The organism is Marinobacter alkalisoli (assembly GCF_045449855.1).
Classification (GTDB): domain Bacteria; phylum Pseudomonadota; class Gammaproteobacteria; order Pseudomonadales; family Oleiphilaceae; genus Marinobacter.
On the sequence record NZ_JBJJLC010000006.1, the window covers coordinates 113,919 to 171,589 of the forward strand.

Annotated in this window: 44 protein-coding genes and 1 other RNA gene (2 of these 45 cut by a window edge); 32 read left to right on the forward strand and 13 right to left on the reverse strand. The window is 58.2% G+C overall.

From position 1 onward, the window contains the following. The 3 genes from ACJO5Y_RS04030 to ACJO5Y_RS04040 all read right to left on the reverse strand — a co-directional run. A protein-coding gene (locus tag ACJO5Y_RS04030) for a lipopolysaccharide biosynthesis protein (protein WP_406985141.1) crosses the window boundary here: on the reverse strand, positions 1-41 show its start. Its footprint begins 1,480 nt before the window's first position; only the first 41 of its 1,521 coding nucleotides appear in the window; the start codon lies at positions 39-41; its stop codon lies beyond the left edge, outside the window. A gap of 1 nt (position 42) precedes the next feature. Continuing rightward, positions 43-1,020 (reverse strand): glycosyltransferase family 2 protein, encoded by a 978-nt coding sequence (locus ACJO5Y_RS04035; RefSeq protein ID WP_406985142.1) that lies wholly within the window; start codon positions 1,018-1,020, stop codon positions 43-45. Between the two features lie 146 nt (positions 1,021-1,166). Beyond that, a complete protein-coding gene (locus ACJO5Y_RS04040) occupies positions 1,167-5,669 on the reverse strand; it encodes a Kelch repeat-containing protein (protein ID WP_406985143.1) in 4,503 nt (1,500 codons plus the stop codon). Between the two features lie 181 nt (positions 5,670-5,850). On the opposite strand from ACJO5Y_RS04040, the gene ACJO5Y_RS04045 reads away from it, so the two are divergent. Both ACJO5Y_RS04045 and xrt read left to right on the forward strand, forming a co-directional pair. Continuing rightward, positions 5,851-6,813 (forward strand): GNAT family N-acetyltransferase, encoded by a 963-nt coding sequence (locus tag ACJO5Y_RS04045; protein WP_406985144.1) that lies wholly within the window; start codon positions 5,851-5,853, stop codon positions 6,811-6,813. Between the two features lie 11 nt (positions 6,814-6,824). After that, on the forward strand, positions 6,825-8,393 hold the full coding sequence (gene xrt, locus ACJO5Y_RS04050) for an exosortase (protein WP_406985145.1): 1,569 nt from the start codon (positions 6,825-6,827) through the stop codon (positions 8,391-8,393). Positions 8,394-8,418: 25 nt separating this feature from the next. Here xrt and ACJO5Y_RS04055 read toward each other — a convergent pair whose 3' ends face one another. The 7 genes from ACJO5Y_RS04055 to ACJO5Y_RS04085 form a co-directional block, all read right to left on the reverse strand. Further along, on the reverse strand, positions 8,419-10,428 hold the full coding sequence (locus tag ACJO5Y_RS04055; RefSeq protein ID WP_406985146.1) for a PA14 domain-containing protein: 2,010 nt from the start codon (positions 10,426-10,428) through the stop codon (positions 8,419-8,421). Positions 10,429-10,555: 127 nt separating this feature from the next. Then, entirely contained in the window at positions 10,556-13,252 is a 2,697-nt protein-coding gene (locus ACJO5Y_RS04060; RefSeq protein ID WP_406985147.1) for a tetratricopeptide repeat protein, read from the reverse strand. Between the two features lie 52 nt (positions 13,253-13,304). Continuing rightward, positions 13,305-14,678 (reverse strand): PEP-CTERM-box response regulator transcription factor, encoded by a 1,374-nt coding sequence (prsR, locus tag ACJO5Y_RS04065; RefSeq protein WP_406985148.1) that lies wholly within the window; start codon positions 14,676-14,678, stop codon positions 13,305-13,307. A 133-nt stretch (positions 14,679-14,811) separates the two neighbouring features. Further along, positions 14,812-16,947, reverse strand: coding sequence for an XrtA/PEP-CTERM system histidine kinase PrsK (gene prsK / locus ACJO5Y_RS04070; protein WP_406985149.1), 2,136 nt, complete (start codon positions 16,945-16,947; stop codon positions 14,812-14,814). 67 nt (positions 16,948-17,014) lie between these two features. Then, positions 17,015-17,962, reverse strand: a complete 948-nt coding sequence (locus tag ACJO5Y_RS04075) for an SDR family oxidoreductase (RefSeq protein WP_406985150.1) — start codon at positions 17,960-17,962, stop codon at positions 17,015-17,017. Beyond that, positions 17,962-18,777, reverse strand: a complete 816-nt coding sequence (locus ACJO5Y_RS04080; RefSeq protein ID WP_406985151.1) for a lysophospholipid acyltransferase family protein — start codon at positions 18,775-18,777, stop codon at positions 17,962-17,964. Before ACJO5Y_RS04080 ends, ACJO5Y_RS04075 begins: the two co-directional genes overlap by 1 nt. 17 nt (positions 18,778-18,794) lie before the next feature. Further along, complete coding sequence (locus ACJO5Y_RS04085) at positions 18,795-19,688, reverse strand: D-hexose-6-phosphate mutarotase (protein WP_406985152.1); 894 nt, start codon at positions 19,686-19,688, stop codon at positions 18,795-18,797. Positions 19,689-19,831: 143 nt separating this feature from the next. On the opposite strand from ACJO5Y_RS04085, the gene ACJO5Y_RS04090 reads away from it, so the two are divergent. The 21 genes from ACJO5Y_RS04090 to ACJO5Y_RS04190 all read left to right on the forward strand — a co-directional run bounded on the left by ACJO5Y_RS04090 (position 19,832) and on the right by ACJO5Y_RS04190 (position 38,575). Next, positions 19,832-20,587 (forward strand): 2OG-Fe(II) oxygenase, encoded by a 756-nt coding sequence (locus ACJO5Y_RS04090; protein WP_406985153.1) that lies wholly within the window; start codon positions 19,832-19,834, stop codon positions 20,585-20,587. An 80-nt stretch (positions 20,588-20,667) separates the two neighbouring features. Then, an RNA gene (gene ffs / locus ACJO5Y_RS04095) (signal recognition particle sRNA small type) lies at positions 20,668-20,764 on the forward strand. 141 nt (positions 20,765-20,905) lie between these two features. Continuing rightward, positions 20,906-22,777, forward strand: coding sequence for a DNA polymerase III subunit gamma/tau (gene dnaX, locus ACJO5Y_RS04100; protein WP_406985154.1), 1,872 nt, complete (start codon positions 20,906-20,908; stop codon positions 22,775-22,777). A 13-nt stretch (positions 22,778-22,790) separates the two neighbouring features. Beyond that, positions 22,791-23,114 carry a YbaB/EbfC family nucleoid-associated protein gene (locus ACJO5Y_RS04105; protein WP_406985155.1) on the forward strand — a complete coding sequence of 108 codons (324 nt, stop codon included), beginning with the start codon at positions 22,791-22,793 and terminating at the stop codon, positions 23,112-23,114. Between the two features lie 47 nt (positions 23,115-23,161). Beyond that, positions 23,162-23,764 (forward strand): recombination mediator RecR, encoded by a 603-nt coding sequence (gene recR, locus ACJO5Y_RS04110; RefSeq protein WP_406985156.1) that lies wholly within the window; start codon positions 23,162-23,164, stop codon positions 23,762-23,764. A 21-nt stretch (positions 23,765-23,785) separates the two neighbouring features. Beyond that, positions 23,786-24,934, forward strand: a complete 1,149-nt coding sequence (locus ACJO5Y_RS04115) for a ribonuclease D (RefSeq protein ID WP_406985157.1) — start codon at positions 23,786-23,788, stop codon at positions 24,932-24,934. Continuing rightward, on the forward strand, positions 24,931-25,224 hold the full coding sequence (locus tag ACJO5Y_RS04120) for a YcgL domain-containing protein (protein ID WP_406985158.1): 294 nt from the start codon (positions 24,931-24,933) through the stop codon (positions 25,222-25,224). The genes ACJO5Y_RS04115 and ACJO5Y_RS04120 overlap by 4 nt, the downstream gene beginning before the upstream one ends. Continuing rightward, complete coding sequence (locus tag ACJO5Y_RS04125) at positions 25,221-25,667, forward strand: YcgN family cysteine cluster protein (protein WP_406985159.1); 447 nt, start codon at positions 25,221-25,223, stop codon at positions 25,665-25,667. Before ACJO5Y_RS04120 ends, ACJO5Y_RS04125 begins: the two co-directional genes overlap by 4 nt. Beyond that, positions 25,667-26,011 (forward strand): hypothetical protein, encoded by a 345-nt coding sequence (locus ACJO5Y_RS04130; RefSeq protein ID WP_406985160.1) that lies wholly within the window; start codon positions 25,667-25,669, stop codon positions 26,009-26,011. The genes ACJO5Y_RS04125 and ACJO5Y_RS04130 overlap by 1 nt, the downstream gene beginning before the upstream one ends. 31 nt (positions 26,012-26,042) lie before the next feature. Further along, complete coding sequence (locus ACJO5Y_RS04135; RefSeq protein WP_406985161.1) at positions 26,043-27,947, forward strand: VWA domain-containing protein; 1,905 nt, start codon at positions 26,043-26,045, stop codon at positions 27,945-27,947. A gap of 92 nt (positions 27,948-28,039) precedes the next feature. Beyond that, a complete protein-coding gene (locus tag ACJO5Y_RS04140) occupies positions 28,040-28,882 on the forward strand; it encodes an AAA family ATPase (protein WP_406985162.1) in 843 nt (280 codons plus the stop codon). Positions 28,883-28,904: 22 nt separating this feature from the next. Continuing rightward, positions 28,905-30,083: a vWA domain-containing protein gene (locus tag ACJO5Y_RS04145; protein WP_406985163.1), complete on the forward strand. Its 1,179-nt coding sequence runs from the start codon at positions 28,905-28,907 to the stop codon at positions 30,081-30,083. A 307-nt stretch (positions 30,084-30,390) separates the two neighbouring features. Further along, complete coding sequence (locus ACJO5Y_RS04150) at positions 30,391-30,951, forward strand: AraC family transcriptional regulator (protein WP_406985164.1); 561 nt, start codon at positions 30,391-30,393, stop codon at positions 30,949-30,951. Between the two features lie 5 nt (positions 30,952-30,956). Continuing rightward, positions 30,957-32,471 carry a tetratricopeptide repeat protein gene (locus tag ACJO5Y_RS04155; protein ID WP_406985165.1) on the forward strand — a complete coding sequence of 505 codons (1,515 nt, stop codon included), beginning with the start codon at positions 30,957-30,959 and terminating at the stop codon, positions 32,469-32,471. Beyond that, a complete protein-coding gene (locus ACJO5Y_RS04160; RefSeq protein WP_406985166.1) occupies positions 32,471-35,269 on the forward strand; it encodes a tetratricopeptide repeat protein in 2,799 nt (932 codons plus the stop codon). The genes ACJO5Y_RS04155 and ACJO5Y_RS04160 overlap by 1 nt, the downstream gene beginning before the upstream one ends. Continuing rightward, a complete protein-coding gene (locus ACJO5Y_RS04165; RefSeq protein WP_406985167.1) occupies positions 35,256-35,642 on the forward strand; it encodes a hypothetical protein in 387 nt (128 codons plus the stop codon). Before ACJO5Y_RS04160 ends, ACJO5Y_RS04165 begins: the two co-directional genes overlap by 14 nt. Continuing rightward, the gene (locus tag ACJO5Y_RS04170) at positions 35,643-35,969 is read left to right on the forward strand and encodes a hypothetical protein (RefSeq protein WP_406985168.1); all 327 of its coding nucleotides are present in this window, start codon (positions 35,643-35,645) and stop codon (positions 35,967-35,969) included. A 16-nt stretch (positions 35,970-35,985) separates the two neighbouring features. Next, entirely contained in the window at positions 35,986-36,633 is a 648-nt protein-coding gene (locus ACJO5Y_RS04175; RefSeq protein WP_406985169.1) for a MotA/TolQ/ExbB proton channel family protein, read from the forward strand. 16 nt (positions 36,634-36,649) lie between these two features. Then, on the forward strand, positions 36,650-37,138 hold the full coding sequence (locus ACJO5Y_RS04180; protein WP_406985170.1) for a biopolymer transporter ExbD: 489 nt from the start codon (positions 36,650-36,652) through the stop codon (positions 37,136-37,138). Then, on the forward strand, positions 37,135-37,629 hold the full coding sequence (locus ACJO5Y_RS04185) for an ExbD/TolR family protein (protein ID WP_406985171.1): 495 nt from the start codon (positions 37,135-37,137) through the stop codon (positions 37,627-37,629). The genes ACJO5Y_RS04180 and ACJO5Y_RS04185 overlap by 4 nt, the downstream gene beginning before the upstream one ends. After that, positions 37,622-38,575, forward strand: coding sequence for an AgmX/PglI C-terminal domain-containing protein (locus ACJO5Y_RS04190; protein WP_406985172.1), 954 nt, complete (start codon positions 37,622-37,624; stop codon positions 38,573-38,575). Before ACJO5Y_RS04185 ends, ACJO5Y_RS04190 begins: the two co-directional genes overlap by 8 nt. Here ACJO5Y_RS04190 and ACJO5Y_RS04195 read toward each other — a convergent pair whose 3' ends face one another. Beyond that, the gene (locus ACJO5Y_RS04195; protein ID WP_406985173.1) at positions 38,576-39,061 is read right to left on the reverse strand and encodes a MaoC/PaaZ C-terminal domain-containing protein; all 486 of its coding nucleotides are present in this window, start codon (positions 39,059-39,061) and stop codon (positions 38,576-38,578) included. It abuts the gene before it with no gap. Between the two features lie 186 nt (positions 39,062-39,247). Between ACJO5Y_RS04195 and ACJO5Y_RS04200 the strand changes: the two genes are divergently transcribed. The 3 genes from ACJO5Y_RS04200 (at position 39,248) to ACJO5Y_RS04210 (ending at position 46,248) form a co-directional block, all read left to right on the forward strand. After that, on the forward strand, positions 39,248-40,921 hold the full coding sequence (locus tag ACJO5Y_RS04200; RefSeq protein ID WP_406985174.1) for an AMP-binding protein: 1,674 nt from the start codon (positions 39,248-39,250) through the stop codon (positions 40,919-40,921). A gap of 159 nt (positions 40,922-41,080) precedes the next feature. Then, positions 41,081-45,025 (forward strand): ATP-dependent RNA helicase HrpA, encoded by a 3,945-nt coding sequence (gene hrpA / locus ACJO5Y_RS04205; protein WP_406985175.1) that lies wholly within the window; start codon positions 41,081-41,083, stop codon positions 45,023-45,025. 101 nt (positions 45,026-45,126) lie between these two features. Continuing rightward, on the forward strand, positions 45,127-46,248 hold the full coding sequence (locus ACJO5Y_RS04210; protein WP_406985176.1) for a beta-ketoacyl-ACP synthase III: 1,122 nt from the start codon (positions 45,127-45,129) through the stop codon (positions 46,246-46,248). A 13-nt stretch (positions 46,249-46,261) separates the two neighbouring features. Here ACJO5Y_RS04210 and ACJO5Y_RS04215 read toward each other — a convergent pair whose 3' ends face one another. Continuing rightward, positions 46,262-46,669 carry an acyl-CoA thioesterase gene (locus ACJO5Y_RS04215; RefSeq protein WP_406985177.1) on the reverse strand — a complete coding sequence of 136 codons (408 nt, stop codon included), beginning with the start codon at positions 46,667-46,669 and terminating at the stop codon, positions 46,262-46,264. Positions 46,670-46,761: 92 nt separating this feature from the next. Between ACJO5Y_RS04215 and ACJO5Y_RS04220 the strand changes: the two genes are divergently transcribed. From ACJO5Y_RS04220 to dinG, 5 genes are all read left to right on the forward strand, one after another. After that, the gene (locus ACJO5Y_RS04220) at positions 46,762-47,547 is read left to right on the forward strand and encodes an MlaA family lipoprotein (protein ID WP_406985178.1); all 786 of its coding nucleotides are present in this window, start codon (positions 46,762-46,764) and stop codon (positions 47,545-47,547) included. 5 nt (positions 47,548-47,552) lie between these two features. Then, on the forward strand, positions 47,553-49,040 hold the full coding sequence (locus tag ACJO5Y_RS04225; protein WP_406985179.1) for a DUF3336 domain-containing protein: 1,488 nt from the start codon (positions 47,553-47,555) through the stop codon (positions 49,038-49,040). 113 nt (positions 49,041-49,153) lie between these two features. Then, a complete protein-coding gene (locus tag ACJO5Y_RS04230; RefSeq protein ID WP_406985180.1) occupies positions 49,154-50,869 on the forward strand; it encodes an ExeA family protein in 1,716 nt (571 codons plus the stop codon). Continuing rightward, positions 50,869-51,636: a general secretion pathway protein GspB gene (locus tag ACJO5Y_RS04235; protein WP_406985181.1), complete on the forward strand. Its 768-nt coding sequence runs from the start codon at positions 50,869-50,871 to the stop codon at positions 51,634-51,636. The genes ACJO5Y_RS04230 and ACJO5Y_RS04235 overlap by 1 nt, the downstream gene beginning before the upstream one ends. Continuing rightward, positions 51,636-53,828 (forward strand): ATP-dependent DNA helicase DinG, encoded by a 2,193-nt coding sequence (dinG, locus tag ACJO5Y_RS04240; RefSeq protein ID WP_406985182.1) that lies wholly within the window; start codon positions 51,636-51,638, stop codon positions 53,826-53,828. The genes ACJO5Y_RS04235 and dinG overlap by 1 nt, the downstream gene beginning before the upstream one ends. 258 nt (positions 53,829-54,086) lie before the next feature. Here dinG and ACJO5Y_RS04245 read toward each other — a convergent pair whose 3' ends face one another. Next, complete coding sequence (locus ACJO5Y_RS04245) at positions 54,087-56,810, reverse strand: winged helix-turn-helix domain-containing protein (protein WP_406985183.1); 2,724 nt, start codon at positions 56,808-56,810, stop codon at positions 54,087-54,089. Between the two features lie 261 nt (positions 56,811-57,071). On the opposite strand from ACJO5Y_RS04245, the gene cysB reads away from it, so the two are divergent. Next, positions 57,072-57,671, forward strand: partial view of an HTH-type transcriptional regulator CysB gene (cysB, locus tag ACJO5Y_RS04250; protein ID WP_406985184.1) — the 5' portion only. 378 nt of this gene lie beyond the right edge of the window; 600 of the gene's 978 nt are visible here — the first part of the coding sequence; it begins with the start codon at positions 57,072-57,074; its stop codon lies beyond the right edge, outside the window.

The window sequence follows — 57,671 nt, forward strand, 5'->3', positions numbered from 1 at the left end:
CTCGTCACTGAGCCCTTGAGTAAAGCGATGGCGGTAGACACGTCAGTTACTGGTAATGGATTTGAGGTGCTTGAGCTGACTCAAGGCCCTGGCCGGAAGCATCGACAGGGAGAGGTAAAACAGCGTTTTTCTGTCCACCCGCTTGCCCAGGGCGCTCATAAAGGCATGCCGGGCCTCCTTCATCCTGTACGTCGAGAAATAGGAATAGCCGGCCTCGAAATAGTACCGGCCAATTCTCTGGTTCAGCAGTTTGAGCGACGCCGGATCACCCTGATGAAAGCGCTTCATTTTTTCGGTGCAGGCAATCAGGCCCGGGGCGCGGTCTTCAATGTTTCTCAGGGATATGCTGCCCGAGCGGATGCGATATTGGTGAAACACTTCCGGTATATACAGCAGGTCGTATTGGCTGGCCACGGCCTGCCACATCAGGAAATCATCGGAATTGCGGACTTCCTCGTCGAAATAACCCACCCTGTCAAACACCTCCCGGCGTATCGCCACGCCAGATGTGCCCAGGTAATTGGATGCCGCCAGGCCCCGGAGTGCGGCGTGGGATTCGATCAGGTATGCCTGTTTTCCAACTGGCTTTTTGGGGATTTGGTGCAGGGTCTGGTAGGGCGCAAGGAAGTCCGGATTGACGATGTTGTCCTGCTCGTCAATGCAGGCAAAACCGGTAAAGGCGAGGCCGGCATCCGGTACCTGTTCCATCACGGCCACTGTTGTGGCCATCTTGCCGGGCAGCATGACGTCATCGGAGTCGAAGATGAAGATCAGTTCGCCCTCTGATTTGCGGATAGCCCGGTTTCTGGGGGCAGCGGGGCGGCCGCTGTTAGCCTGGGTGAACAAACGGATACGCGGATCGTCAAAGCGACGGACAACCCCGGGGGTGTCATCGGTGGAGCCATCATCGACGATGATCAGCTCAAAATCCGTAAAGCTTTGCTGGAGAATTGACTGAATCGTTACGCTGATAGTGTCCTCGGCATTGTATGCCGGGATTATCACTGAAGCTTTTGGCATTTGCGTCCCTGCCACTGCTGTCATTCGACTGGTTTCAGAAAGTATAACGTATGTGGTATGGCAGGAGATAGCAACGTAGATCACGGGTCGGAAGTATCCTGTCGAAGGCTGGTGATTCAGCCTTCGACAGGATGGTGCGAGTGGGATCAGAAGCGCATGGCTTCCATCGAACTGGTGAAGGATGAGCCAGAGGTGATACCGCCACCCATGATATAGAACGTATCGTCGATGGTTGCCGCAGCGGCACCATGTTTCGGTGTCGGCACTTTGGTCAGGGGGCGCCAGAGATTGGTGTTCGGATCATACTCTTCATTCTGATTGAACACGCCGGAGGAGTTGCCTCCATTGAGTTCGCCGCCCGCGACCTGGGCCTTTCCATTGATGGTACCTACGCTCATGGCCCGCCTGCCGGTAGGCATCGGGGTTTTTTCTACCCAGTTGTTGGCTGCGGAATCAAACATTTCCACGGTTTTCATTTCCCCGGTGGTTGTGGTGCCATCCGCATTCCGGTGCCTGCCACCAAATACGTAAATCTGGCCGTTGAGTACGGCGGAGCCCGGATTATCCCGCACATAGGTCAGTGAGGGAGCGGACTGCCAGCTGTTGCTTCCCGGGTTGTAGACCTCGACGGTGGCCAGGGAGGCGCCATTGCCCCCCATGCCGCCAATGACATAGATGACGCCGCCAACGGCCTGGGCAGTCGGGCCACCGCGAGGCGTTGGCATATCCGCCAGCTGAGTCCAGCTGTTGCTGGCCGGATCATAGACTGCGGCATTGGCAACAGCGCCGGAGAAGGGCGCGGTGGAACCGCCAAACACATAGAGTTTGCCATTCAGTACGGCAACGGCGGGATTCTCAACGCCTTCACCCGGGAGATTGGCACCCTGGCTCCAGGTATTGCTGGCCGGATCGTAGATCAACAGGGTGTTGAGATGACCACTACTGTTCTTCCCGCCCACGGCATACATCTTACCGTTAATGGCCGCGCCGCTGGCGTCCAGCACTGCAATAGGGGCTGGCACTTTGGATTCCCAGCAACCCAGGCTGACCGGCCGCAGCGAGGTGACCTTGCCGCCGCCGAACTGGCCAATGAACATGTCTCCTGTGGTGTTACGGGCCAGGGGTAACGGATCATTAAAGCCCGTCGCCAGGGGAGCGCCATCAGTGGCTTCGGTTCCGGTTTCGTTGAGGCCAACCCGGAAGATGTCATCACCCACGGAGTAGTTTGTGATCAACAACTGGCCGTTGAGGTAGTCGCCAACGCAGCCCTCACCGCCATCGTATTCAATGATGGCATTCGAGGATTTGTGTTCACCGAGGTTGAAAATCGGCTCCTCATAGTTGGGCAATGGGGCGACGCCCTGATAGGAACCGTCCTTGAAGACACACTCGTCCCGATAGGGGTTGGGATGGCCGTAATAGGAACCTTGTTTGATCAGCAGCAGAAGGTCCGGTTGGGCGCCCGGGTTGTGGCCCCCGTTGAGGTAACTGGAGGTATCGCCAAAGCCAAAACACGCAGGTTCCGGGCTCGGTGGGTAGGTGCCGGTTACGCCAAGGCCATTGTCAGTGGCGTACATATTGCCATTGCTGTGGAAGACAAAGTCATAACTATTGCGAAGACCCGTGGCGTAGGGAACAACGTCGCAAGGGGGAGGTCCGAAGATGTCACTGGTGTTGTTGCAGGTGCCATCAAACCCGGCTGCGAAGACATCCGCGACAAGAATGGCGGCGCTCAGGGGCTGTTCCTCCATCTGACCAAATTCCGAGTTGGACTCGTTGGGCGCTCCCGCGCCTGTATTACCGCCCGATGCAATGTACAAGCGGTTGTCTTGTGGCCCGAAGTGAAGCGAGTTGATCGAGTGGTTGGCAATGGCACGGGGCAGTCCGGTAATGACGTGCTGAACCGTGCTGAAGTTTGCGCCACCGAGTTTGGTGACCATGCCCGAGTTCGGCTCACCATTGTCCACCGAGGGACTGGAGTGTGCGACCCAGAGTTCGACGTCGTTTTCCGTGGAGTCCGGGGAGACGGTAATACCCAGGGTAAGTCTTGGCCCGATATTATTGACCAGAGATTCGATGACCTGATCGTCGGCGACATTCAGATCGGCATCAAAGGTCAGCGCGTGGATAGTGCCGAACAGTTCTGTTACATACAGGCGGCCGTCCGGCCCCCAGACCATGGAGGTCGGGAAGTCTACATTGTAGTCTTTGCGGATGAAGTCCACGCCTGAATCCGGGGCGAGGGGACCATCGCCTTCCTGCAGGGTGAATTCATCAAACTTATAGATCATTGATGCTGCGGCGTGCCGGTGGGTTGCGAATATGCCGGCAAAGCTGCGGGTGCCGATTTCCGGGTCTATGCCGGCGGCATCGAAGCTGAAGAACTCATCTGGTGGCACTAACGTGTCCACCTGGGCGGTAGAGCCTCCATTCAGGCTGTAGTTGAGCCCTACTGTGCGATTAAAGGGATTTACCGTCATCCCAAATACAATATCTGAGCCTATGAGGCCCGAGACAGAGACATTTTCTTCAGTTACGACTTGGCCGTCCACTTCCATCAGGTAGTGGATTAGCGTCCCATTGGGGGTGGAGACAACCACCAACTTAATGTAATTGTCCTCGTTGTTACCGAACCATAGTCCGGCCTGTTCGTAGTTTCCGGTACCTTCGGGTACATCCAGTACCTGAGTGGTAATACGGGTGATCTGATTGGGTGCCGCGAAGCCTACACCCAAGGCATTGTCCTGCGTATTATTACTCACGAACTGGATGCCAGCAGTTGTGTTGTACTCGAGATAACCTTCGAGGAAGTGCATCTCCAGGTTTTCGGGGATATAGCCAGCGCCCGCGCTGGGTTCATCCAGCCATGTAAAGCCTGTACCCCAGCCATTGCTATCCATGTAGTAACCCTGGCTCTCGGTAAAACTGAGTTGATAGGGCAAACTCACCCGTACATCTGAGCAGTCAACGGGCGCGCACTTGTCGCTACTGGCAATCGTCAGGCCGACCGGCACATCAACAGGATCACTACCGCTGGAGGTAAGGGTCAGGATGGCTGTGTAATTACCCGACGCCAAGCCGCTGCTGTCCACATTGACCGTGATGGCCTGCGGTGTGGTGCCGGTTGAAGGTTGCGCGGATAACCACGGCATGTTGGTGCTGACGTTGAAGTCATGTGCATCGCCATCGAAATGGCTGACATCCAGGGACTTGCCGGCGATCGGGGTGTCGGGTTCACCTGAGAAAGTCAGGGATGTCGGGGACACCAGGATCCCCTGGCTCCCGGCTGTGATCGTCAGGGTGTAGGTCAGTTCGTCGTTCTCATAACCCGTTGCCGTGGCGGTTACCTTGCCGGTATACGTGCCTTCGGCCAGGCCAGCCGGGTCGGCGGTCACCGTGATGGTTGCTGGTGTGGTGCCGGAGTTTCCGGAAGCGCTGAGCCAGGGGGCATCGGTTGACAGGTTGAATGTCGCGCCGGAATCGTCACTCGCAGAGAGTGTGACGGTGCTGGTGACCGGTTCCGGGTTATCCACGTGCCGCGAGCCAGCCAGTGTTTCCGTACTGAAGGACAGTTGGCTGGTATTGTTGACTACGTCGAAGAAGTCCGTGACTTCATGAACGGAGCCATCGGACAAATTGACCACAGCAGTCACCGTATGAGAGCCATCCGCCAGAGCCAGGGTGTCATAGGGGAACGCCAGGTCATTAGGTGCTGTACCCGCCATGTCGTACGGAGCCAGACCTTCGGACTGGTTGGGAGATCCCGACTTCTGCGGGTTATCGATATAAAAATTGACTCTTGAAATACCGGGTGACGTGGGTATGAAAACATAGATATCGCCACTGACGCTGGCGTTCTGGAGTGCTGATGCGGACGACCTGTCTGCCGAAGAACTGACCATCAGGGTGTAATCGCTGGCAGCGGGCGCGATAATGTCGAAAGACACCTGTAGATAGGCTTTGCCCACACCAGTGCCGGAAGCCTCGACGGTTGCTGTGTGGTTTCCTGCCGGCAATCCCGATGGGTCCGCTGTGACGGTGATGGTCGCCGGGGTAGTGCCGGAGGTTGGTGACAGGCTGAGCCAGTTGGCATCGTCTGACAGGGTAAAGCTGACGTTATCGTCGTTGGACGATGCCAGGCTGACAGACAGCGATTGGGTACTGCTGGATCCTTGCTGGGCCGTGAACGATACTCCTGCCTGGCTGAACTCCAGCACCGGTACGGAGTTGTTGACTGTAAAAGTGGCGGACAGTACCTCAGACGTGCCGTTGGTATAATATGTAGTAGCGTGAATACTGTGCTGCCCATCGGGCAGGGAGGCTGTATCGAACGGTTTTGCCGTGAGGTCGGCCTCTGTCGCGTTAAAGTCGAAGGGGGCCACACGTTCGATGAGTCTGGGGGTGCCGGGAGGCGTGCTGTTGAGATAGAAATCCACCCGGTTAACGCCCGTGGACGGACCGACAAAGATATAGGCAATATCGCTGATTTCAGCTCCGTTCAGGGCGATTGCTGCACTTCGGTCAGGAGATTTGCTGATCAGCAGGCTGGGCGCCGCGAATGCGGAACTGGATAATCCAAGCAGTAAGAGTGAGAAAAGCACAATGAAAAAGTGGTTGAGTCGACCACCTCGGGACCCGGAAAATGTCATGTCGCCCGCCTCCTGCAGATCCATGAAGCCATCGTTCAGGAGGCAGCATCTTTGATGCCACGACGAATATTAAATCTCTAATACAGTGTGATAACGTTGTTACAGGTCTAGGTTTATTACGGAATTGTAAGATTTTTCGACAAGGGCCTTGCGGGGCCTCCAACTCAGGGACGATCAATTTGTGAGCCTGTTTCAGACTGAGGCGTGGCAGAAGAGCTGGTGGGATATCTGGGGTGATACTCCCGGTTTCCAGTTGTTGTCCGATGGTGGCGGAGGCAGGTCCGGGCTTTATCTGGATCGTTACCGTTTACGGAAACTCCTCCCGATTCGTTGCCTGCAGTTTGTGGGCACAAACTACAGACGCCTTTCCACCCCCCGCACCGAGTACAACGGTTTTGGAACCGCTCATTCACTGACTTCGTTGTTTGACGGTCTCGACCAGAGCCACTGGTCGGAAGCGGTATTTCGCGATATGCGGGTGAACTCCGGGGATTTCCGGGCCCTGAAGGCGCTTGCCCGGGAGCGGGGCTGGCTAGTCCGGACCGTTGCCAGTGATGATGCTTACAGCATTTCGACATCGGGTAGTTTTGACCACTATCTGTCTTCACTGGGCTCCAATTCCCGGCTGAAGTTCTATAACCGGAGGAAGCTGTTGCAGGCCGAAGGCCACATTGAGCTTAAAAACTTCTGGCCTCCGCAACGGGGAGACTTCTTTACGCTGCTGAACCAGTTCCATGGTCATCGCTGGGGCCGCCCGTGCTTCAGTAATGACAGCCTTCGCTTTCACGGACATTTCCTCTCGCGGATTGAAAAAGAGGGCGGAGTGCCGGAACTATCAGTCCTGACCTGCAATCACAAAGCGATATCAGTACTGTATAACGTGATGTTTCAGGGTGTGACCTACAATATCCAGTCCGGATTTGATGAGTCTTTTCACCGGAAAATCGCCCTTGGCACGCTCCATCTTGGTTATAGTGTCGAGAAGTCTTTTGAGGACCCAGGCGTGCATACGTTTGATATGTTGGCCGGTGGCGGAAAGAACGAGAACTATAAGAGTCGACTGGCGACCCGCACAGAACCCCTGATTTCGGTTATGGTGGTCCGAAGCCGGTTGTTAAAGCGATTGTATCTACTTAAAGGCTGAGCGCTGTAGACATGGAACGTTTGTCCCCGAATTCCCCGTTGCACTGGCTGATTCCGGTATCCCTGGTGGCGTTGTTGGCAATTGGCCTGTGGCCGGCGCTGGAGGTGCTGGGAAGTCGTTGGCTGAAGTTTGATCAATCATACTCCCACGGCTTTCTGGTGCTGATCGTCAGTCTGGCGTTGACGGTCCGGAAATGGCTGGCCAACCGGCCGGTGCCGGACTTTTATTCGATCTGGTTGCTGCCTCTCCTGGCCGCTGCCGCGGTTTACCTGATCGGAAGCCTGCTATTGATCGAGGCGCTTCAGCAAATCGCGTTGGTGCCCTTGTTGATTGGCACGTTGCTGCTGGTGTGGGGCTGGCGTCAGACCATGCTTTTTTTCCTGCCTATCGGGGTGTTGGTGTTTGCCATTCCGGTGTGGGATTACCTGTCCTGGCCGTTGCAGCTGGTAACGGTTGCGGTCAACCAATTCCTGCTGTCCTGGCTCGACATTGAGTTTATCGTTGAAGGCGTGTTTGTTTACTTTCCGGGTGTGGGGGCCTTTGAGATTGCCCACGGGTGCTCGGGTCTGCGTTATCTGCTGGTGGGGCTGACACTGGCAACGATCCACAGCGAATTGAATTACCGCTCACTGACTGCCCGGATTAACCTGTTTGTGGCGGCTGTCATGCTGTCATTGCTGGCAAACTGGATTCGGGTCTTTGTCATTATTTATGTGGGCTATGAGTCCAACATGACATCTTCGTTGATCAATGCGCACGACCATTTCGGGTGGTGGGTGTTTGCCGGCACACTGGTTCCGCTGTTCCTGTTTGCCCGTTATCTGGAAAGGCGGGAAGCCAGGAGCGGGGAGGGGACCGCAAAGCGTGTTCCCGATCCTGCGTCCGGCAGCGGTGGCTTTCCTGTAGGCAGGATGCTGATGCTTGGGGTTGTTCCCCTGGCGCTGTTCTTGTTCGCTTCCTGGGCAACGATTAACGGGCAGGGCGCCCACGGGGTTTCCGGCTCACGGGTTCAACCGGCACCACTGGTCAGTCGCTCAGAGTGGCTGCCTCTGTTCAGGAACGAGCTGGAGGGATGGGTTCCTGTCATGGAGCGCCCGGATCAGTCCCAGGTACATGTCTATATGAGCCGCGATGAGGTTGTGCCAGACACCAACGGTCCGGTTGAAATCCTGACCGGGATATACACCTATGAAGTACAGAGGCCGGGCGCAGAACTGGTGCACTACGGGAATCGGTTGTACGACACCAGTCATCTGGTTCCGGAACAGACTTTTGATGTGGGTGCCGGACCGGGGCTGATGCTGGGCGGGGTGACGCTGAAATACCGGCAAAGCGAGACCAGAGTTCACGTAGCCTATGGGTATTACGTTGAGGGGCGCTGGGAAAGCAATGAGCTGCAGGCAAAGCTGGCGCAACTACCGGGAGCTTTGAACGCTCGCAACGACGCGTCTCTGGTTGTATTGGCCTTAACCTGTGATAGTTGTGACGCCGTGGGCACTCTCAATACGCTGTTCCCGGAGGTCCGGGAAAAGGCTCAGGCGCATCTTGATGGTTTGTACGGGAGCAAGTCACGACACTGAACATCGGACTTGCTCCCCCATCACCTTATTGCACCTCTGCGGACACTGGACTGGACGGTGCGCTGGTGAGGCCGTTGGTATCGACGACCTGGATGGTGAAGTACCAGGTACCCGATGCCAGACCGTCGAATGTGTAGGATGTAAGCTCGCCACTGACTTCCTGTTCGCTGCTCAGGTCTGACTCGCTCTGACCGTAGTTGATAATGTAATAATCGATCTCGCTGAGGTCGATCGAACTGCCGTCCATGCGTGTGGACGGAGCCGTCCAGGACAGGGTAACGGAGCTGTCTACGGTTCCCGGATCGGTAGTTTCCGGCTCGGTGGTTTCGGGTTCTTCGCCAGTGGTTCCGTCACCGTCTGTTTCCACGGTTTCAAGGGTGTAGGGATCCAGGCCACTCTCGTACGCTTGCAGGTTGCTGATACCGTCATTGTTGTTGACGCCATCGGCATCCGGCACCCAGGCGTTCAAACCGTGCTGTAGCTCCCAGGTATCGGGGATTCCATCACCATCGGTGTCCTGGCTACTGGGAGAGGTATAGTCTGGTGTGGTAACGGTCGACGCGGTCGATAGGTTCTGGTTGGTGGTGATGTTCCTTGCGGAGTATTGAGCCACAGCGCTGCCTACATCTTCGAAGTACTCAACGGTCAGATTTAATTGCTCGCCCGCTTCCAGTGAACGCTCATAACTGAAGGAGGTCGGTGCATGCTGTGTCCAGTCATCAATGACCAGTTCGCCGTTGGCGTATAGGCGGACCCCATCGTTGGTTCTGACGGTAAACTCGTAGTTATTGCTGCCACTACTATGGGGCGCAGTAAAGGTACCGCTCCAACGCACGCTGAACTGGTCGCTGGGCATGTCCGGGTTGGGGCTGCCGCGACCCCAGTTGAAGTCGACGGATTCGTTGACCTGGGTCAGAACCAGCCGGTCAAACGATGTACCTTCAAAGTACTGGCCTGTGAAGCCTGCAATGAATTGTGGCTCCGCTTCCGGCTCAGGCTCCGCTTCCTCGACCGGCATGTCTTCGTGGTCATTCAATGCTGTCCCCGCCTGATACTCCTCAAGATTGGTGTAACCATCATTATCCAGATCCCCCTCGGCATCCGAGGCATCAAGTGGATCCAGGTCATAGGCGTATTCGCTGCCGTCGGGAATGCCGTCACCGTCTGTATCCGGGTTGTTTTCGGCGGTGCCAATCAGGAATTCATCGGCAGCGGCGAGCAGGTCTCCGTCAGGATCAGAAGCGGCGTCGTCGGGGTTGGATGGATCAAGCCCATAGACCACTTCCCAGTTGTCGTAGATGCCGTCCTTGTCCGCATCGAGTGGAGGATAGTCCGGGTTGAATGCAAGGCCTTCAGAGCCGTCAAGGAACCCCACCCGATAGCCCAGGGAGTAGGCTTCACCAGAGCTGACATCGTCACCATAGACCGGTTTGGCCCAGGAATGGATGTAAGCGCTGCCAATGATCTGTTGGCTTATCCCGGGGCCTTCCCAGGCAACTGCGAAATGGTCGCTACCGTAGCCTTCCTTCTGAAGCACTTCGAAGTAGTACTGTTTGGAGGAATCCAAGGTCACATAACGGGATGTTTGGGAGCTGTATTTGGTGAATTCGTTGACGTTGGTCCAGTCTGGTGTCATGGCCAATAGTTCGACATCATTCGGAGAATCGGACGTGCTTAACCAGAATTCTGCCTGATCATTGCCGCTGACGAAGAAGCGGTATTCACCAGAACTTGGTGGCTCGATGAACCCTCTGACATAAGATCCGTAATATTCAGCTCGATTCTCCGGATCTTCCAGGCTGGTTAGTTCGGCTACTTCATCAGGATTATCAGGAAACTTTTCGGAGGCGGTCATTGTGTCAATCTGGATGCCATCGAGATTGTCATAGTATCGGACTTCTACCACCCCAGGCTGACTTTCTTCGGGTAGCGCAGCTGTTGGCGGGAGATCTTCTATGCCTCGAAACTGCCAGCTTTGACAACCGCTGATCAGAATGACTGCACTTCCTACTCCCAGCACTTTGCAAACAGACATACGTCACCCGCCTTCCTGGTCAATGATGCAACACGTTAAGTATTGTTTCAGTCTGTAAGGGCCGCCACCGGCTTCTTGGATTGTTTTGGACTTTGGGTCTATGGGTTATATCGAATCCGCATTTTGCTTACCCCTGCCCGCCGAATTTCTCCAGAATTGCGCGAGCCTCGTCCGTCCGGCCGGAAGCTTTGTAGGCTTCGGCCAGATGCATGGCAATTTCCTCGGAATCGGGCTGCAGCTGGTAGGCTTTTTCCAGAACGGGCAGGCTGTCCTTGTGGTTACCGGCCTTGAACATGATCCAACCGTAGGTATCCGCGACCGATGCGTTGTCCGGGCTTTTTTCATAGGCCTTGCGCGCCAGGTCCATCGCCCTGGCATCGCCCTGCTGATGGTACAGCCAGGCCAGGTTGTTGAGCACCAGGGCGTTATCCGGGGCTGATTTCAGCAGGGTTTCGTAGCCCTGCCGGGCCTTCTCGGGGTCACCGTCTGACTGGTGCAGCATGGCTTGGCTCAGCAGTAACTGCGTGCTGTTCGGGTAGGAGGCGAGCGCATTGTCCAGGGCCCCCATGGCCTCCTGCTTGCGCCCGGCCTGCTGCAGGGAGCGGGCGTAGGCGTTGTGGAGGTCCGCCGAAGGCGATTTTTCCAGAGCCAGTTGGTAAAGCGCTGCAGCCTGATCGAACTGTCCCTGACGCTCGAAGTACCGCGCTTCCACTGTGTAGGGAGCAGCGGATTGGGGTTGCGATTTCTTCGCTTCCTGGAGCAGTTCCGTGGCCTGTTTCGGGTTACCTTCGGAAAACGCTACGGCTGCAGCCTGAAGTGTGATGTTCTCGGACTCAGGAAACAGCACCCGGCCGCGTTCCAGTACCGTCGCCGCCTGTTCAGTCTTACCGTCTTGCCGTAAGCGGGAGGCTACCGAATTGTAAATGCCGGCGACCAGGGGCTCGGCCCGCGCAGGGGTGTTTTCATCGGTTCGTTCAAGCAGTGCGGCGGAGAGTTCGTCGGCTTCCCGGTTGTCTCCTTCAATGAGGGCTGCCTCAAGCAGGATCAGTTTTGGTCCGGTAGCGGCCGGCTGTTGTTCCAGAAGATCCCGCATGTAGGTTCGTATTTCCGCAGGCTCCATGACGTCAGCAAGTCCCTGCAGTGCCTGTCGGTTGTCAGGAGCCAGGGTCACTGCCTGGCGAAAATGCGTCTGTGCCTGCGCAAGATCCTGCTGACTTCTGGCAAGGTTACCAAGGGCGATGTGTGGTGCGGCCAGGTCCGGCGACTTTTCCGAGGCTTGCTGGAAGTAGCCTCTGGCCTGGTCGGGGCTGCCGGTTCGTGCTGCCAGGTTGCCCCGGGCTATGACGGCGGCCGTGCTGTCGGGTTCGTCTTTGATCCAGGCATCTGCCACGGCGATCGCATCAGCGTTGTTACCGGATGACAGGTGCGCTTCGATAGTGACTATCAGAGCCTGTGCATGCAGGTCCGAATCGGCTGGCACCTGCGCTGTCTGGGCAATGGCTTTTGCAAACTCTCCCCGCTGTATCAGGTAGCCTGCGTAGCGAAGCCTGAGTGCGTGGTTGTCCGGGGCCAGTGATAACGCTTCCTCGATCAGCGGTTCGCCCGCCTCCAGGTCGCCGGATGACAGGGATGCGATGCCAACCAGGGCAAGTGTTTCGGGGTCAGTGTCCTTGTCGGACAGGGTTTCCAGAATGGCCCGGGCTTCTTCCGGATCCCGCATCTGAATCCGGGCGGCGGCAAGCAGTTTGCTGGCGGCTTCGGAGTCTCCCATTTCGGCTATCGGCCGAAGCAGTCGCTCTGCTTCCTGAACCTGACCCTGACGGAAGCGAATCATCCCCAGCATCAGTGTGCTTTGCTCGTGGTTCGGAGCATGCGTCAGTACCTCTTCGAGGTAGTTGGCGGCGGAATCCAGATCGCCTTCCTTGAAGGCTTCCCTGGCGGCGGCGATGTTACTTTTGATCGTGCCGGGGCCCGATTTCGCGAGTATTTCCTCGTACACAAAGGCTTCCGATGCCTTACCCTGAGCCCTCAGAACACGGATCAGGGCGGATATGGTTTCGTACTTGCGGAACGTCATGATGTCGTACTGGCCGATATCCTCAAGGGCGCGAATGTAGGCGTCCTCTGCTGTCTTCCATTCCTCCGCCTCATGGGCGAGTTGCGCTTTCCAGAGCCAGAGCTCCGCGTTCTCGCCATTCACCTGTTCCGCTTCCCCGATATAGCTTTGGACGGCTTCCCGGTCTCCGGCGGCATGGGCTATCCGGGAAAGACCGACCAGGGGCAGGGCGGAGTTTTTGGTGATGGAAAGCGCCTGTTCATAAGCCTGCTTTGCTTCGTCCAGACGGTCTGCGGCCAACAGGACCCGGCCTTTCAGGAGGCCGGCTTCGCTTTCCAGCGCCCGATCCTCAGTGGACACGTCGGCCAGATTGGCCAGGGCTTCGTCAAACTGGCCCTGCATCAGATTGGCTTCGGCGCGGATCAGGTGTGCCCGGTTTCTGGTTGCGCTGTCCAGCGCCTGTTCCGGAATGTCGGCCATCACACGGTTGAGCTGGCGTTCAGCGTTAATGGCATCACCAGCTTTCAACAGGTTGTTGATAATGATGAAGTAGGGGGCAGGCTTGTCAGGCTGCAGGTCGATAGCGCTGCGGGCTTCCAGTGTGCTGGCCTTGAGTTCGCCCTGGCGCTGAAAAAAACGGGACTGATCCAGGTGACTCAGGTATTGGATCTCTTCCTGGCTCATTTCATTATCGCTGCCGCAACCGGCCATTCCGATCGCAACGGCAGCCGATAGCAGGATGGCGCGTGCTGTAACAACTGCTTTCATGGCCCTGTTCCTTTTCCTGTCAGGTGCTTGTTCTGATGTCCCTGTCCGTTTGTCAGACCCCTGAGGCCGCATGTGACGTTTCGATACGGTACTTGTCCGTAAGGTTATACAGCGTAGGTCGGGTGACTCCCAATAGTCTGGATGCCTGGGCCATATTAAACCCGCAACTCTGCAGTGCCTGGATGATGGCCTGGCGCTCAGCGGTCTCACGGACCTGCCGGAGATTGAGCTGGTTGTCCTTGCTGTCGGTACCCGGTTTCAGCTCCAGATCGAGGGCGGTGACCCGTTTTCCATCCGCCATAATGGTGGCCCGCTTCACCTTGTTGATCATTTCCCGGACGTTTCCGGGCCACTCGTATGTGGTGATGGCGTTAATGGCGTCCTCGGTGAAGGTGAGGTTGGGGCGGTCCATATGTTTGCCGAGAGATCTCAGAAGCGACTGGGCAATCACCAGGGCATCCCCCTCACGCTCCCTCAGCGGGGGCACGTCCAGGGTAATTTCGCTGATCCGGTAATAGAGGTCTTCACGAAACTCACCCTGATCGATGAGTGTCCGAGCATCCCGGTGGGTAGCGCAGACAACCCTCACGTCTACAGGAATCGGTTTGACCGAACCTACCCGGTCGACAACGCGCTCCTGCAGGAATCTCAGCAGCTTGGCCTGTAACGCCATCGGCATGTCGCCGATTTCATCCAGGAAAAGGGTTCCGCCGTTGGCGTTTTCGATTTTACCTTTCTTGCTTTGGGTGGCGCCGGTGAATGACCCCTTCTCGAAGCCGAACAGCTCGCTCTCCAGAAGGTTTTCGGGGATGGCGGCGCAGTTGATGGCGGCAAATGTCTTGGCGTGCCTGTGGCTCAGGTCGTGGAGTGCGCGGGCCAGCAATTCCTTGCCGGTACCGGTTTCCCCGGTGATCAGCGTGGTGACATCAGTGGGGGCGACTTTCTCCAGGGTTCTGCAAATAGCCAGCATCTGTGGGCTGGCGGCGACAATCCCTTTGATGCTTGTGCTGTTGGGGTACTGGGACAGTTCCCGGTTTTCTTTTTCCAGTTCGGCAATTCGGAAGGCGCGATTGACAACAAATGTAAGGATATCCGCATCGAGCGGCTTCTGATAAAAGTCGCAGGCGCCCATGCCGATGGCCTTGACGGCATTTTCCTTGTCTTCGCGCCCCGTCACCACAATGACCTTGCTTTGCGGCGACAGGCGGAGAATATCTTCCAGCAGGCTGAACCCCTCGGATGCTCCGCCGGGGTCTGGCGGTAGGCCCAGATCCAGGGTAATGACGTCTGGTTCGGTGCGTCTGAGCGCTGTCAGAGCGGAATCACGATCCGTCGCCATGGCGACTTCCAGGTGATCACTGAAACACCATCGCATTTGGCTTTGAAGGCCGGGGTCATCCTCTACAATTAACAGTCGTTTACTCACAACAGTCCTAAATCCCTTTTTTTTGTCCTGTGACTGTGCTGATGCAATATTGATCAATTCATCCCTTTATTGATTCTCAACTGAATATTGACGCTTTGCAACGTTGGGCTGATTTAAATTTTCAAAACGCCAATTAATTGGCGCTCTGTCCTTGCCTGGGCCGCTCTTCAGTTGGCCTATCCGTTTCACTTTCTGTTTCGCGTTGATCGGCGGGGGTGGTCAGCGGGAAGCGAACAGAGAAGCAGGAGCCGACGCCAGGCTCACTGGTAACGTCAATGTTGCCCCCTACTTTTCGCAGATATTCTCTGGCCTGGTATGCGCCGATCCCCATGCCGGTCAGTCCTTTGGTGCTCTCAAAGGGCTTGAAGAGCTGGGAGCGTATAAATTCTTCCGTCATGCCGGCGCCGGTATCCTGGATAAACAGGACGACATTGTCCTTCGCAATTTTCAGGGTCAGTGTTACTTCGCCTTCCGGTGGTGTTGCGTCCTGGGCGTTCTGAATAAGATGTCCAAGGACACTGAACAGCTGTTCACGGTCAGCCTTGATCAGGCTGCACGAGGGGTTGCCGATGATGCGCGGGGCCGGAAGCCAACGACTGTAATGTTCGGCGAGCTGGATAACCACATCCCGGAGATCCAGTATTTCCGCCGACTCAATGTCTTCGGCGGGTTTGCGGATATGGTCCACGAGGTTTGCCATTTTACGCACGGCGTGATCGGTGGTGTTCACCATGTCATCAATAAACGCGGGATTGTCGCGGTGACGGGGCGCGTTCTTGACCAGCAGCGACAATTGCGCGATCAGGGTCTTGAGGTCATGAACCATGAAAGCTGAGGCCTTGCTGACAGCTTCGAACTGCATGGCCCGGGAGAGGCGGTTCTGGGCATCTGCCTGGGCCAGCAGGTTGCAGGACTGGCGGGCAACCACCTTGATCAGGTCAAAGTTTTCCCAGTTCAGTTCGACGGGGGCATAGGGGTTGCCAACCAGGGCGATGCCATAGAGGTCATTTCCCAGGTACAGCGGAATGATCAGCCAACCATCCGGAATGCGGGTGATGGCATCCGGGATTTCAAGCAGGTTGTAACGAATGGGGTCTTCACGGTATTCGTGAAGGTCAACAATCCATTCACGTTCCCTGAAGAAGCGGCTGATCTCCCCGTCTCCTTCAATGGTGGTGAACTTGGGGGTGGTGATATTGACGGCGGTTTTGAGTGCGTAGGCGCCCTGTTCGTCCCGCAGCCAGATAGCTCCCGCGTTGCTTTCCACCAGCCCTGACAGGATGCGAACGACCCTCTCGGGTAAGGGCGGTTCATCGCTCAGGTTCGCCAGCTCCCGAGTCATTTTCAGCCACTCTTCGCGATAATCGTATTTGTAGTCGAAGAAATTCTGGCTGATAAACACCATCAGCCTTGAGCGGACCCGTCGGGAGGTCAGCAGCGTTACCAGGAATGCGAGGGCAATGGTGAAGAACAATACCTGCAATGCCTCGCCCCAGGCGCCGCCCAGGGCCCGGACGTAGTAGCCGCCAACGGCCAGGAAAAGCAGATAGGCGCCGGCAAACATAAAGGTGCCTGCGTGGAAGACCGCTGAGCGGGAAAGCTGGAATTCCACCGGTTGTTTGCGGGTGTTAATGGTATTGATGGCGAACAGGGGGACGAGGGCCGCGTTGACCAGTCCTCGCGCATTCCAGAACGACTCGGACACCTGGCCGAACAGCAGGGCGTCGGCGTACATGAAAAAATCGAAGACAAACATCGTGGCGACGGCGATGCAGATGTATTTCATGCTTGATCGGCCAAACGATACGGAGTTTCGCCAGATCTGCTCAACCAGCGAGAGTCCCATCAGAGATAGTACAATCTGGCCGACAACCTTGGTCTTGCCGTCAAGGAGATCCAGGCCAAAGGTGTATTCCAGTGCCCCGAACACCAGCAGGAAGACAATCAGTGTGATGGTGGCAATGGCCAGCATCCGGCGAAGCCGTCCTACAATGGCCGTGGCCCGGAAGGAATTCCGGAGCAGGGCAAACAGCAGGGTAATCCAGGCGGCATCCCGCAGCAGTTCCAGCAAATAACGGATGAAGAATGAAGGTTGGCCCCAGAGGTTCTGGGTAACCAGGGCGCCTGCCCAGATCATTGACACGACAGATGCCAGCAGAAGAACCCTGTCGATATCCCGGCGAAGATAATGGGAGGCAATAACCAGTCCGAGCAGGCCAAAAGAGACGGCTGCCGTGGTGTGGCTGATTAGACTGAAATTACTTAACATGCCTCGCGTCCTGCGTTGTTATGCCTCCTGTCCCTGACGGCATCCGCCTTCAGGCGGTGTTATGCCGTCACACCGGCTTTTTATTCTCCCGATAGAATCGGAAGATTTCCTTCAGCGGTCGTCGGGGGCTGAATCCAAATTCCCTGGCAAAAGCTCTGCCGTCTATGACGACAGGATACTTGAAAAAGTGCATCAAATACGACGGGAAACTTCTCAGGCTCAGTGTTTTCAGAATCAGTTTTGGCAGCGCTGGCGGTATGGACGGAATCGGCAGGCGATTGCATCCACACAGTTTAAGCGCATGCTGATAAGCAACCCAGTCTTCCGGCGCCACGTTGAATACACCCCGTTTGGGTTTGTTATAGGTCAGAACAATGGCATCCGCCATGTCATCGATGTGTATGAACTGCATCATCGGGGAAAACCCGGCAAGCACCGGCGCCCGTTCGCTGGCAAGCAGGGTGCTGATGGAGTTCCTCACCCCGGGCCCGACGATGTTACAGGGGCGCAGAATGGTGATGTTCAGTTCCGGGTAGCGCCAGAGGTAGATGTTGGCAAGGTTCTCCAGCTCTACGGAGTCCACCAGGTCTGCGCTCAACCCCACGCCTTTTAATGGGGCTTCCTCGTCAATCAGTGCGGGGTTGTACGCCACTGCGCCGTAAACGTGGAAGGTGGAGAGTACCACCACCCGTTTGATGCCGTATTTGTGGCTGAGGTCCAGCAACTTCTGGGTACCGAGGACATTGGCGTTGTATCGACGCATCCGGGTCAGCTGGCTGGACATGATCCGGCCCAGGTGAATGACGCCGTCAAACCGGTAGCGTCTGAACAGGTCTTCGAACACCCGTTTGTTGAAGTCGATGCAGTAACTGGGGATGTCGTCACCCAGGTAGACCTGCTCGCGGAAATCCACCGCTACCAGGTCACAGTCTTCACGAAGCCGGTCAATCACCTGTTGTGCCAGGGCCCCTGCGGCGCCGGTCACGAGTATGCGTGGTCTCTGTTGCTCGCTCATCAGAACAGCCTTTTCCTTTCGCTCAGACCCTTGTCAATCAGCTTGCTGATCTCCGCCTTCACCTGCTCAACCCGATCGGTCACTTTCTCCTCGGGGATTTCCAGGTCATCGAAATACATGGGGTCGCCCACATTGAGGTGGACCTTGGCCGGCAAGATTACCGGCAATGCAATGGGCGCGTAGGGTATGCCCAACGCCTTCGCCAGTGGCTTGATGTTGGCGATGGCGGGAATGGTTTCCTCGCACCCAACCACGCCAACGGGAACGATAGGGGCCTTGTATTTCATGGCGAGGTGCATAAAGCCATTACCGAACCGTTTGAGCTGATAACGATCATGATAGAGCTTGCCTGAACCCCGCACGCCCTCCGGGAACACAATGACCGCCTCATCGTTGGCCAGCATCTTGGCGCAATTGACCGGATCACCCAGCACTGCCCCCATTTCGTTCAACAGATTGCCCAGGTAGGGCACGGTAGGGAAGAAGCGTTCGATCATCGCCCGGGGAATCCTGGGATTCACCTCTCGGGAGGCCAGGGCGTAACCAATGAGCAGACCATCAATCGGTAACTGACCGCTGTGATTGGCAATGATCAGCACGGGCCCCTCGGAGGGGATCTTTTCCACACCGCTGGCCTGGACCCGGAAATACTTCTCGTAGATCTGTCTGGTCAGCGAGAAGCCATACTTGATGGCTTCGTTGTTGTAGCCCCAGGGGTCGTAGCCGAGGCTGCCGATCGGCTTACGGATGCGATTGATCTGCTCGCTCAGCTCCGCAGGAACCAGTTTGGATTTGAGAATTGATGCCAGGCTCATTGAGGCTCCCTGATAGATTACACTCGTCCAATCATTACGCCGAGGGTATGACTTTGCCCCTCATTCAACACCCGGTAATCGCTGAGGGCATTGGCGGTTTCGACACACAGCATGGATTTCCAGCCAGTGTCGGGGAAGTCCGAAAGTGCCTGCGCTTTCTCCGGACCGGGATTCCACACAACCGTGGAGTCGCTGCCGATGGCTGCCAGTGAACGGCGGCTGCCGGGTGTGGTGACAACCAGGGGGGCGCCGGATTCGTATATCCTGTCGGTTTCGCCCTGAAACGATAGCGCCCCTTTCTGAAAGTGGTAGCTCCAGTTCTGCAGCGTGTCTACATAGTCGCAGCCATCGAGCCCTTCAACATGGGTTCGGTGGATGTCGGCCGTGGGTAAATAGGTATGCAGTGCCTGCGTGAAAGCCATGGGCTCGCTACCGAGATTGGTCGTCGTCAGCGCAATCTGGCAGCCCTTGACCGAAAAGTTAAAGGTCGCCAGCGCCAGCGCGTGCCCCGTCCACAGGTCGGAAAAATCTTCATTGGCCGCCAGTGACAGGCTGATTTCAACTTCGTGGGCGGATTCCTGAACATCCTCCAGTTTCCAGAGGGCGGTACGGGCAAAACCATGGGAATCGGTGGTGTGGATGCGTTTGCGGACTTCTGGCGGGTTTCTCCCCGGCACTCCGAACCAGGGCCAGCAGATGGGCACGCCACCCCGAATCGCCCGACCGGTTTCAAAGCGCGCGGTGTCGCTGAGCCAGAGCCAGTCTGGTTTGTCGTGTGTGGCAAAGTGGGTAAGGTGAGCTCCCTGGAGGAACAGTTGAGCGCGGAACAGTGGATGATGAACGTCTATGGCTTCCAGTTGCCCGATGGTAGTCCAGCGGGTAAACGACCAGTGCCCGGGTTGTGTTGTCACTCAATGCCTCGTGTTACGTGATGTGTCTGTCCCTGGGGTGTTGCTCAGGGATTAGGTGTATTTGCGTACCAACAGAGTAAATTAAAACTGACGTTGCCGCGAGATTCCGGCATAAAATACCGGGCTTGCAGAGGAGCCGCACCATGGATCACCCGGTTGTTAGCCCGATCAGGAATACCCTGATCACTGATAGCAGTTGCGAATTTGACGCCGTTGCCGGCGAGGCCGTGGTCTCATCGGAAGCTTCCTCTGTTGGCAGTGGGTACGGTGGTGTCACCGAGCAATGGCTGGATGATCTGGCAATGGAGCTGACCGAGTGCGGATGGGTCAGCGTGGATGTCCGTGACCGTCTGGGAGACGCATTGCTGAGCGCCTTGCGGGAAGAGGTCCGGATACTGGATGTAACGGACGCCATGAAGAAAGCGGGGATCGGCCGCGGCGCCGACCTGACCCGTGACCGCTCCGTGAGACGCGACAGGATTGCCTGGTTGCAGGGCATTACACTGCCACAACGGGTATTGTTTGACTGCCTGGCGCAGATACAGGAAGGCCTGAATCGGCGGCTGTTCCTCGGGCTCAAACGGTTCGAGGCTCACTACGCGACCTATCAGTCCGGAGATTTCTACCGCAAACACCTCGACAGTTTTGCCGGCCGTGCATCGCGCATTGTCAGTCTGGTGCTCTATTTCAATGAGCAGTGGCAGGCGGCAGATGGCGGTGCATTGCAGCTGTTCAATCGTGACAATCAGGATGAGTCGTGCGGCCTGGTGCTGCCGGAGATGGGGCGCATGGTGCTGTTCCTGAGTGAGGAAATTCCCCATGAGGTTCTGCCGGCGAACCGTGCCCGGTACAGCCTCGCGTGCTGGTTCCGTCAGGACGAAGTGCCGCTGCCGTTATAAGTCGTTGTAGTCCGCCAACCCTTTTGTTACTATGCGCGCCGCTTTCAGGGAAATGTCCTGAAACGCCGTTATGGTGGCTCCATTGGTGCCTCCGCAACGATAAACCGTGAACCCGGTCAGGCCCGGAAGGGAGCAGCCGAAGCGGTGGACTTGTGTGCCGGAGTGTCGCTGGTGGAGTCACCCCCAGATTTTACCTTTCTTTCTGTCTTATCCCGCTGAAATCGACGCTTTTTCCAGCCCGAACTGATCGCCCGCCGGCTTCTTATCAGTCCATGTCCGTGCTAAGGTTAAGGCCATTTTCACTGCAGTTGGCGAAACATGAGCTACCAGGTACTTGCCCGTAAATGGCGCCCCCGTACATTTGAGGACATGGTTGGTCAGGAGCACGTGCTTCAGGCATTGATTCACGCCCTGGAAAATCAACGTCTTCACCATGCTTATCTTTTCACCGGTACCCGTGGCGTGGGTAAAACCACCATTGGCCGGCTGCTGGCCCGGTGCCTGAATTGCGAAACCGGCGTCACGCCGAGGCCCTGTGGTGAATGCACCAGTTGCCAGGAAATCCAGGAAGGCCGGTTTGTTGACCTGATCGAGATCGATGCGGCATCCCGTACCGGGGTGGATGACATGCGGGAGCTGACAGACAACGTCCAGTACGCGCCCACCCGTGGCCGCTTCAAGGTGTACCTGATCGATGAGGTGCACATGCTCACCAACCAGTCTTTCAACGCCTTCCTCAAGACGCTGGAAGAGCCGCCAGAGCATGTGAAGTTCCTGCTGGCCACGACCGATCCCCAGAAATTGCCGGTCACGGTGTTGTCCCGCTGCCTGCAGTTCAACCTGAAGCGTATGACGCCGGAGCACATCGCCGGCCACCTGAAGCATGTACTGACCGAAGAGCAGATTCCATTCGAAGAGCCGGCGCTGTGGTTACTGGCCCGTGCGGCGGATGGCAGTATGCGTGATGGCCTGAGCCTGACGGACCAGGCCATCGCCTTTGGTAACCAGAAACTGGCCGCCAGTGATGTCAGCAACATGCTGGGCACGATTGACCAGCGGGATATCGAAAAGCTGGTCAATGCCCTGGTGGGCAACGACGGGCCATCGCTGCTTTCAGAGATACACCGCATTTCCGACTTCGCGCCGGATTACAGCGTGATCCTGGCCGACCTGTTATCGCTGTTTCACCGCGTCACCATGGAGCAGGTGGTGCCGGGCAGTGTGGATAACGCACTCGGTGATGCCGCCCAGGTACAGACGCTGGCGCGACAACTGAGCGCGGAAGATGCCCAGCTGTTCTATCAGGCTGCATTGATGGGGCGCAAGGACCTGGCAGTGACTCCGGATGCCCGGATGGGGTTTGAAATGACCCTGCTGCGGATGCTGGCCTTCCGTCCCGGTACCGATCGCCGGGAGCCTCCTGCGTTCAATTCAGGCGGTCAGTCCGGTTCAACGGAATCCCGCGATGAGCCTGACCCTGCACCGGCAGCGTCGCAACCAGCGCCTGCGGCATCTCAACCAGCGCCAGCCGGGCCGGTACAGGAGCCCGTAGCCGAAACACCTCCGCCGGCGCCGGAAAAAGCACCTGAGCCCACGCCGGAACCGCAGCCAGAGCCACAAGCCAGCGTGGAGTCCGCTTCGTCGCCTGAACCAACTCCAGAGCCAGAGCCGGAATTCGATCCCGGCCCCGTGCCGGAGTATCTGACCGAGACCGCTCCGGGCCAGGAGCCCGTGCCCGTGGCGCGCGAACCTGTTCCTGAACCCGAACCAACACCGGGCCCGGAGCCGGAACAGGAGCTTTCAGGTGAGTTCGTCTGGGAGAGGGACTTTCGCCGTCTCGGCATTATCGGTATGCCAGGTAACCTGGCCAGCCACACCGCATTCACCCGTGATGGAGACTCCATCCTGTTAACGATGGAAGAGGGGCATGCCCGTCTTTTGAACGCCCGGCATGAGGAAAAGATTCTCGCCGCCTTGAGAAACCGCTTCGGCGACACCATCAATCTGCGTATAGAGCAGGGTGAAACCGGCGGCAAGACACCGGCGGCCTGGGAAGAACGGCAGCGCCTGGCCCGCCAACAGGCTGCGGAATCCGCGATCCGGAGCGACCCGTATGTGAAGTCCATCGTTGAACGATTTGAGGGCAGGGTAGTCGAAGAGAGTATCCGGCCTATACAAGGTTCCCGTTGAAGGAGATGAACAGATGATGAATGGTATGGGCGACATGATGAAAAAAGCCCAGAAAATGCAGGAAGAAATGCAGAAGGCCCAGGAAGAGATTGCCAAGGAAGAGGTCACTGGCGAGTCTGGAGCCGGGCTGGTCAAGGTCATCATGAATGGGCGCCACGATGTTCGCAAGGTGGAGATTGACCCGTCCCTGATGAGCGAGGAAAAAGAGATTCTCGAAGATCTGCTTGCGGCGGCCGTCAACGACGCCGTGCGTCGTGTCGAGGCCAACCAAAAAGATAAAATGTCCGGCATGATGTCCGGAATGGGCCTGCCTCCAGGATTTAAAATGCCCTTTTAATCTAGAGGGTTAAATATTTTTGTTTATAAATTACATGAGGATGTTGCATGGCGTTTAGCCCGCTGGTCGATGAACTGGTGGAGTCGCTCCGGTGTCTTCCTGGGGTCGGGCAGAAGACCGCCCAGCGCATGGCATTTCACCTGCTGGAACGGGGACGTTCCGGCGGTTTCCGGCTGTCAGAGGCGCTGAACACTGCCATGTCCGGCGTCCGCCGTTGCGATAGCTGCCAGAACTTCTCCGATACCCCTGTCTGCGGCATCTGCGAGAATCCCGCTCGTCTTACCGGTACCCTGTGCGTGGTGGAAAGCCCCTCCGATCTCCTGGCCATCGAGCAGGCTGGCGATTACCGTGGCAGCTACTTCGTGCTCATGGGGCACCTGTCGCCAATTGACGGTGTCGGTCCGGAGGAAATTGGTATTGAGCGGCTGTTACAGCGCATCAAGGCCGAGGGCGTCAAGGAATTGATCCTGGCAACCAACCCTACCGTAGAGGGTGAGGCCACGGCCCACTACATTGCCGACCGTCTGGACGGTAAAGACGTTCTGATTACCCGGCTGGCCCATGGCATTCCCGTGGGCGGAGAGCTCGGGTATGTCGACGGATTCACCCTGACTCACGCATTCCGAGGGCGCAAGCCCCTGGCTGACTAAAGACTGATCGGGCACTTTTCTATGGCTTTCACGACTCCAGTCGCAACGGCACCCGCTGCGCCTGCCACTATTCACTGGTTACGCGAGCCGGAGGATCTCGACCGCTGGCTCGCCGGTGGCGAAGGCGAGTTCCTGGCACTGGACACCGAGTTTGAGCGGGTCAGCACCTTCTTTCCGATTCCCGGGCTGGTCCAGCTTGGTCTGGGCAGTGAGTATTGCCTGGTGGATCCCGGCGTTGCCGAGCAGTCCGGAGAATTCAGGCGAATCCTGGCGGACGCCGATTCCCCGAAGCTGTTGTATGCCATGAGCGAGGATCTGGAATTGTTCCGGCACTGGCTGCAACTTGAACCCGCCGGTGTCGTGGACCTTCAGATCGGGGCCGCACTTGCCGGCGCTGGCTTTTCCATGGGGTATGCCCGCCTGGTGGAGACCCTGTTCGGAGAAACTCTGGATAAATCCGCCACGCGATCGGATTGGGTTTCCCGCCCCCTGAGTGCGGCCCAGGAGCGTTATGCGCTGGACGATATCCGGTTCCTGGCGCCGATGTACGACTGGGTCGTGGCGAATCTCCGGGAGCGAAACCTCGAGCAGGCCCTGTATGATGAGTCCGCCCGCTTTGCCGCTGAGCTATCCGGGCAGGATGATCCACAGAACCACTACCTCAAACTCCGCGGTGGCTGGACGTTAAATCCGCAGCGGCAGGCGGTGCTGCAGAAGCTGGTCTGCTGGCGTGAAGAAGAATCCCGTCTCCGTGATCGCCCCCGGGGCCGCGTGGTCGCCGATCCGTTGTTGATTGCCATGGCCGAACGCCTGCCGGATTCCCTGCGGGCTCTGTCCAACATCCAGGGACTGCCCCAGCCGGTGACCCGCCGTTACGGTGATAAAATACTGCAGTTGATTGCTGAAGGGTGTGAGGCCGATGCAACGGACCTGCCACAGATTGCAGCGCCGTTGACCCGTGAGGAGCAAGCCTTCTACAAGCAGCTCAAGCGACTCATTGTGAAGGCTGCGGAGGCGGCGGATGTGCCCGTGGAACTGTTGGCGCCCCGTAAACGACTTGAGGCCGTGGTTCACCAGCGTGACCTGTCGGCCGGACTATTTACCAGTGGCTGGCGCAGCCAGATTATTGCACCGGTTCGTGAACAGCTTGAGGATTTATTGACATCATGACGGATAAACAGTTTGTTTCGGTGTTTCGCAGCAGCAAAAAGGCGGACACCTACCTTTACGTGCGTCGGGGCCAGGTATGGGATGACCTGCCAGAGAGCCTGCGCGGTATTTTCGGAGCGCCGGTTCACGCCATGGATCTGGTGATGACGCCTGACAGGAAGCTGGCCCGTACCGATGGCAGTCAGGTGCTGAATGCTATCGCGGACAAGGACTTCTACCTGCAGATGCCCGAGGAAAACGACAGCTACGTGGTGGATTTCCGCAAAAAGCCGGAGCAACGGCAGTCATGATTGCAGAGATTCCCTTCTGGCAGCGTAAACGTCTGGACGAGATGACGCCTGCTGAGTGGGAATCCCTGTGCGATGGCTGTGGCAAATGCTGCCTGGCCAAACTGGAAGACGAAGACACCGGAGACGTGTACTACACCGATCTGGTCTGTCGGTACATGGACACGGATACCTGCCGTTGTACGGTCTATCCTCAGCGGCTGGAGCAAGTTCCGGCCTGCACCGTACTAACACCTGACGCGCTTGCGGATTATCATTGGCTACCGTTTACCTGTGCCTACCGGACACTGGCGGAAAACCGCCCGCTGCCGGACTGGCACCCGCTACGGTCGGGTGATCCGCAGACAGTTCATGAGGCCGGAGTCTCGGTTCGCCATCGCGTGATCTCGGAAGGTGGCGTGCCGGAAGAAGACTGGGAAGAACACATAATTCACTGGGTCCTGTAATGATCGATACTGAAGCTCAACTCGCATACGGCATTTTCTGGGCGCTCTACGCCGTTTCCTTTGTGGTTTTCTTTTACATGGTGTCCCGGCTGTTCCGGATGCTGCCGCTGTATGGCCTGCGCACCTTGCTGCAGGCCGCTCTGGTGGTGCTGTTGCTGACCCCGGTGGAATCCGCCGATGTGGCTGGTTGGTGGGTACCGGCCTGGCTGTATGGCGGATACGAGCTGATCCTTGGCGATGCGGATGCCGCGGGCAGGGCAGTGCTGAACCTGGGTATTGCCGCGCTGGTGATGCTACTGGTGTGGTTGCTGGACCTGGTTCGCTATCGACTGGTGAAGCGGTAAGCGTAAAGAACAATAATAAAACGGAGTCACGATGCGCTGGATACTGAGAGTCTGTCTCGTTGTCACCCTCAGCTTGCCGGTGTGGGCAAATGCCCAGCAAGCAGGCGATGTTCAGCTTCCCGAGGGCGCGGATGTCCGCATTATCGTGGACATATCCGGGTCCATGAAAGACAACGACCCTGACAATCTCCGGCAACCGGCCGTGCGATTGCTTGCCAGAATGCTGCCGGAAGACGCTGTCGCCGGTCTCTGGACCTTCGGTCAGTACGTCAACATGTTGGTTCCCCGGGATCGCGTTGACGACAGCTGGCGGGAACGGATGATCAACCGGTCCTCAGAGATCAATTCCGTTGCCCTTCGCACCAATCTGGGCGAGGCCATTGAAGTCGCCAGCGACGATTATTTTACCGATGGGGATCTGGCCAATACGGACTTCATCCTGCTGACCGACGGCAAGGTCGATATCTCTGACAGTGACCAGGAGAATCAGGCCGAGCGTGAACGCATTCTGGGGCCGCTGCTGGATGAGCTGATCGCCAAAGGGGCAACGTTCCATACGGTGGCGTTGTCCAGCGAAGCGGATGTCGGGTTTCTCGAAACCCTGGCGGGGGAAACCGGGGGCAGCCACAGTATTGCGCCTTCCGCCGATGCCCTGAACCGCGCCTTTCTGAAAGCCCTGAATGCCGCCGTGCCCCAGGAGCAGGTGCCCATCGAAGGCAACCGGTTCAGTGTCGACAGCGGCGTGCAGGAATTTACCGCACTGATTTTCTGGGGTGAGGACGAAACCAGTGATACCCGTGAGCTTCAGCTAACAGACCCGGATGGCAACATGGCTGTGGTTGGCAATCCGGGTGATACCATGCGCTGGGCGCGGGAATCCGGCTATGACCTGATTACTGTCACCGACCCGAAAGAAGGGCAGTGGCGACTGAACGGTGAGCTTGGCGAAGGCAGCCGGGTAACTGTTGTCAGTGACTTGCGCATGGTGGTGAGCCCGCTGCCGCCGGAATTCTCCGAAGAAGAACCGCTAGCGCTGCAGATAGCGTTTTTTGAAGATCAGGACCAACTCACCGATCCGGATTTTCTGGATGTCATCGACGTTCGTGTCACCATCACCTCCGAGGATGACCGCAGCGGGACCAAGGGTCTGTCCGGGGAGCAGCCGCCCGAAAACGGGGTCTACCGGGACACCATCGGGCGAATGCCGTCTCCCGGGGAGTATGTGATTGATGTGGTTGCTGACGGTCAGACGTTCTCCCGCAAGTTCACCGGTGTCAGCCGTTTCGATGTTCCGGAAGACCAGGTTTCCTCCGCGCCATCAGACGAGCCGGCGGTCACCGAACCCGTGGTACCCGTTGAGGAGGACGCTCCAGAGTCTGTGGCAGAAGGTGAGCAAGAGCCCGCTCAGCCGCCACAGCCTGAGCCTGAAGAGGATAGCGCCAGCGCCGGGCCTATTGATATCAGTGCCGTCGAGGAGCCCCGGGCCGACCCCGTAGAACCGGAGGAATCCGACCTGGCTGTGCCGCTTTGGGCGATGAGCGCAGGCGGTATTGTTTTGATCTTTATTCTCGCTGGTGGGGTATATGCCGTTGTGCGGCGCAAGCGCAAAGCAGCGCCTGACACCGACACCAAAACCGACACTGAAGATAAGGAAGGCGAGGAAAGTCAGGATGACGAGGAGGTGCCGGTGATTGCACCCGAGCCGGAACCCGGACCCGAGCCTGAATCTGAACCTGAATCCAAGCCAGAGCCAGAAGAAGAAATCCCGGTGGCCAGCGCCGAGGTCGATAACGACGAAAACGCCGAAGATTTCGGTCTGGAAGACTTTGATCTCTCCGAGTTCGATGATCTTCCAGACGCCGAGGACGGTGATGATCCGGAATCCCCTCCCGCCGACGGCGACAAGCCGGAGGACGAGGAAGAACCCAAACCATAAGGCCGGAGCGGCGTCGTTAGCCCTTATCACTGGCAGGGCAAGGCTTTATACTCCGCTGCGGACAAACAGATAACCGAACAGGAACCAACAGAATGAAGTTTACCGGTACCGAGAAATACGTAGCTACTGATGACCTGCAGATGGCGGTGAATGCGGCTATCTCGCTGCAACGCCCGTTGCTGATTAAAGGCGAGCCCGGGACCGGCAAAACACTGCTGGCGGAAGAAATGGCCTCAGCCCTGGGTTTGAGGCTGATTCCCTGGCACATCAAGTCAACCACCAAGGCCCAGCAAGGGCTCTACGAATACGATGCGGTGTCCCGCCTGCGTGATTCCCAACTGGGGGATGAGAAGGTCAAGGACATCAGCAACTACATCGTCAAGGGCAAGCTCTGGGAAGCCTTCGAGGCGGACGAGCAGGTGGTGCTGCTGATTGACGAGATCGACAAGGCCGACATCGAATTTCCGAACGACCTGCTGTTGGAACTCGATCGCATGGAATTCTACGTGTACGAGACCCAGCAGTTCGTGAAGGCGAAGCAGCGGCCCATCGTCGTGATCACCAGTAATAACGAGAAAGAACTGCCGGACGCCTTCCTGCGTCGCTGTTTCTTCCACTACATCAGCTTCCCGAATCACGACACCATGCAAGACATCGTGGACGTGCACTTCCCGGGGCTGCAACAGGAAATCGTACGGGACGCCCTGGAGGTGTTCTTTGACGTGCGCAAGGTGCCGGGCCTGAAGAAAAAGCCATCCACCTCCGAGTTGATCGACTGGTTGAAACTGCTGATGGCGGATGAATTATCTGCCAAAATGTTGCAGGAGAAGGACACCAGCTCTGCATTGCCGCCGCTGTACGGCGCCCTGGTGAAGAACGAGCAGGACGTTCACCTGCTGCAGAAGCTGGCCTTCATGGCTCGTCGTCGCAGCTGACATTCAGCAAGAGCTACACCTTATGTTGATTGATTTTTTTCTCGAAGTGCGGCGGGCGAGAGTGCCCGCCAGCCTGCGCGAATTTCTGGATCTGCTGGAGGCCCTGCAAAACCGGCTGGCCTTCGCGGATATGGAGGAGTTCTATTACCTGTCACGGTTGTGCCTGGTAAAGGACGAGCGCCACTTCGACAAGTTTGACCGTGCTTTTAAGGCCTACTTCGAGGGAATCGAGAATCTCGAGGACCTGATGGAGATGTTGATTCCCGATGACTGGCTCCGGGCCGAATTCGAGAAGCATCTCAGTGAGGAAGACAAGGCCAAAATCGATTCTCTTGGCGGTCTTGAAGAACTGATCGAAACCTTCAAGAAGCGCATGGAAGAGCAACAGGAACGCCATGCCGGTGGCAATAAGTGGATTGGTACTGGCGGTACTTCGCCTTTCGGCGCCGACGGCTACAACCCGGAAGGCTTCCGGATTGGTCAGAAGGGTGGCCGTCAGGGTCGGGCGGTCAAAGTCTGGGAAAAGCGCGAATTCAAGGATCTGGATGACAGCATCACGCTGGGCATCCGGAACATCAAGGTCGCCATGCGCCGGCTCCGCAAGTTTGCCCGCCAGGGCGCCGCGGACCAACTGGACATGGACGATACCATTCGCTCCACGGCCCGAAATGCCGGCTACCTCGACCTGAAAATGGTTCCCGAGCGGCATAATGCGGTCAAGGTGCTGATTTTCTTTGATGTCGGTGGCTCCATGGATCCCCACGTGCGTGTCTGCGAGGAACTGTTCTCCGCCGCGCGTATGGAGTTCAAGCACATGGAGTACTTCTACTTCCATAACTTCGTCTATGAAAGCGTGTGGAAGAACAACATCCGCCGCATGAACGAAACCACCAGTACCTGGGATATCCTCAACAAGTACACCCCGGACTACAAAGTGATCTTCGTGGGGGACGCCACCATGGCGCCCTATGAAATATCCCACCCCGGTGGTTCGATTGAGCACTGGAACGAAGAGGCCGGCGCCACCTGGTTCCAGCGCATTTCCGATCATTTCCGCAAGGTGGTGTGGCTTAATCCGCTGCCGGAGAGCTATTGGGGAACCGGCGGTTCATTGGGCATGACCCGGCAACTGGTTAACGATCACATGTATCCGTTAACCATTGAAGGCCTGGAATCGGCCATGAAGCAGTTGAGTAAATAAAAAAAGCCGATGCGGTTGAGTGCATCGGCAAAGCTCGGCATCTAAACAACGGGGTTGCTGTCACGGCTTCCCCGCTACTTCGCCCGGAGCAATTTCGGGGCCACTTGAGTTAATTCCCTGTATAACAGGGCAGTAGGCTGCCGTACTCTTTCCCCTGAATCGCTTCCGCAAGTCCCGCCTGAATATCCGTCAAATAAGTCGACACGTCGAGTTGTCCAATTGGTGATCTGGATACCGTTCTTGAAAGTAACCGGGTGTTACGCTTCTTGTCAGTGTGTAACGGTGCATAACAAGAGGCAGGAAGCGTATGTTCGCCGCAGAGCAGGCTACTGGCCCCGTTTCGAGTCGGGGCCGGTTCAGACTCACCGTCATCTTTCTGGTCGTTCTTGGCCATACCCTGTTTTCCCCCAGCCATGCGGCTGCCGATGGGCTGGACGCAGAGATCAGTCAGCTGAAGGCAGACGTCGCAAGCCTGGCGGTGGAGGTTTTCGCGCTTGAGGAAGACATTCTCCATCCGGCCGACACCCAGGTGACAGTATTTCTGACACTTGCCCGCAAAGATGCCCTGATGCTGGATTCCGTAGAGCTGTACGTTGATGACACCCCGGTTGCCTCTCACCTCTACTCAGACCGGGAACTCACCGCCCTTGAGCAGGGTGGTGTCCAGCAGCTGTATACCGGAAATCTTCCCCACGGTGACCATGTCCTCAAAACGGTGCTGACTGCCCGGGCCCCGGATGATCGCTATGTCAGGCGTGAATCAACTCACCGTTTCCGCAAGCAGCCAGGGGAATCCCGTATCCAGGTAGCCCTGGATGCAAGGGCGCCGGATTACGAGCCGCAGGTTTCTTTCAGGGAGTGGAAGTAGGGACCATGGTTGTCAGTCTGGTAGGCCGTCGTTGGCGAGTTTGTGTGCAATGGTTCAGTTTCACGGCGCTGCTTGCGGCAATGCCGCTGTCCTCCGTTACGGCCAGCGAACGTGACCAGCCATCGCTGGCAGCAGGCCTGGCCAGGTTCGCGTTGGCTTCGGGTCAGCCGGAGCGCGCCTTGTTTTACGCCAGCAATCTCAGTGGAGATCCGGCGTCCTGGCTCAAGGCTCAGATGGCGTCAGGGCGCAGTGGCGAGGTTCGTCAGCGGGCGCTTTACGAGCAGGCGGAACTGGAACGTCGGGCAGGTCACCGGGACAGGGCGGGGCAGCTCCTGTCGGGCATGGAAGCCGGTTACTGGGCCGCCCTTGGTTACATGAATCTTGCGGCGGATTACAGCAAGCGGGATCTCAATCCGGCCCGTGCATTGGTTGCCCTTCGCGTCGCCCTGGCGATGTCTGAGCAGGACACCGTCAGCGAGCGCAGCACCAATCTGCGAAGTCAGCTGCTGGTGCGCGCGGGTTACCTTTCTTACCAGCAGGAAGAATACCAGAAGGCCATCGGTTTTCTTGAGCAGGTGCCCCTCGACAGCTATTACACGCCTCGCGCACTGTATTTCCATGGTCTGGCGCTGGCTGCGCGGAACAACCATCGCGAAGCAATGCAGTCCTGGCATCGTGCGAAGAAGTACCCCCTGGCTTATCCCGGGGTGGAAGATGCCTGGCTGGGAATCGGGCGGGGCTATGACCTCTCCGGTTATCTCGGGCAGGCGGGTGAAGCGTATCTTGCCGCGAATGCTTCCTTTGAAAGCGAACGGGTGACCCTGCGTAAGCTGGCCTCCCGCATTCGTCAGGATGGCGCCTGGAAAGCATTGGTTCAGGACGCCCGGTCTTCCGACGCGCAATGGTTTCTGGCGGATAATCGCACCCTCACACAGCCGCGCATGGCTTACCTGTTGAGATTCATGGAAAGCCCGGCGGCCCAGGATGCCGTTGCCCGGGTGTCAGGGCTGACCGGGCTTGCAGATTCGCTGGAAGCAAACGCGAGTCACCTTCGCGTTTTTCGTGATTCCCTGACAGCCCGTCTCGCAACACCTCCGGCAGCCGCCAGTGACCGGAAGGCCACGCTGATGGACAGGGTTGAGGCGTTGCGCGAACGGATTCAAAGGCTGGAGGCCGGTATCAGTGATCCGCGGCAACTGGAATCCCTGGCCAGTGCAGGGAGCGTGCTGGAAGATGCGGAATCTTCCCTGGCGACACTGGATGAGAGGCTGGCACGACGGAATACGGTGCTGGAGCGGTTGCTGACACGCACCGAGGCCGCTATTTCCAGACTTGGTGCGCTGCAGTCGCGAGCCTCCGGTTTGCGGGTGCGGGCGGAAGCCGTGCTTGATGAAAAGACCCTGGCGTTCGTCGCACGGCAGGATGAACGGATGGGCCATGGGCTGGATAAAACCGAACAGCAGATTGCTCATTTGTACGAATATCTGGCGCTGGAATCGCTCGAAAGGGGTGACCAGTGATGAGCGCGTACTCTGGAATGAATGTGCCAAGGTGGTCGTTGATGGCGCTGTGGTTGGTGGCTGGCGGTGTGTCCGGGGTCAGTGCCCAGGAGTCATTCCGGGTGGAACTCGGTCGTGATGGTGAAACCATTGCCGACATGCGGCCGGTATTCCTGAAGTTCGAGTCGCGCCCGATGCCGGCCATATCACCCACGGAGGTAGCCAGACGCTACCAGCGCCTGTTTGACTCGTCCGATAAACCGGAAGTCCGGATTGATGCCCTGAACCGTCTGGCAAACATTCAGCAGGTGTCCGGTCAGGTGGTTCAGACGGATAACGCAGAAGAGCAACGACTGTACCGGGAAGCCCTCGACAGTTACGAATCCATCATCGAAAGCGGATCGTTCCGTGGGAAGCTGGACGAGTTGCTGTACCAGATGGCCAAAGCCCACGCCTATGTGGGGCAGGGTGACGCATCCATTCAGCGGCTGAAGCAATTAACCGGGTTGTACCCGAAATCCCCCCTGGTTCCCGAGGCCCGTTTCCGGACCGCGGAAGCCGCGTTTTCCCGGGCGGCATACGCCGAAGCCGAGGCGGAATACAACCGGCTGATTTCCGGGACTGGTGGCGACAGGCTCAAACTCAAAGCCCGCTATATGCAAGGCTGGAGCCAGTACAAGCAGGGTGAGCCAGCATGGGGTCGGGCAGCGTCCACCTTTTTGGCGGTGCTTGATCAGCAGTTGCCGGATGCCACAAGCATGACGCATTTGCCCGCGAGCGATACAGAACTCGTCGATGATACCTTGCGGGTACTGGCGTTGATGGCCGCCGACACCCAGGGAATTGACGCCCTGACTGTCTGGTTGGCCAGCGGCGGACCCAGGCCCTATGACTATCTGATCTTTGACCGGCTGGCAGATCATTACGCCAGCTTCGGCAGGTTCGCAGACAGCGTTGCGGTCAATCAGGCCTTTGTCCGGCGGCAACCGGATCACCCCGAGGCGCCGGCTTTCATGGCACAGGTGATTGATGTCTGGTCCATGGCCGATAACCCCGGCCGCGTTCGCAAAGCGCGGGAAGCCTATGTTGCCGCGTACGGAAATGATCAGCAGTACGGCAAGCTGTCGGAATCGTATCAGTCGCTGTGGCAGACGCTGAGCCGCAGGCTGGCGGATTATTATTACCAGCAGGGTGAAAGTGCGTCTGGCAACCACTTTGCGAAGGCGGCAGCGTACTACGAAGGGCTCAGTAAGCGCGCGGCTGAAACGGGTGACTTACTGAGGCTGGCAGGTGACGCCCGGTTGCAGGCGGGACAGTACCAAAGTGCCCTTGATAACTACCTGAAGGCGGCCTATCACCTCGACTCGTACCCTGATGCAGATGACGCCGCCTGGGCAGCCGTCACCATTCACCGGGACGGACTCGACAGCCGGATAGCCTTTGAGACCAGTCTCCAGCAGTTGTCCCTGGCGGCGGAGCGACTGGCGGATCGTTTTCCGGGTGATGCCAGGCTGTCCGGTCTCAATGCTGACATTGCCAACCGTTGGCTGGAGCAGGAAGCCTACAGCGATGCACGCCGTTTTGCTGAGCAAGTCCAGACCCAGGCCTCCGCAACTCCGGAGGAGAAGTACAGCGCCTGGCTGGTGCTTGGCGAAGTCCATACCAGGGCCGCTCGCCATGGGCAGGCAGAGCATGCCTGGCGCAATGCCGCCACGCTGATCGAAGAGCACCGCCTGACCGGGATTGATCCGGATGAGGCAGAAGCAGTGCAACGGCAGCTGGCCACGGCGGTCTACCGTCAGGGAGAGGCAGCATGGGAAGCGGGGGATACCGATTCCGCCGTGGCGCATTTCCAGCGGGTGGATCAGGTATTGCCCGGTTCGGATATTGCCATCAAGGGACGCTACGATGCTGCCAACAGCCTGCTTCAGGCGGAACGATGGCCGGCTGCCATCAACGAGTTGACCCGGTTCCGTTCCGATTTCCCCGCACACGGCCTGACGGCTGCAATCAGCGATAAACTGGTGCTGGCTTACTCCAGGTCCGGCCAGCCTGTCCGGGCCGCATCGGAACTGATGGATGCGGCCGTCCATGAGGTGGATGCCTGGCCCCGCAAGCTGCGGGCAGCGGAGCTCTTCCACGAAGGCGGCGCGGTGGATCGTCGCAACGATCTCTATCAGCAATACCTGGATGCCTCCCGGGAACCCGCAAACGCCAGCGAGCATATCCGCTTACAGACAATGCGCCAGCGGTTGGTGGAATCGGATATATCGCCCGGAAGGTTCCAGAAGCAACTGGTGAGCGCTGAACTCGACAGCCAGTGGCATTCAGCGGACACCCTGCGATGGTCGGCTGATGCGGCCATGGCGCTGGGGCAATCAGCCGCCATGGAGTTTGAGGCCATAGCACTCGTCCACCCCCTGGAACAATCGCTGGCGCGCAAACAGGCAGCGCTTGAGCAGGCGCGGGACCGCTTCGTGGAATCCAGCCGGCTGGATCGGGAAAGGCTGCAGTCCGAAGCGTTGTTCCGTCACGCCGAGCTCTATCGAACCCTGGCCGCTGACCTGATGACGTCTGACATCCCGGAAGCGCTGAAAGAACTTGAGCGAGCGCAATACCAGATGCTGCTTGAGGAAGAAGCCTACCCGTTTGAAGAGAAAGCCATCGACCTTCACGCCCGCAATCATGAGCGGTTGGCGGATGGAGAATACAGCGAGTGGATCGCGAAGAGCCTGGAAGCGCTGGCAACGCTGTTTCCCGGGCGGTACGCCCGGGAGGTGCGCTGGATGACACAGGAGGACCCTGATGATGACGCATGAATTCCGGTTTTTGGTGGTGCTGCTTTGTCTGGGGCTGATGGCTGGTTGCGCCAGCCAGCCCGGCACGGAGCAATCGCCGGAAAACTCCGGCGCGGAGACGGCCACCAGTCAAGACATCGTGGCGATGAACAACCAGGCACTGACATTACGGGAACAAGGGCAGTTCCGGGAAGCCGCCAGGCTGCTGAGCTCCGGTATCGAATTAGCCCCGGAAACACCCGAGTTGCACTACAACCTTGCGGTCATCTCCGAACTCTATCTGTTTGATCTCAACACAGCGTTGGAACATTACCGTCGCTATCGGGCGCTGACCGATAGCGAGGACAAGCTGGTGGCGGGATGGATCGCGGACCTGGAACGGAGGCTGCAGTAGATGGTTAGCCGAATGCCCTGTGCCTTGATGAGGGCTCTCATCATCATGGTTGTGACCGGCGGATACGCCCTGGCGGATGATCCCGGTGAGCGTTCCGCCGAGGCTCTGAGCGTTGAAGGAATAACGGCTCACTCCCGGGATGATGATCCCGGCGTGCTGTACATCCTGCCCTGGCAGCCGCCCACCTTGCCGCGACGGCCCCGGGCAAAACTGGACGATCACGCCCCCGATTTGCTTGAACCCCTGGATCCTTTGGCCCTTGAGCGTCATCGGATATTTCGTGAAACCCTGGATCCGTCACCGGATTCATACCAGTCTGCGCCGTAACTGCAGGAGTCTGAACATGCTGGAAACCGTTATTCGTTTTTTTCAGGAAGGTGGCCCCTTCATGTATCCCATTGCTGTGGTACTGGTGATCGGCCTTGCCATAACCCTGGAGCGCTTTATTTATCTGGGGTCGGTACGCCGCCGTAACCGGCGGGCCTTCGAGCGGGGCATTTTACCGCTGCTGCAGAAGCGGGACTATCAGCGCGCGATGAAAGCGGCGAGCAGCTCCGACAGCGCCATTGCTTCCATTATGGGGGCGGGAATCGGACGGCTGTTGAACAACAACCGCCGGGAAGAGATTGAATACGCCATGGAAGAGGGGTTGATGGAGGTGTTGCCACGACTGGAAAAACGCACCCAGTACCTGGCCACCCTGGCCAATATTGCCACCCTGATGGGGCTGCTCGGCACCATTATTGGTCTGATTTCCGCGTTTACCGCCGTGGCGGCAGCGGATCCGGCCCAGAAGGCCACGCTGTTGTCCGAAAGCATCTCCGTGGCCATGAACACCACCGCGTTCGGCCTGATGTCCGCGATACCCCTGTTGATGTTCCACGCGCTGTTGCAGACACGCACAAATGAAATCGTCGACAGCTTCGAGATGGCCGGGGTGAAGTTACTGAACATCATTTCAGATTCGGGCGCCAGCCAATCTGCCGCCTGAGCCGGGATTTAACAGTATGAGACGCAGACATCGCCGGGCCCTGAACAGCCCGGAGCTGGATATTACCGCCTTTCTGAACCTGATGATTGTGCTGGTGCCGGTGCTGTTGCTGGGGATGGTGTTCAGCCAGATCCGGACCATTGAGCTGCAGTTTCCGGGCATGGAGCCGGGGCAGGCGCCCTCCGCCGAACAGTTGCGACTGGTAGTGACGCTGATTCCCGAGGGAATGGAGATTTCCGACAGCGAGCGTGGCGTTATCCGCACCCTGCCGTTACAGGAACGCGAACAGGACTTCGCTGGCCTGCTTGAGACCCTCAAGCGTATCAAGGCGAGGGTACCGGACAAGACGGATGTGGTGCTTGAGGTCGGGCCGGATATTGACTATCAGACCCTGGTGACCGCCATGGATACCGTGCGCTCCTATCCGACAGTTGTCGCTGCCAGTCGCGTGGAGGCAGAACTGTTTCCGGATGTCGCCCTGGCGGACGCCCCGGAGGGCACATGAAAACATCCCGTCGTTCCCGCCGCATGCAGCGGCATTATCGACGCATGCACCGCACCGGGGGCCTGAACCTGGTGTCGCTGATGGATATTTTCACCATCCTGGTGTTCTTCCTGATGGTCAACTCCTCCGATGTGAAGGTCATGCAGAACAACTCGGATGTTCCGCTGCCTCTGTCCTCTGCGCAGCAGAAAGCAGAAGAGACCCTGACTGTTCAGGTCATGGGCCGGTCCGTTCTGGTACAGGGCCGGGAAGTGGCTCATCTGGACGCCATTGAGACGGGAGATGCCGTTGTGACGGGCCTGTCGGCGGAGCTGGCGTGGCACCGTGAGCGCCGGGGTGAGGTGCCGGAGCAGGGGTTCGAGGTGACCATCATGGCCGGGCGCGACACCGACTACCGGCTGTTACGGAAGATTATGCAGACCTGCGTTGATCAGCAGTACCGCCGGGTGAGGCTTGCGGTCGAATCCGATGGGGAGGTCCGCAATGGCTGAGCCTGGCCGCAATCGGATGGAGCTGCCCTGGACGCCGGAAAACGGGGAAACCGGTCGTTTCGGTCTGAGTCTGTTGTTGATGCTCGTGCTGTGCTTGCCGCCTGCGATCCTGATCCCGCTGACGGAGGTGCCGGAACCGGACCGGAATGAAAGTGCGGATGTTCCGCCCCGGCTGGCACGGCTGATCGAAAAACAGGATCCACCGGAACCGGTCAGTGCGCCCGAGCCGGTCAAGGATCCGGAGCCCGAACCGGAAAAGGCAGAGAAACTGGAGGAGGAGCCAGCGCCGGACAGTCGGAAAGAGGTGCGTCAGCCGCCAGATCCGGCGCCGGGTGAGGAGACCGATTCGCAATCCGTCGAGCAGGCCAGGGCAACGGCCTCACGTTCGGGATTGCTGGCCATGAAAGATCAGTTGGCGGCATTGCGCGCCCCTGAGTCTGATGCGGAGCCAGCTCTGGTTGCCAATGTATCCGACAACTCCGGTCACTTACAGAGCGACGATCCCGGGGCTGGTGAGGCCCTGAGTGGCAGTGGTGGTGTTGCGGGCGATCGTGGTCCGACAAAGCAGGTACAGGTTGAGGAGCATCAGGTCCGTGAAGTGGCGGTCGCCCCTGAGCAGGCGCCGAAGCCGGTGGCAAAGCCGGACCGGGGCCCGGATGAGCGGGGAATGAGCAATATCCGCCAGGTATTTGATGCCCAGAAAACCGCCCTGTACTCGCTGTACCGCCGTGAGCTGAGGCAGGATCCCACCCTGGAGGGCAAGGTGTTGCTGGAGCTGGTGATTGAGCCGGACGGTTCGGTTTCCCGGTGTGAGGTGGTCAGTTCGGAGCTGGATCACCCGGAACTTGAGCGTCGTATCGCGACCCGGGTTCAGTTGTTCAACTTTGGGGCCGACGACGTGGCGGCCCGCAAGGTGAAGTTCCCGATCGATTTCCTGCCGGGCTGATCAGTGCTCAATGATGATTTTCGGCAGGCGGGGCTTCTTCAGCGATACTTTCTTGGTCGGGGCAATGACCTTTGCCTCGCCACTGACCACTTTTTCGTCCTTCTGGTTACGAACGTCGCAATCGAGCACGACCCGGTTTTTCGATTCTTTCTTCAGCACCGTCAGTTTGACCGTGAGGGTATCGTTCAGCTTGACAGGGCGCTTGAAGGACAGGCTCTGGTCCATGTAAATCGTTCCCGGGCCCGGCATCACCGTGGCCAGCGCAGCGGAAATCAGTGAACCACTCCACATGCCGTGGGCGATGCGCTCCTTGAACATGGATTCGGCGGCGAACTCGGAGTCCAGGTGTACCGGGTTCACGTCACCGGACACGGCCGCGAACAGCACCAGTTCGTCTTCCGTCAGGGTGCGGCTGAAGGTGGCGGAATCGCCCTCATTAAGTTCGTCGTAGGTGATATTTTGAAGGGTATCCGGTGTTTCGCTCATCGGTTGCTCCACGATTATGCAGATTAAAAAGTCCAGAACAGGTGTGCTCTGAAAACTACCTCATTGTTCTTAAAACTGCTATTCTCTCCCCCTCATTTTTCGGCTGATACTTTTGTCGGGTTGATTTTTTGATCACAACGACACTGGTAAATCATTATAAACACAAGCGCCAAACAGGAGATGGTGATGGATTTCGAGCAGTTCTATCAGGACAAGTACCCCGCTGGTGTACCCGGTGAGGTTGACCTGAACAAATACAAAAGCATGGTTGATGTATTTGAGCAGGCCGTGAAGAAATACGCCGATCGGCCCGCATTCAGTGCTGTTGGCGCCACCCTGACTTATCGTGATCTCGACACCCAGAGCCGTAACTTTGCTGCCTGGCTGCAGAACAAGACCGATCTCAAGCCCGGCGATCGCATCGCCGTGCAGATGCCCAACGTCAGTCAGTACCCGGTAGTGGTCTTCGGCGCCATGCGCGCCGGACTGATCGTGGTGAACACCAACCCGTTGTACACCACGCGGGAGATGGAGCACCAGTTCAACGATTCCGGCGCCAAGGCTCTGGTGGTTCTTGCCAACATGGCGGAAAACGCCGAGAAGGTGCTGCCGCAGACCGGCATTGAGCATGTCATTGTGACTGAAGTTGCCGACATGCATTCACCGATCAAGCGTACGCTGATGAATGCCGTGGTCAAACACGTCAAGAAGATGGTGCCGCCGTTTAACCTGCCTCAGGCCCATAAGCTGCCTGCGGTGCTGAGTGCCGGCGCCCGGGAAAAGTTTACCCCGGTTGAATGCAAGCAGGACGACATTGCCGTGTTGCAGTACACCGGCGGTACCACCGGTGTGGCCAAGGGCGCCATGCTGACCCACGGCAACCTGGTGGCCAACCTGCTGCAGACCCGCCCGATGATGGAAGACATCGTGGTGGAAGGTCAGGAAGTGGTGATCGCGCCGCTGCCCCTGTACCACATCTACTCCTTTACCCTGAACTGCGGGATCATGCTGGAAGCCGGCGCCCACAACGTGCTGATTCCGAACCCCCGCGACATTCCGGGCTTCGTGAAGGAGCTGAAGAACCACAAGTTCACCGCGTTCCTGGGCCTGAATACCCTGTTCGTGGCGCTTTGCAATAACGACGAGTTCAAGGCCCTGGACTTCAGCGGACTGAAGCTGACCTCTTCCGGTGGTATGGCGCTGACCAGCGACACCGCCAAGATGTGGCAGCGCGTCACCGGTTGTGAGATCAGCGAAGGCTATGGCATGACCGAGACATCACCGGTCGTGACCTTTAACCCGCACAGCGCTATTCAGCTGGGTACGATTGGTCTTCCGATTCCGTCCACGAAGATCAAGACCATCGACGACGAAGGAAACGAGACTCCGCTGGGCGAGCCTGGCGAGCTTTGCGTCAAGGGCCCACAGGTTATGCGCGGCTACTGGCAGCGTCCGGAAGATACCCAGAAATCCTTCACCGAGGATGGCTATCTCAAGACCGGTGATATTGCCCTGATCCAGGAAGACGGTTATATCCGCATCGTGGACCGCAAGAAGGACATGATCATCGTATCCGGCTTCAACGTCTTCCCGAACGAGATCGAGGACGTGGTAAGCAGCCATCCGAAGGTGGTTGAGTGCGCTGCCGTGGGTATTCCGGATGCCAAAAGTGGCGAGGCCGTCAAGGTATACCTGGTGGCGACCGCCGACGGTGTTTCCGAGAACGAACTGAAAGAGTTCTGTCGTGAGCGCCTGACCGCCTACAAGGTGCCGAAGAACTTCGAGTTCCGGGACGAGTTGCCCAAGACCAACGTAGGCAAGATCCTGCGTCGCGAGCTGCGTGACGAAGCGAACGCCTGATAGAGGCCAAGAGTAAAACCCGGTCAAAGCCTGCGCTTGCAGGCTTTACGGTCCAGAAACCCCGCTTTGGCGGGGTTTTTTCGTTTAACAGGCAGGCAGTTCCCGTTAGACTGGCGCCAATTTCCTTTTGATCTCTCTCGACACTGGTGAATCCTGTTCATGTCCCGGACCCCGTCGCAATCAGCATCTGCCACACCGGATAAGGCTTCCACTCCGGACAGCAAGGCTGTGGTCAAAGCCATCATGGAGCAACTGGACGCCTGCAATCAGCAGGAGGCCGCCCGCATCCACAAGCTGTTGGCGCGGAAGAAGGGGAAGCCAGGGCAAAAAGACCTGGAGAAAATGGCGGGCTGGCTTGATCGTGGGCTGGCGCGGGTGCAGCAACGCCAGGCGCTGCACAAGCCCGCGACCTTTCCGCCGGACCTGCCGGTGTCGGATCGGGTGGATGACATCCGTGACGCGATTGAAAAACACCAGGTGGTGATCATTGCCGGTGAAACCGGCTCAGGCAAGACCACCCAGATCCCCAAGATCTGTATGAACAGCGGCCGGGGCATCCGTGGGCTGATCGGCCACACCCAGCCGCGGCGACTTGCGGCACGCAGTGTGGCCGGGCGCATTGCCGAGGAGCTGGGGGAGCAGACCGGTCAGCAGGTGGGTTATCAGGTTCGCTTTACCGATAACACCTCCGAGCAATCCCGGGTCAAGGTGATGACCGATGGCATCCTGCTGGCGGAAGTCCAGCATGACCGCTTCCTTGATCGTTACGACACCCTGATTATCGATGAAGCCCATGAGCGCAGTCTCAACATCGATTTCCTGTTGGGTTACCTGCGCCAATTGCTGCCCAAGCGGCCCGACCTGAAAGTGATCATCACCTCGGCAACCATTGAGGTTGAGCGCTTCAGTCATTTCTTTGGTGACGCGCCTGTCATTGAGGTCAGCGGTCGTACCTATCCTGTGGATGTTCGATACCGCCCCCTGACCGGCGATGAGGATGACCGCGACCAGAGCTGGACGGACGGGGTGATCAGCGCTATCGGGGAAATTGAGCAGCACGAACGGCAGGAGAAGAAACCTCCGGGCGATGTTCTGGTATTCCTGCCGGGTGAGCGGGAGATCCGCAACCTGAGCAAGGTGTTGCGCCACGTGGATCTGAAGCACACTGAGGTGTTGCCGCTGTATTCCCGTCTGAGCAACCAGGAGCAGAATCGCGTCTTCCAGGGGCACCGGGGCCGGCGCATTGTGTTGTCCACCAACGTGGCGGAAACGTCGCTGACGGTACCCGGGATTCGTTACGTCATCGACACCGGCGTGGCGCGCATCAGCCGCTACAGTGTGCGCTCCAAGATTCAGCGCCTGCCGGTTGAACCCGTCTCCCAGGCCAGTGCCAACCAGCGGGCAGGGCGCTGCGGCCGGGTGGCGCCGGGTATCTGTTTCCGTTTGTACGATGAAACGGATTATATCAATCGCCCGGAATACACCGATCCGGAGATTCTTCGCACCAACCTGGCCTCTGTCATTCTGCAAATGGCGACGTCCGGCCTCGGGGAAATTCGTCATTTCCCGTTTCTGGAGGCGCCGGACCGCCGGTTGATCAATGACGGCTATAAGCTGTTGGAAGAATTGGGCGCTGTCGATGACAAGCGTCAGGTGACCCGCCTTGGTCGCACCATGTCACGGTTGCCGCTGGACCCCCGGCTGGCGCGAATGCTGGTGACCGCCGCGGAGTTGGGGAGCCTGGCGGAAACGCTGGTGATCATCGCCGGCCTGAGCATCCAGGATCCCCGCGAACGCCCGCAGGAAAAACAGCAGGCTGCAGACCAGGCCCACGCGCCGTTTAATGATAAGGAGTCAGACTTTGCCAGCCTGCTCAACCTGTGGAATTTCTATGAGGAACAGCGGCAGGAGTTGTCCCAGAATCAGCTCAAGAAGGTTTGCCAGAAAACCTTCCTGTCCTGGATGCGCATGCGCGAGTGGCGGGATATCCACCGTCAGCTCACCCTGATTTGCCGCGAACAGAAACTGGCTTTCAACACGGAACCCGCATCTTATGATTCCCTGCACAAAGCCATTCTGGCGGGCCTGTTGGGGCAGGTCGCGGTCAAGGTGGAAAAGCGCGAGTACCTGGCCACGCGCAACCGCAAGGTGACCCTGTTCCCCGGCTCCAAGGTGTCCAAAAGTGCCCCCAAATGGATCGTGGCGGCAGAAATAGTCGAAACCAGCCGTGTCTTCGCCCGCATGGTGGCCGCCATACAGCCGGAATGGATCGAGCCCCTGGCAGGGCATGTGGTGAAGCACCATTATTTTGAGCCCCACTGGGAGCAGAAGCGTGCACAGGTCATGGGCTATGAAAAAGTCACCCTGTACGGCCTGGATGTGGTGCCGCGCCGGCGTATCCCTTACAGCAAGGTAAACCCGAAGGAATGTCGGGAGCTGTTTATCCGGCGCGCACTGGTGGAAGGTGATTACCGCTCCCGGGCCCCGTTCATCGAGCGTAACCGGGCATTGCTGGATACGGTCGAGAATCTGGAGAAGAAAACCCGGCGTCGTGACCTGCTGGTGGATGACGAAGCCCTGGTGGCGTTCTACGACCAGCGTCTGCCGGAGGACATAGTCAGCGGTCGCCACTTTGAAACCTGGTGGAAGGGGCTCAGTGCTGACGAGCTGAAAAACATGGAGCTCACCGAGCAGGACATCCTCCAGCGTCCGGTGGACGAGCAGGCGGACTCGTTGTACCCGGATTATCTCGAGTGGGAAGGTGTGCAGTATCCCCTGAGTTACGAATTTGAGCCCACGAGTGAGCGGGACGGTGTCACCCTGCAGGTGCCGCTGATGGCGCTGAAGCAGATTCCGTCACGCAGACTGGAGTGGCTGGTGCCAGGACTGCTACGGGAGAAATGCATCGCCCTCGTCAAAGGACTTCCCAAGTCGCTGCGTCGGAATTTTGTGCCGGTCCCGGATTTCGTGGACGCCGCCCTGGAGAATATGCAGGCGTCCAATCAACCCCTGGCGATCCAGTTGGGTGAGCAGTTGCGGCGAATGACCGGAGTGCGGATTGATCCGGAGGCCTGGCCGGAAGACGAGCTGCCCCGACACCTGCGGATGAACGTCCGGGTAATGGGGGACGGCGATAAGGTGATGGCCGAAGGGCGGGAAACCTCGGTGCTGCAGGACCAGCTTGAAGGCAAGGCCGAGGCGGCCCTGGCCTCCGCTGCCCAGACACCTGACGACTCCCAGTCGGAGCAGGAGTATGTCGATTGGGATTTCGGGTCGCTCCCGAATTCAGTCCAGACCGAAAAAGGCGGTATGCAGGTGACGGTCTACCCGGCGCTGGAAGACCTTGGTAAAGCCGTGAAACAGGCCCGCTACCTGGACCCGCTGACCGCAGAGGATGCTACCCGCAAGGCGGTCGCCCGGCTGATGCTTAACCGGTTCGGCAACACCCTGGATGATCTGGAGCGGAAGCTACCGTACTTCAAGGGTTCAGCGTTAATGTTTGCGCCGGTGGGGCAGGCCAGGGTATTGCTGGATGACCTGTTGGTGGCAACGGCCATGGAACACTTTCTGTCGGACCGTTTGCCCCGTGACCGGCAACAGTTCGAAGCTATCTTCGACGGCGGGCGGGGGGATTTCATCCCGGCCCTGGAGCAGGCGGACGAGCGGCTCCACCAGGCGATGAAGGGCTACCATGCTGTGGCCAAACAGCTGAAAGGCAAGATCAGCCTGGCGCAGGCGAACAGTATGGCGGACCTGAAATTCCAGCTTCAGAACCTGGTCTATCCGGGCTTTCTGGTCGCCACCCCGACCCAGTGGCTGGAACAGTTTGGCCGCTACTTCGAAGCCGCGTCTGTCCGTTTCGAGAAAATGCCGCGGGAAATGGGGCGTGAGCGGGAGTTTCTTCATACGATCGAGCCGCTCTGGTCGCGCTACGCCAGTAAACAGGCAGAGCAGCAGCGCCAGGGTGTACGGGATCCGGAACTGGTGCTGTATCGATGGATGCTGGAAGAGTACCGGGTGTCTTTCTTTGCCCAGCAATTGGGCACGGTCATGCCGGTGTCTGTTAAACGGCTGGACCGCCAGTGGGAGAAGACTCGGGTCTGAGACCTTCGTCGGCGCGAGCAAATTATCAGGACTGTGTTACTATTTGGCGCATAAGCGGAACGTTCTTTCATTTGTTTTCACTACCATGACGTGGGGTTAGCGTGATTAAAGCCGTCATCAGCGGAACCGGTCTGTATACACCGCCTGCAACCATCGACAACGACGAACTGGTGGAGGCATTCAACGCCTTCGTTGAGATCCATAATGGCCAGCATGCCGACGAGATCGCCCGTGGCGAACTGGAAGCTCTGCAGCCTTCTTCCTCAAGCTTCATTGAAAAGGCATCCGGTATTAAACGTCGTCACGTGATCGACAAGACCGGGATTCTTGATCCGGAGCGTATGGCGCCGTACATCCCCGAACGTGGGAATGATGAGCCGTCCGTGCAGTGTGATATGTCGGTGGCGGCCTGCAAGGAAGCCCTGGAGCAGGCCGGAAAGACGGCGGCGGACGTGGATGCGGTGATCGTTGCCTGTTCCAACATGCAGCGCCCATACCCGGCGATCTCTGTCGAAGTGCAGGCCGCTCTGGGTATTGAAGGCTTTGCCTATGACATGAACGTGGCGTGCAGTTCAGCAACCTTTGGCCTGCAGGCGGCGGTCAATTCCGTGGAAAACGGCAGCGCCCGTGCGGTGCTGGTGGTCAGCCCGGAAATCTGTTCCGGCCACCTGAATTTCCGTGACCGCGACAGCCACTTCATTTTTGGCGACGCCTGCACCGCGATCTTGGTGGAGCGAGAGGAAAATACAGCTTCAGGGCAGGGGTTCGAAGTTATGGGCACCAGTCTCAAGACCAAGTTCTCCAACAACATCCGCAATAACTTTGGTTTCCTGAACCGGGGCGATGAGTCTGGCATTGGCAAGCCGGACAAGCTGTTCGTACAGCAGGGTCGGAAGGTGTTCAAGGAAGTGTCCCCGCTGGTTGCGGAAACGATCCTGAACCAGCTCAAGGGGCTGTCACTGGCGGCAGATGACCTGCGTCGCATGTGGCTTCACCAGGCCAACTTGAACATGAACCAGTTGATTGCCCGCAAGGTGCTGGGTCGCGATGCCGATACCGATGAGGCGCCGGTGATTCTTGATGAATACGCCAATACCAGTTCCGCCGGTTCCATCATTGCTTTCCACAAACACAAGGATGACCTGGAATCCGGTGACCTGGGCGTGATCTGCTCCTTCGGGGCCGGTTACTCCATCGGCAGCGTAGTGGTACGCCGCCGATAGCCCCTGCTGATATCTATTCTGCTGCCAGGGCCCTGAGTGTGTCCGGCAGCCGGGTGGATGAGCGGTTTACGCGGTCGAACCAGACAATCTTGGCGTAACCTTCTGCGTACAACTCACCCGTGTCGGCATCCGTCAGGGTATGGTAAGTATCCAGACTGGTATTGCCGGCTTTGTCGGCGTATGTTTTCACCACAACGGTGGCCGGGTGGTTCAGCTCTTTCAGAAAGGTGGCGCTGGTCTTTATAATGATTGGCCCCTCGGCTGCCTCGGGTCCGCCTAATTCAAGGGATCTCAGCCATACGATCCGGGCTTCCTCGAAGAAGCGAAAATAGACCGTATTGTTGGCGTGGCCGTATGCGTCCATATCTCCCCAACGAAGGGGGACGGACAAGGTGTTGACTAGATTTCCCGGTACTGACATCGGGTTCCTCCGAACCTGAGAGCGAATAAAAAGAAAAACAGAGCCGGTATTTTCGACGAACTGAAACGGATTTAACAACCTCAGGCTCAAAAATGACAGATTATTTTTCCCGGTGCCGGGCACTTGTCATAGTGCTGGCCGCTCTTGTCGGATTCATGGGGGGTGCTGCGCACGTGGCCGCCCAGAACGTGCAGGAACCCGCCCCCGAGATGTCCGGGCCGGTTAATGAAAGTGATCCTTATGAAAACTGGAATCGCAAGGTCTATACCTTCAATGAGACCATCGATAACTGGTTTTTGAGGCCGGTAGCCAAGACGTACCGTACGGTGATGCCAGGGTTCGCCGACCGGGCTGTGACCAATTTCTTCAATAACCTCTCCGAAGTCCGTAATTTCGCAAACAGTCTGTTCCAGCTCAAGGGCGAGGCCGCTGTTGTGGCGGCTGGCCGGTTCACCTACAACACGGTATTCGGGTTGGGAGGGCTGATTGACGTCGCTACTGCTTTCGATCTTCCGGAACGTCCGGAGGATTTCGGTCAGACCCTGGGTTATTGGGGGGTTGAGTCCGGTCCATACCTGATGCTGCCACTCCTGGGGCCATCCAACCCCAGGGATTTAGTCGGGCTCGGCACTGACTTTTGGGTTATTCCGTCCGCCTGGGACGCCGTGGAGGAACCGGAGGTTTACTTCGCCAGGGCCCTGCAGATTGTCGATAAACGAGCCGATCTCATCCCGGCGGAGGGTTTTATGTCCGGGGACGGCTATACTTTCGTCAGGAACGCGTATCTGCAACGGAGGGAATACCTGATCAACGATGGTAAAACCACGTCTGATCCGTTTGCAGAGGAAGATGATGATCTGATGCTGGAAGATTTTTGATCGCAATGACCGATGATCGCATTCGCAAGTTTCGAAAGATGCTGGCGGAGGCGCCCAATTATGAAGTTTGGAAAGCCGCTGCCCTGGAACTCGATTTCCTCGAAGGAAATGTGGAGTGGAAAGAGGAGTTTGTTTCTGACCTCTATCACTATGAGCTGATCTACGATCGGCTCAGCAACCTTCGCCAGTATCGACAGCAGAACGATTTCGAGCGTTTGAAACGAGCGTTGCGGGAAGGTCTTCACCACGACCTCGGCAACATGGGCAACGCTGCCCTCTACAGCCGTTCCCGCGTTGGCACCAAGCACCTGGTGGAGGAATACATCACCCAGGTCTGTGAAGCGCTGGATTTCCTCTGTGATCACCCGGTGCCCGGTTTCCCGGTGGCTGAGAAACTGCAGTTCTTCCGGGATACCCTGACCAGCTACGGTCGTCCGACGCTGTTGCTGAGCGGCGGGGCGACGTTGGGTATGTTCCATTTTGGTGTGATCAAGGCGTTGTGGGAGAAAGGGTTGCTGCCCCAGGTGATTGCGGGGTCCAGTATCGGTGCGATTATTGCCGGAATACTGGGTGTTCACACCGATGCGGAAATCCCCGAAATGCTGGTGCCGGAGAATCACAACCTGAAAGCCTGGAAATGGCGCGGACTGATCAGTGCGATGCAGGGTGACGGACTGATGGACCAGGATCAGTTGAAGGCCTGCCTGCGGGCAAACATTGGCGAGTATACGTTTGAGGAGGCGTTCCAGCGTACGGGGCGCTCGATCAACGTCAGCGTATCGCCGGTACAGGCGCATCAGAAGGCCCGCTTGCTGTGTGGCTACACCTCGCCGTACCTTCTGGTGTGGAGTGCCGCGCTGGCTAGTGCCGCTGTACCGGGAATTTACCCGCCGGTAACCCTGATGAAGAAAGACATCCATGGCAACTCGCTGCCGTACACGTCCCGGTTAAAGTTCGTGGATGGCTCGGTGGTCAGTGACCTGCCCATTGAGCGTCTGATGCATCTTTATGACGTGAACTTCACCATCGTCAGCCAGACCAATCCCCACGTGGTGCCTTTCCTGAATCGCCGCGGCCGGGACGAAAAGCTCAGCCTGTCGAATCTGCCGCTGCATCTGCTCAAGTCCGAGATTCAGTTTCACGGTCAGGGCCTGTTTGATTATCTCCGCAAGCGGGTTCGTCCCGAGATCATGCGGCAGGTTTCCGGCCAGCTCTATACCATCATGGCTCAGCGTTACTCCGGTGATGTGACCATTGCAGCTTCCTACCGCTTGCGGGATTACCGGCGTATGCTGGCGAATCCGGAGCCGGAATACGTGCGGGAGATGATCCTGGCGGGTGAGCGGGCAACCTGGCCGAAAATCTCGATGATCCGTTCCCACGCACGAATTTCCAAAACCCTTGAGCGATGCATCCGGCGGCTGAAACATCAGCAAAAACGGGCAAACGCCGGGCTCAAACTGGTAAGCAATGCAGATTCCGGTGGCTCCTGAGATGACATCTCCCGGAACCGGGCGGTATGATACCGCGATGGCCGGGAAGCCTGTTGGGGAGAACCTTCCCAATGACTTCTGCAAGCTCCGCTTGAGCACCTGACTGGACTCTCATGTATTACGATTTCTTCGGTTTTCGGGAACCCCCGTTTTCGATTGCTCCGGACCCCCGCTACCTGTATCTGAGCGAGCGTCACAAAGAAGCGCTGGCCCACCTCATGTACGGGATCCAGGGGCAGGGTGGCTTTATTGTGATTACCGGTGAGGTGGGAACGGGGAAAACCACGGTAAGCCGCTGTTTTATCGAGAACGTACCGGACAACGTCGACATTGCCCTGATTCTCAATCCACGGCTGTCCGCGAGGGAACTGTTGTCGTCCATCTGTGATGAACTGGAAATTCCCCACCCGGTGGGATCCAGCATCAAGAAACTGGTAGACCTGATCAATGCGGATCTGCTCAAGGCTCATGGGGCAGGGCGGCACAAGGTGTTGATGATTGATGAGGCGCAGAACCTGTCTGCCGATGTACTGGAGCAGTTGCGCCTTCTCACCAACCTGGAAACCGCTGAAAAAAAGCTGCTGCAGATTGTGCTGCTTGGGCAGCCTGAGCTCCAGGAGTTACTGGCGCGGCCCGAGCTGCGCCAGCTTAACCAGCGGGTGACCGCACGCTACCACCTGGATGCCCTTGGGCGTGACGAACTGCCCGGTTATCTGCGGTATCGTCTTGGCGTCGCAGGTTTGCGGGCTGACATTTTCAGCCCGGGGGCGATCAAGAAGCTGTTCAAAGCCAGTGACGGTATACCCCGGCTGATCAATCTGATCAGTGATCGTGCATTGTTGGGCGCTTATGCCGAAGGCGAGCACGTGATCACGGCCGCCCATATCCGCACGGCGGCAAAAGAAGTGAATGGCGGCCATGCTCCCGCTGCCCGCCCGATGACGGCGGGCACCAACAAGCCCCGCTATCTCGCCCTGGCCGCGTCCATTCTTGTTGCGGTTGTTGGTACCGCCTGGCTTTTCGAACGTTGGCAGGTGGATGCGGATGATTCTACGGAACAGGCGTCGGTAGAAGCGGATGTCGATACCAGTGATCCCGTCGGCGGAAGGGTTGAGCGCATTGAGCAGGAAACCCCACCGGCGCCTGTCGATCCGGAGCGTTCGTCAGAGACGGAGTCTGAACCGGAACCGGCGTTGGATTTCGGGTTCGAGTCTCACTCACAGTCCCGGGCCGGTGCTTTCCGTGATCTGTTTGAACTTTGGGGAAGAGAGTATGAGCCCGCGGACAATCCCGACCCTTGCATCTACGCACGGATCCGGGGGCTGTCCTGCCTGGCGCGGCAGGGTGCGCGCAGAAGTCTGGAAGTTCTGAACCGGCCGGCCGTGCTTGAGCTTCGTAACAATGAGGGGCAGCGCCGGTATGTGACGATCCGGCACCTTGAAGGCGACCAGGTTGTTCTGGCCATGGCCGGGAATTCCAGGGTGGTGGCCTTTGACTCCATTGAGCCTTACTGGTTTGGTGACTTTACCGTGTTATGGCAACTACCGCCTTACATGGATGATAGTGAGGACAGCACCGACAGTGATACCGAGCAACTCTGGCTCAGCTCCCGAATGATGGAGTTGGCAGACCTGCACGCCGACGGGCGCCAGGAAAGCGACCAGGTCAAGCGCATGGAAACCCGCGAGCAGGTACGCTGGTACCAGCAGCAGAAAGGGCTGACGGTTGATGGTATCGCAGGCGCCATGACGGTTATCCAGATAAACAATGACCTGAACGAATCCGGACCAAGACTGTCGCCAACGGATCTGGCACGGAGGGATGACTGATGTCCTATATTCTGGATGCTCTCCGGAAATCCGAAACCGAGCGTCGCCAGGGAAAGATTCCGGACCTGGGCCAGCAGGTCCAGTTGATCCACAAGCCCCGCAAAAAAACGGTGCCCGCCGCAGTGTGGGTGGCTGTCGCACTGATTATTAATGCTATCGTGCTGGCGGTGATCTTCTGGCCCGGGGGTGCGCCCGCCACCGATGAGAGTGCTGGGACGAGTGCTGGGACGAGTGCCGGAAACAGTGCCGGGAACAGTGCCGATGTGTCAGCCACCGCGCCGGAAGCAGCAGCCAGGGAGCCGGTGGCCCCGGTTCAGCCACAACAGGATGGAAACCAGACGTCATCTCCAGAATCGGATACGGCCAGGACCGAACCGGCCGGTGAGGCCGTAGAGGAGCCAATGGACGCTCTCGCCGAAAGCGGTGAGGCGGAGCCCCGCCTTCGGCCAACGGTGATCGTACCCAACCGGACAGAGACGAACAGCGTTCCGGCGCTGCCTGAACAGGAACCGACGGGGCGCGTGCCTCACCTGGTCGAACTCCCTTTGCCATTTCAGAAGAGTATTCCCGATTTGATTTTCAACAGCCATATCTACTCGTCCGATCCTTCCGCCCGGCGGGTAATGATCAACAACCAGTACATGAGGACCGGTGACAGCTTTTCCGGTATTCGCGTCGAACGCATTACCGAGGAAGGTGTGGTGCTGAGCAAGAATGGCCGCCAGTTCCGGGTGGGTGTGGTCCGCGACTGGGTGAGCCCGCGCTGATGGCCCTGACCGACGAAACCAAACAGCAGATTCAGCAGACCTACCGGGATGTCCTGGCGGGAAAGGACATTCGGGCCCGCTATGGACAGCGGCTGATGATCGCGGAAATTGCCCGCTATATGGGCGATATCACCGATAACGACGGCCAGCGTACGTCGCCGCCGTCGGCCTGCGTTGTGGAGGCGGGCACCGGTACCGGCAAGACCCTGGCGTACCTGATTGCGGCGATTCCCGTCGCCAAGGCGCTGGGCAAGACGCTGGTGATTTCCACGGCCACCGTGGCGCTGCAGGACCAGATCGTCCACAAGGACCTGCCGGATCTCAGGAAACATAGCAAGCAGGATTTCAGCTGGACCCTGGCCAAGGGGCGCGGGCGCTATCTCTGCATGTCCCGGCTTGAGGCCCGCCTCCATGACGAGGGTAACGGCGACAGCGATACCATGCCGCTGTTCCTGCTGGATGGACCCGGCAGCGAGGAGCCCGGAACCCGCGCCTTCTTCGAGGATATGCTGGCCAGCTACGGCTCCCGGACCTGGGACGGCGACCGTGATCACTGGCCCGATCAGATTCCCGATGACATCTGGCGACAGGTCACCACCGATCACCGGCAGTGTACCAACCGCCACTGCAGCTACTTCGACAGCTGCGCGTTCTTTGACGCTCGCAAAGACCTGGACGACGCCGACATTGTTGTGGCCAACCACGACCTTGTCCTGGCGGATCTGGCCCTTGGCGGCGGAGCGATTCTGCCGGAGCCGGAGAACGCGCTGTTCATTTTCGACGAGGCCCATCACCTCCCGGACAAGGCGCTGAACCATTTCGCCGCGTCCGTACCGCTGAACGCGACGCGCCAGTGGCTGAAACAACTGTCCCAGGCCATGGGAAAAATGCAGCCGTTCCTGGCGCCATCGACCCTGGCCGCAAAAACCATTGATCGGGTCAGTGAGGCGTCGCGGGGGGTTGATATGGCTCTGACCGACGTCTACAACGAGGCGGAGCAGAATACCGGCTGGGAATTCAGTGAAGAACGCCGTTCAGCACAGTGGCGATACCCGGACGGAGAGTTACCGGAAGCCCTGGCGGCGCTGGCTGCCGATGCCAGAATTGCGACCGCCAACCTGGTGCGACAGCTGGGCGTTCTGGTGGATGAGCTCCAGAAAGCGTTTGATGAGCGCAAGGAGCACGATGTGGACCGGGAAACGGCGGAATCCTGGTACCCGGTCATTGGTTCGTTTCATGCCAGATCCGAGGATCAGCTTCGGCTGTGGGTAGCCTGGTGTGAGACCACCGGGGCCAGGCCGGCTGACAGCGACGAGGCCGACGGGGAAGAGATTCAGGTAAAACCGAAATCAAAAAGCCCGCCTGCGGCACGATGGGCCATTCGCCAGCGCTGGGACCATGCCGAGGACATTACCCTGTATAGCAGTCCGGTACTGGCCGACAACCTGCTGTATTCCAGGCTCTGGTCCCGTGCTTATGGCGCTGTGCTGACCAGCGCCACATTGACGGCGCTTGGGCGTTTTGACCGTTTGCAGGCGCGGGCAGGGTTGCCGGAAGCCAGCCGCTTCCTGGTGGTTCCCAGTTCCTTCCGCTACGCCGAAATGGCCACGGTAGAGGTACCCGCCATGACGGCGATGCCAACCGATGACGCCTTCACCGATGCCCTGGTGTCACGCCTGCCGGATCTTTGGGTGGGTGAGAAGGCCACACTGGTACTGTTCACCGCCCGCCGCCAGATGCAGCTCGTTCGCGATGCCCTGGCGCCGGAATACCCGGACCTGATCATCACCCAGGACGACATGGCCAAGGGCGAGGTATTAAGGCAGCATTGCAGCCGCGTGGATGAAGGGCGCCCCAGTGTGCTGTTCGGGGTGGCCAGTTTTGCTGAAGGTATCGATTTGCCCGGTAAATACCTCGGCCATGTGATCATCACCCGCCTGCCATTTTCCGTACCGGACGATCCGATCGAGGCGAGTCTGGCGGAATGGGTTTCCCAGCGGGGCGGAAACCCGTTTATGGAAATTACCGTTCCGGATGCTTCCATCAAACTGGTCCAGGCTGTCGGGCGGTTGCTGAGGACCGAGCAGGATACCGGCCGGGTCACCATCCTTGACCGGCGAATCGTTGCCCGCCGCTATGGACAGTTACTGCTGGATGCTTTGCCGCCCTTTCGCCGTATCATCGAACAGTGAGCCATAAAAAAAGAGCCATCCCGTTTGGGAATGGCTCTTGTCAAAAGGGGTTCTGAATCGAACCCGGGCGTCGAAAACAACGCGGAACAAGGAATCTGAAGGCCTGAAGTTTCAGAATTCCTGGTGAGGGCTCGCCTCACCATGAAATGAATCATAGAGGGGAAAGGGGCGTAGACGGATCGTCCAAAGGGCGTAGTGGGGCGCAATAGTTCGCTTGAAATGTGAGGTGCATCACAAAATGCGCCCCGCGAATCCGGGTTAATCCAACAAAGCGAGTTCCCGGGCCCTGGCCAGGGCTTCGGTCCGGCGGCTGACCCCAAGCTTGCCGTAAAGGTTACGGATGTGTGCCTTGACGGTGGCCGGCGCAACGTTCATGCGGTTGGCGATGTCCTTGTTGGCCAGTCCCTCATTGATCAGTACCAGTACTTCCTGTTCCCGCTGGCTCAGGGCTTCCGCAAGGACCTCGCCAGATGCGGCTATTGTCTCGACGTTATCCTTGCCCCGGGGTTGTTCCTGGCCCGTTGGCGGGCTGCTGATACCGCGAAGCATTGCCAGCAAACGGCTATTCCAGCCGGAAGATGCTCGCAGGGTGGGCAACTCCATCAATAACGCCCGTACGGTGGGACTTTCCTCAGCGAACAGTCGCATGAATCCGGCATCCGCGGCCTTCTGTACCGCCTGAGCCAACATCTGGCTGGCCTCTGAAGTTTTTCCCTCAACATGCAGGGCCTCTCCGTAAACCGTCAGGATCTCCACCAGGTGTCGGAAATGCTGATCTTTTTCAGCACTCAGACGTAACGGCGCAAGTATCGCCATGGCCTCCGCCGGGCGGCCCGCAGCCACCAGGATTCTGGCCGTACTGATCTGGTTCTGCTCCCGGTTCAGGGGGTTGGAAAAATGCTCATCGGTGACGGATTGGGCCCACTGTTGTGCCCGCTGAAGCTGGCCGGCTGCCAGGTAACACCGGGCAAGCAATGCGGAACAGGCGGGTGGCTCGAACAGGATGTGATCGCGCCGCCGCCGGGCGACCGTGGCGGCGTCCTCCAGGGCTTCGATGGCTTCTTCGTAACGACCCTCGCTGAAGGCGAGATGGCCCCGCACGTACTGAATGACAACGTGTTGCCCGGGTTCGGTACCGTTAGTGACATGGTCAAGCAGCGGCGCAAGGTGAGAGGCCGCCAGTTCCGGTTCGTTACGCTCCCGGTATATTTCCGTCAGCGCGCTGTTCTGCCAGCAGGAAATCAGCCTGGGTTGAGCTGGATCGGTATACTGCTGGTCCACCCAGCGACGCACCGAAGTACAGGTTTCCAGGGCGTCATCGATATCGCCGCGATTGTACTGGATCCAGGCCAGCAGCCCGCCACTGGAGAGCACGGTGCTGGGCTTGCGTTCCAGTTCTCCATAACGGACAGCGGAACGAAGCGCCTCCTTGGCGGATGGCAGGTCCCCCTTGCCGTAGTAGTCCAGGCCGACACCGTAGTAGGTAACGGATTTGAGGGGGATGCGGGTATGGTCGATATCCCTGAGCACCTGGCGTGTCAGATCACTGGCACTCTTGTCATCGCTTCTGGTACGCGCAAGGTAGGAGCGGATCAGGGATATTTCGCTTTGCAGGCCCAGGGCGCCCTCGGCATCCGGGTGGGAGTCGGCCACCCGTTTATCCAGGATATCCTCGAGGTTCGAAAGCAGCGGCTCAAGCATCTCCACGCGGTTGGCAAAGAACAGGGCCCAGATCCGCAACATCTGCAGCTGCGGGCTGTCATCCACCACGTCGGTCGGTAGTGAGTACAGCCAGTTGAGGACGGGGAGGTGATAGCCGCCGTGAATCAGGTTATTGCCGTGCTCCGCGAGAACCCGTGCCAGCCAGGCCCAGTCCTGCTGGCGAACGATCTGGGCAATGCCTTCCTGCACGTGATCATGGTTGAGCAACCAGGTCACTGCCCGCTGCCAATGCTGTGCGGCCATGTCCGGATCATACGCCCATGCCCGCTGCAGCAACGCGTCCTGGAACAGGTCATGGTACCGGAACCAGTGGTTGCGGGTGTCCAGAGGGATCAGGAACAGGTTTTGCCGCAGCAGTTGTTCGAGCAGAGACTGGCTGTTCGATGCCCCCCGGACGGAATCACACAGTGCTGAACAGAGCTTGGGGCAACAGGCCGTACTGATCAGGAAGTCGCGAATATCCCCAGGCTGCTGTTCCAGCACCTCGCTCAGGACATAGTCATTGATGCGACGCTCGTCGACATCGACGGTGATAGGCGGGGCCGAGGATTCACGAGTGGATCTGTTGACCCCGGAGAGTGCCGACAACTGCATGGCTGCCACCCAGCCCTCGGTTTTACGGCAGATTTTCCGGACCTCCTGCTCAGAGATGTCCAGACCCATGGTTTCCTGGAAAAAACGCTGGCACTCCTCCTCGGAGAACGCCAGCAACCCGGGATGAATGTCTTCAATCCACGCCCGGACCCGCCAACGGGACAGGGGCAGGGGAGGCTCGGTGCGTGACGCGAGCGTTACCGTGACCCCCGGCGGCAGGTAGTCCACAAAATAGGAGAACTGACGCTGGATATCGGTGCTCCGGATGAAGTGGAAATCGTCCAGCACCAGGGACCATTGGGCGCCATCCGCGGCGAGGGCATTGATGAGGCTGGTAATGGGCCCCTCCAGTTCCTGCAGGGAGCAATGGCTGAGCTGTTGCCGGCAGATGTCCATGCCTGCCAGTCCGCTGTGCTCAAACGCGCCTGCCATGTACTGCCAGAAGCGTCGGGGTTCGTCGTCATGTTCATCGAGGGAGAGCCAGGCGGTCGACGTGCCCAACTGCGTACACCACTGGCTCACCAATGTTGTTTTACCAAACCCGGCCGGCGCAACCACCAGGTTGAGCCGCTTTTGGGAGCCGGGTTGCAACAGACTGCACAGCCGTTCCCGACTGACGGCGCGGGGGTCGGAGGTGGGTCTGAGGAACTTGGTGGTTAGCAGCATCGTATCCCTGAATGCACTTGGAGTATCGATTTCGGATTGTGTGCTTTGTCACACTGAAGTCAAGGGTGCTGGCTGCAAAAACGGCATTAGGAATGCAGCGTAATTCGGTTTTTGGTCTAAACTGAGTGGGAAGGTATTGTGTATACCAAAAAAGAATGAAAAATGACATTTTTATGCGTATTCTGTGTTTTATCAGTGTGGGCTGAAGCACAGCGGTAACGCAGCCCGAGTTTTCCGGGAATTCAGGGAGCAACAGGGTCGATGAAATTACAACAGTTGCGCTATATCTGGGAAGTCGCGCACCATGATCTCAATGTATCTGCCACCGCCCAGAGTCTTTTTACCTCGCAGCCGGGTATTTCCAAACAGATTCGATTGCTGGAGGATGAGCTTGGTCTCGAGGTGTTCGCCCGCAGCGGTAAGCACCTGACGCGGATCACTCCGGGCGGGGAAATCATTATCCGTGAAGCGGGGGAAATACTTCGCAGGGTAGAGGGCATCAAAAAAATTGCCCAGGAGTTCAGCAACCAGCGCAAGGGCGATCTCAGTATTGCCACTACCCACACCCAGGCCCGGTACGCGCTGCCGCCGGTTATCAGTGGCTTTATCGAAGCCTATCCGGATGTTTCCCTGCATATGCACCAGGGAACCCCGATGCAGATTTCGGAAATGGCCGCCAACGGCGCGGTGGATTTCGCCATCGCCACCGAAGCCATGGAGCTGTTCAACGACCTGATCATGATGCCTTGCTACAAGTGGAATCGCAGCGTGATCGTGCCCAGGAACCATCCACTGGCCAAACTATCCGAATTAACCTTGCCGGAGCTGGCGCAGTACCCGCTGGTCACCTATGTATTTGGC

Bases quoted from the DNA above. Each gene is read 5' to 3' on its own strand.
- ACJO5Y_RS04225 (WP_406985179.1), top strand. From the start codon at position 47,553: ATGACCGATGATCGCATTCGCAAGTTTCGAAAGATGCTGGCGGAGGCG.
- ACJO5Y_RS04130 (WP_406985160.1), top strand. From the start codon at position 25,667: ATGATCGATACTGAAGCTCAACTCGCATACGGCATTTTCTGGGCGCTC.
- ACJO5Y_RS04135 (WP_406985161.1), top strand. From the start codon at position 26,043: ATGCGCTGGATACTGAGAGTCTGTCTCGTTGTCACCCTCAGCTTGCCG.
- ACJO5Y_RS04120 (WP_406985158.1), top strand. From the start codon at position 24,931: ATGACGGATAAACAGTTTGTTTCGGTGTTTCGCAGCAGCAAAAAGGCG.
- ACJO5Y_RS04175 (WP_406985169.1), top strand. From the start codon at position 35,986: ATGCTGGAAACCGTTATTCGTTTTTTTCAGGAAGGTGGCCCCTTCATG.
- dnaX (WP_406985154.1), top strand. From the start codon at position 20,906: ATGAGCTACCAGGTACTTGCCCGTAAATGGCGCCCCCGTACATTTGAG.
- ACJO5Y_RS04170 (WP_406985168.1), top strand. From the start codon at position 35,643: ATGGTTAGCCGAATGCCCTGTGCCTTGATGAGGGCTCTCATCATCATG.
- ACJO5Y_RS04235 (WP_406985181.1), top strand. From the start codon at position 50,869: ATGTCCTATATTCTGGATGCTCTCCGGAAATCCGAAACCGAGCGTCGC.
- dinG (WP_406985182.1), top strand. From the start codon at position 51,636: ATGGCCCTGACCGACGAAACCAAACAGCAGATTCAGCAGACCTACCGG.
- ACJO5Y_RS04200 (WP_406985174.1), top strand. From the start codon at position 39,248: ATGGATTTCGAGCAGTTCTATCAGGACAAGTACCCCGCTGGTGTACCC.
- ACJO5Y_RS04220 (WP_406985178.1), top strand. From the start codon at position 46,762: ATGACAGATTATTTTTCCCGGTGCCGGGCACTTGTCATAGTGCTGGCC.
- ACJO5Y_RS04215 (WP_406985177.1), bottom strand. From the start codon at position 46,669: ATGTCAGTACCGGGAAATCTAGTCAACACCTTGTCCGTCCCCCTTCGT.
- ACJO5Y_RS04035 (WP_406985142.1), bottom strand. From the start codon at position 1,020: ATGCCAAAAGCTTCAGTGATAATCCCGGCATACAATGCCGAGGACACT.
- ACJO5Y_RS04105 (WP_406985155.1), top strand. From the start codon at position 22,791: ATGATGAATGGTATGGGCGACATGATGAAAAAAGCCCAGAAAATGCAG.
- ACJO5Y_RS04245 (WP_406985183.1), bottom strand. From the start codon at position 56,810: ATGCTGCTAACCACCAAGTTCCTCAGACCCACCTCCGACCCCCGCGCC.
- ACJO5Y_RS04140 (WP_406985162.1), top strand. From the start codon at position 28,040: ATGAAGTTTACCGGTACCGAGAAATACGTAGCTACTGATGACCTGCAG.
- ACJO5Y_RS04185 (WP_406985171.1), top strand. From the start codon at position 37,135: ATGAAAACATCCCGTCGTTCCCGCCGCATGCAGCGGCATTATCGACGC.
- xrt (WP_406985145.1), top strand. From the start codon at position 6,825: ATGGAACGTTTGTCCCCGAATTCCCCGTTGCACTGGCTGATTCCGGTA.
- ACJO5Y_RS04080 (WP_406985151.1), bottom strand. From the start codon at position 18,777: ATGAGCCTGGCATCAATTCTCAAATCCAAACTGGTTCCTGCGGAGCTG.
- ACJO5Y_RS04195 (WP_406985173.1), bottom strand. From the start codon at position 39,061: ATGAGCGAAACACCGGATACCCTTCAAAATATCACCTACGACGAACTT.
- hrpA (WP_406985175.1), top strand. From the start codon at position 41,081: ATGTCCCGGACCCCGTCGCAATCAGCATCTGCCACACCGGATAAGGCT.
- ACJO5Y_RS04060 (WP_406985147.1), bottom strand. From the start codon at position 13,252: ATGAAAGCAGTTGTTACAGCACGCGCCATCCTGCTATCGGCTGCCGTT.
- ACJO5Y_RS04145 (WP_406985163.1), top strand. From the start codon at position 28,905: ATGTTGATTGATTTTTTTCTCGAAGTGCGGCGGGCGAGAGTGCCCGCC.
- ACJO5Y_RS04040 (WP_406985143.1), bottom strand. From the start codon at position 5,669: ATGACATTTTCCGGGTCCCGAGGTGGTCGACTCAACCACTTTTTCATT.
- prsK (WP_406985149.1), bottom strand. From the start codon at position 16,947: ATGTTAAGTAATTTCAGTCTAATCAGCCACACCACGGCAGCCGTCTCT.
- ACJO5Y_RS04190 (WP_406985172.1), top strand. From the start codon at position 37,622: ATGGCTGAGCCTGGCCGCAATCGGATGGAGCTGCCCTGGACGCCGGAA.
- ACJO5Y_RS04165 (WP_406985167.1), top strand. From the start codon at position 35,256: ATGATGACGCATGAATTCCGGTTTTTGGTGGTGCTGCTTTGTCTGGGG.
- ACJO5Y_RS04090 (WP_406985153.1), top strand. From the start codon at position 19,832: ATGGATCACCCGGTTGTTAGCCCGATCAGGAATACCCTGATCACTGAT.
- ACJO5Y_RS04115 (WP_406985157.1), top strand. From the start codon at position 23,786: ATGGCTTTCACGACTCCAGTCGCAACGGCACCCGCTGCGCCTGCCACT.
- ACJO5Y_RS04125 (WP_406985159.1), top strand. From the start codon at position 25,221: ATGATTGCAGAGATTCCCTTCTGGCAGCGTAAACGTCTGGACGAGATG.
- ACJO5Y_RS04155 (WP_406985165.1), top strand. From the start codon at position 30,957: ATGGTTGTCAGTCTGGTAGGCCGTCGTTGGCGAGTTTGTGTGCAATGG.
- ACJO5Y_RS04055 (WP_406985146.1), bottom strand. From the start codon at position 10,428: ATGTCTGTTTGCAAAGTGCTGGGAGTAGGAAGTGCAGTCATTCTGATC.
- ACJO5Y_RS04180 (WP_406985170.1), top strand. From the start codon at position 36,650: ATGAGACGCAGACATCGCCGGGCCCTGAACAGCCCGGAGCTGGATATT.
- ACJO5Y_RS04075 (WP_406985150.1), bottom strand. From the start codon at position 17,962: ATGAGCGAGCAACAGAGACCACGCATACTCGTGACCGGCGCCGCAGGG.
- recR (WP_406985156.1), top strand. From the start codon at position 23,162: ATGGCGTTTAGCCCGCTGGTCGATGAACTGGTGGAGTCGCTCCGGTGT.
- ACJO5Y_RS04160 (WP_406985166.1), top strand. From the start codon at position 32,471: ATGAGCGCGTACTCTGGAATGAATGTGCCAAGGTGGTCGTTGATGGCG.
- ACJO5Y_RS04150 (WP_406985164.1), top strand. From the start codon at position 30,391: ATGTTCGCCGCAGAGCAGGCTACTGGCCCCGTTTCGAGTCGGGGCCGG.
- ACJO5Y_RS04230 (WP_406985180.1), top strand. From the start codon at position 49,154: ATGTATTACGATTTCTTCGGTTTTCGGGAACCCCCGTTTTCGATTGCT.